The organism is Pseudomonas sp. GD04015, from assembly GCF_029837675.1.
Classification (GTDB): Bacteria; Pseudomonadota; Gammaproteobacteria; order Pseudomonadales; family Pseudomonadaceae; genus Aquipseudomonas; species Aquipseudomonas paralcaligenes.
This window is the reverse complement of record NZ_JAOEEE010000007.1, coordinates 161711-219381: the sequence shown is the minus strand read 5'-3', so window position 1 is coordinate 219381 and position 57671 is coordinate 161711. Positions and strand designations below refer to the sequence as shown.

Here is a 57671-nt window from a genome sequence, read left to right as displayed (position 1 = left end):
GGCGCCGCCGAGGATCAGGGTCAGGTTCGGCTCGGCGCCGGCCGGTAGCGCCAGCGGCACACCCGCGCCGCGCAGCTCGCCGGCGAAACGCCTGGGGCCGTAGGCCTCCAGCAGCTGCACCGCGGGCAGGTTGAGCGAGGTGGCCAGCGCTTCGCTGGCCGACACCGGGCCGATGAAGCCGGCGGCGAAGTTGCCCGGCCGGTAGTCGCCGTAGCGACGCGGCACGTCCTGCAGCAGGGACTCGGAGTGGATCAGCCCGGCGTCCATGGCCATGCCGTAGAGGAACGGCTTGAGGGTCGAGCCGGGCGAGCGCTGGGCGCGGATCATGTCAACGTGGCCGAAGCGACGGTCGTCGCCCACATCCAGCGAGCCCAGGTAGGCGCGCACCGCCATGCTCTCGCTGTCCACCACCAGGATGGCGGCCGAGGTGCGTTCCGGCAGGCGCGCGCGCCAGCCCAGCAGCAGGTCTTCCAGGCGCCGCTGCAGGTTGGCATCCAGGGTGGTGCGGATCAGCGGCGGGCTGCCCGGCACGTTCAGCCGGCGCGCCAGCAGCGGCGCCAGGTCAGGCTCCCGGCGCGGCGCCAGTAGCACCGGCTCCTGCAGGGCCTCGTCCACCGCCGTGCGCGGCCACTCGCCGAACTCCGCCAGCCGGCGCAGCACCTTGTCCCGGGCCACCTGCGCTCGCTCGGGGTGACGGTCCGGACGCAGCCGGCTGGGCGCCTGGGGCAGCACCGCGAGCAGCGCCGCCTCGGCGCGGGTGAGCTGGCTCGGCGGCTTGCCCAGGTAGGCCCAGCTGGCCGCCGCCACGCCCTGCAGGGTGCCGCCGAACGGCGCGCGGTTGAGGTAGAGGGCGAGGATTTCTTCCTTGGACAGGTGCCACTCCAGCTGCAGGGTGCGCCACAACTGCCTGAGCTTGCCGGCAAGGGTCCGCTCGTGCGGGTCGAGCAGCCGCGCCACCTGCATCGACAGGGTGCTGCCGCCGGACAGCACGCGCCCGCCCGTGAGGTTTTGCCAGGCAGCGCGCGCCAGGGCCAGCGGGTTCACTCCCGGATGGCGGTAGAACCAGCGGTCCTCGTAGGTCAGCAGCGCCTGCAGGTAATAGGGCGACACCTCGTCGGGCGCCACCGGGTAGCGCCACACGCCCTCGGCATCGGCGAAGCGCCACAGCGGCGTGCCGTCCTCGGCCAGCACCACGCGGGCCAGGCCATCCTCGGGCAGCGGCAGCGGGAACAGCCGGTCGGCGCACCAGAGCGCGGCCAGCAGGAGCAGCGGCAGGACCAGCCAGGGGCGGCGCAGGGCTCGCCGCAGAGCGCGCGGCGAAGGTTTCATCGGGGGCTCCAGCGCAACGGGGGGAACTCGGCTCGGGCCGACGCAGCCCAAGCTTGAGGATCACCGACAGAGTGTAAGGAAGGATCGATGGGTACCGAGAGCTTCTTCGAACGACTGGGCGAAATACTGGGCAACTTCATTCGTGTCCTGGTCGAGGCCCTGACCGGTTTCTTCCGCCTGATCGGCCAGGCCGGAGCCAACTTCATCGACGGCCTGTCCCGCTCGCTGGGCATGGACCCGAACTGGATCAGCATCCTGGTCCTGATCATCGGCCTGTTGCTGCTGGTCAGCGCCATCCGCGCCTTCCTGCGCGGCTCGATCATCTGGGGCCTGATCGTCCTGCTGCTGGCGCTCTGGACCCTGAGCCTGCTGATCGGTTGAGCAGAGCCGGCACGGGTCCGATCCGTAGCCCGGATGCAATCCGGGGCTGCCGTCACTCGCCCGCACATTCGATCGGACCGACACCGTCTCCCGCCCAGTCGATGGGCAGCAATCCTCGCCGAACGTAGCGATGAAAGCTGGACAGCGGCCAGTCCCGGACCCGCTCGACCAAGCCATGCCTGAGCGGGTTGGCATGGATGTAGTCCACATGGGCGGCGAAGTCCGGCTCGTCGCGTATCAGGTGTTCCCAGAAGCGGCGCTGCCAAACGTCGGCCTCTCTCTTGTGGTTGAACATCAGCGGAGCACCGACGCTTCGCAATCGACCGACGAACAGCGATTTGAAGCGGCGGACCCTCGACGAAAAATCGGCGTCGCCGGCCGGCAGGACCATCAGCAGGTGGAGATGCTCGGGCAGCACCACCGCCGCAGGCAACCTGAACGGCCGCTCCCGGAGTGTCTGTGCAAGCGACTCGCGCAGTTCCCCGCTATAGCGCACCAGCCAGTCCCTGGACCTGTCCTGCAAGGCCAGGGTCAGGAAATAGCAGGCGCCCGGCACGGTGGCGCGTCGGTAGTTGACCATCGGCCAGACCTCCCTGTCCGGCAGCGGATTCACTCCTGACGCCGATCCCGGATTTCATCCGGGCTACGGTCTGTAGCCGGACGAATCCGGGTAGCTCGGCACCGATCAGTTCTCCTTCACCACCAACTGCGCCGGGGCGGCGCCGACGGCGTTCCAGGCCGGGCGGTACATGGACTCGACCTGGGGCGGCGGCACGCGGTAGGTGCCGGGAGTGACGGCGCGGGCCAGGTACAGCAGGTGGGTGGTGTCGTAGCCGTTGATGTCGACGGCGGCGACGAAGCGGTCGTCGCGGAACTCCTGGTGCTTGATCGCCGCGTTCTGCATCGACTGCTGCCATTCCTTCACCGCGCTGCTGGCGTCGTCCAGGCTGGCGGCGCTCTGCGCCAGGTTCTGGTTCTCCAGTTCCAGGCCGGCCGGCAGCAGGTCCACCACCAGGGCGTCGGGCACCCGCTCCTCGGCGCGCACCGCCAGGTGGACCAGCACCAGCTGGCCGCTGGCCAGGTTGCCCAGGTCCAGCGGACGGCCGTCCAGGCCGTAGAAGCCGCGCTCGATGCTGAGGTTGTTGCCACGGGCCGCCGGCGCCGCCGTCGGGTAGCCGGAGATGGTCAGCTGCTGGTAGAGCTTTCCGTCGAAGGCGCTGCTCAGGCTCAGCGGCTCGGCCAGGCTGGCGCCGTCGAGCCGCAGGGCGGGCAGAGCGTTGCTCAGCTCGCGCACCTGGTCGGCCACGTTCAGCGTCGCTTGCCAGTCCTTCTCAGGCGTCTTGATCAGGCCACGGCCGGCGAGGAACAGCGCGTTGCGCTCCTGGGTCGACAGATAGGTCTGCAGCGAGCGCTCCTCGGCCAGGGAGAACAGCAGCTGGTCGCGGCTGGAGGCGGCCAGGTCGTTCTCTTCCAGCAGGGCGTAGATCAGCGCCTGATCGCGCAGCGGGCTGCCGTAGTCGGCCAGCCATTCCTTGCGCTGGCGGCCGATGCCCAGGCCCAGGGCCAGCGCCTCGTCGGAGCGCGGCTTGTCGCCCATCTTCTGCAGGGCCACGGCCAGCTGCACCAGCGGCAGGCCCGACTTGGCGTCGGCGCGGCGGTCATACAGCGCGCGCAGGCTGCCCAGCGGCGCCTGCTGGCTGCGCGCCAGCACCAGACCAGCATAGGCCTGCACGGCGAAGCGGGTGTGGTCGAGGTTGTCGCTGTAGCCGGCGTCGACCAGCTGGCGGTCCTGCAGGTAGCGCAGCAGGCGCGCGCTGGCCTTCTCCAGCGCTTCCGGCGGCACGGCGAAGCCCTGCTCGCGGGCGCGCAGCAGGAAGTCGGTGACGTAGGCGGTCAGCCAGTATTCCTCGTCGCTGTCCGAGCCCCACAGGCCGAAGCTGCCGTTGTAGCGCTGCATGCCCAGCAGGCGCTCGATGCCGATCTCGATGGAACGGCGGCGCTGGGCCTCCGGCTCGCCTTCCAGGCCGAGGCGCTTGAGGGTGGCGCCGTCGGCGTAGAGCGACGGGTACAGGCCGCTGGTGGTCTGCTCCAGGCAGCCGTAGGGGTAGGCCCGCAGCGCCTGGATCTGTTCGGCCAGGTTCAGCGGCGGACGGCTGGAGACGCTGAGCAGCGCCTCGCGCCCGGCCGGCTCGAAGGCCGCCAGGGTGCCGGCCGGCAGCTGCCAGCTGTCGCCCTGCAGCACGCCGCGCAGGTGCTTCTGCTGCGCCGGCCAGGCCGAGCGCACGCCGATCCGCCATTCGCGGCTGAACGCCGGCAGGTTCTCGCCCGGCAGGTCGAGGCCGGCCACGGTCACCCGCAGCACGCCAGTGCCGTAGCCGCCGACGGCGCGCACCGGGATGCGCAGGGTGTCGCGCTGGGCCTGGTCGAGGTCCAGCGTGGTGCTGTAGCCGTCGGGATTGCCGGCCAGGTTGAGCTGGCCCTCGGCCTCGACCCGCACCTCCAGCTGCTGCTCGGCACCGGACAGGTTGGTCAGGTCCAGCGCCACGCTGGTCTCGTCGCCTCCGGCGAGGAAGCGCGGCGCCGACAGTTCGGCCACCAGCGGCGCGGCCACCACCGTCTTGCCCTCGGCCATGCCGTAGCGCTCGTCGGTCCAGGCCTGGGCCATCAGGCGCAGCTCGCCGTTGAAATCGGGGATGTCCAGGCTGACGTCGCCCTCGCCCTGGGCATTCAGCTCGATCGGCACGCTCTGCAGGGCAACGATGGTGACGCTGGTGTCCGGGCGCTTGCCGCCCTTGGCCAGCGCCGCGTCGCCACCGAAGGCCAGCTTGGCCAGGCGGCCCTGGCCGGCCTCGATCAGCTGGCCGTACACGTCCAGCTGGTCCACGCCGTAGGCCTTGCGGCCGAACAGCTCGGCGAACGGGTCGGGGGTCTTGTATTCGGTGATGTTGAGGATGCCGACGTCGACCGCCGCCACCAGCACATTGACCTTCTCCGGCACGCTGCCATCGGCGTTCTTCGCCTGCACCTTGACCTTGAGCGGCTGCAGCGGGCGCATCTTCTCGGGAGCTTCCAGGCTCACCTGCAGCTTGCGCGGCGCGCGGTCGAACGGCAGGTGCAGCAGGCCCACGGCACGCTTGGGCGTGGCCCCGGCCTTGCGCTCGCCGGGACGGATGACCAGGGCGCTGACGTACAGGTCGTGGCGCGCCCAGTCCTTGGCCAGGGGAACGTCGAAGCTCTTGCCCTCGGCGGGCACCTCGATTTCCTGCCACCACAGCGGGCCGTCGCTGGACTCGACCATCAGGTAGCCGCTGCCGCCGGCCGGCGGCGTGACGGTGACCTTGGCGGTTTCGCCAGCGCCGTAGGCCGGCTTGTCCAGGGCCAGCTTGACCTGGTCCGGGCGCACCGCGCCGCCTTCGGTGTTGTCCTGCCAGTAGTAGCCGGCCCAGAAGCGCAGGCTGCTGGTGAAGCCGGTCTGCGGATCGGTGACCTCGACGCGGTACGGGCCCCACTCCACCGGGAAGCTGATCTTGGCGGTGCCGCCGGCGGCCACCTTGACCCGTTCCTCGCCGAGGTTGAGGAACTTCTCGTTGTAGTGGTAGTTCCAGCCCTCGCTTTCCGAGAAGCTCCAGTAGTAGTCGCGGCGCTCGCGGATCAGGCGCACCTGCAGGCTGTCGCTGGCCAGCTTGTTGCCGGCCGGGTCGGCCAGCAGCACTTCGAACTCGGCCAGGCCGTCGCCGTCCACGTTCTCGCCGTCGAACAGGCCGCGCAGCCCCGGCAGGCGCTCGGCCGGCCACACCGGCTGCACCAGGCGACGGGTGATCGGGCGACCGCCGGACTCCTGCAGGCTGGCCTGGAGGATCAGTTGCAGCGGCGACTTGGCCTCGGCCCAGCGGTTCTCGACGCCGACCGTGGCCAGGCCCTCGGCGTCCAGGGTGGTTTCCTCGAGTTCCAGGTCCTGGCTCAGTTCTTCCTCGGTGACCGAGCCGAACTGGTAGCCCGGCAGCGTCTTGACCGCCTCGCGCAGCGGACGCACATAGACCTGGCCGGTCAGGCGGTTGCCCGACGCCGGCGCGCCATAAAGGTAGCGGCCCTCGACCTGGAAGCGTGCCTCGTCGCTCGGCTTGAGCGGCTTCTCGCTGCCCTTCAGTTCCAGCGCCAGGCGCTCGGGGAGGAAGTCCTCGACCAGGAACTCGTAGATCTGCTGGCGGCCGCCGCCGAAGTCGAACAGCAGCTGCCAGCGCCCGGTCGGCGCCTCGCCGGCCAGTTGCAGCTGGTACTGGTACAGGCCTTTGGCGCCCGGCTCCCAGACGAACTTGCGGCTGACCTGCTCGTCCGGCCGGCGCACTTCCACGTTGACCGGCTGCGGCTTGACCGAGCGGCCGTCGACGTCACGCAGCAGGGCGTTGAGCAGCACCAGTTCGCCCGGGCGGTAGAGGTCACGCGGGCCGAACACGAAGAACTGCAGCGGGTTGGCCACCGCGCCGCCGATGTCGAACTCGGCCAGGTCCAGCGCCGGGCTGGACAGGTTGAGCAGGCTGGTCTGCTCGCCCTGGCGGGCGATCAGCAGGGTGGCCTTCTCGGGCAGCGGCAGCTGGGCATGGCCGTCGCCGTCGGTCTTGACACTGGCCAGCACCTCGCCCTTGTAGCCGAGCACCTCGACGTCGACGCCGGACAGCGCCTTGCCACCCTCCAGGGCCTGGGCGAAGGCGTCCAGGCGGCCGTGGTAGCGGTGCACGGACAGGCCGATGTCGCTCAGGGTGAACAGGGTCGCCGGCTGGGAATAGTTGTAGGTGCCCGCCTGGCGCATCACCGCCAGGTACACGCCCGGCTGCTTGAACGGCTCCAGGCCGGCGATCGGCAGCAGCACGGTCTCGCGGGTGTTGCGCACCGGATTGAGATCGAAGCGGCCGCTGTAGACCAGCTCGGCCATCGGCAGCAGCTCGCGGGACTGCCAGGTGTCCAGGCTGGAAGCGCGACCCCACTGGGCGAGGAAGTTGGTCAGCGCCTCCTGCTTGATGCGGAAGAACTCGACGTTGACCTTGTCGACGTTCAGCGCGATCACCGGCAGGCCCTCGGCCAGTCGGGTCGGCAGCAGCGAGCCGCGGCTGGCGAAGCCCACCGTGGGCTGCAGGTCGCGGGTGTCGAGGCTGGCGCTGTACTCGGCGGCCAGTTCGCTGCCATTGATGGCGCGCAGGCCGCGGTCGACGGTGAGCGCCAGGCTGCGCTGCGGCTCCAGGTGGCGCAGGCGCAGTTCCATCAGGTTGTCGGACAGCTCCCAGGCGCCGTCGACCTTGCCGCTCTTCTTGTCCACCAAGTGCACGCGGGCGGCGAAGTCCTGGTCCGGGTCCAGCGGCACGCTGAAGCTCACCGACAGCGTGCTGGCGCCGTCCAGCTGGATTTCCGAGACATCCGCTACGGACAGCTCGCGGCCGGCGTAGCGCTGGCTCAGCTCGGCCTTGTCCAGCGCCGCGCGTGGCTTGGCGGCCTGTTCGGCGGACGCCGCCGGCTGGGCGGGCGGCTTGGCGGGAGCATCGGAAGTGGAGGAATCACAGGCGCTGAGGAGCGCGAGCGCGGCAGCCAGAAACAATCCTTTGTACGACATGACGGACTCTCGGGAGAGTGGCGGGGGAAGGCCAGCACTATAGCCGAGCCAGATGAGCCCTTCACGGAAGCGTTACGCACTTGGAATCAATTTGTCGACGATCTGCACTCGGCACCGAAGCCCTTGTGGGAGCGGCCTTGGCCGCGAAGCCTTCCCCCGTCACCATGCACAGTCCAACGCCATGACTTCGCGGCCAAGGCCGCTCCCACAAGACTCCACCGGCGAGAGCCTGGAAGGTCGCCGGACAACGCCACGGTGCCACGCGCGCCTTGTCACCCCGGCCTATAATCCCGTGCTTTCGCCCTGGGGCCGCTCCATGTCCGCACTGCTCGCCGCCTGGCGTCACGCACCGACCCATCGCCGGGTCTGGGCGCTGGCCGCGCCGATGATCCTGTCCAACCTCTCCGTGCCGCTGGTGGCGCTGGTGGACAGCACGGTGATCGGCCACCTGCCCCATGCCCACCAGCTCGGTGCAGTGGTGGTGGGCGGCAGCCTGTACGCCATGCTGGCCGGCGTGTTCGGCATCCTGCGCATGAGCGCCACCGGCTTCGCCGCCCAGGCGGCGGGCCGCGGCGACGGCGCTGCGCTGCGCCTGGTGCTGCTGCAGAGCCTGGCCCTTGCGGCCGTCATCGCCGTGGCGGTCGGCCTGCTGGCGGTGCCCCTGAGCGACCTGGCCCTGCGCCTGATGAGTCCCTCGGCCGAGCTGGACGCCCAGGCCCGCGACTTCTTCCACGCCCGTCTGTTCGGGCTGCCGGCCACCCTGGCCTGCGCGGCGCTGGTCGGCTGGCTGCTCGGCACCCAGAGCGCACGCGGCGCGCTGGCGGTGATGCTGACCACCAACCTGCTCAATGTGGCGCTCAACCTGTGGTTCGTCCTCGGCCTGGAATGGGGCGTGCTCGGCTCGGCCCGCGCCTCGGTGCTGGCCGAGTGGTGCGGCGCGCTGCTCGGGCTGTGCCTGGCATGGCGCACCCTGCGTCACCATCCAGGACGGCTGCCGGGCCGCGAGCTGCGCCGCTGGAGCGGCTGGAGCGCGCTGCTGGCGGTGAACCGCGACATCCTGATCCGCACCCTGGCGCTGCACCTGGTGTTCTTCCTGATCACCGTGCAGGGCACCCGCCTGGGCGACGCCACGGTAGCGGCCAACGCCTTGCTGCTCAACGGGCTGCTGGTGGTCGCCTTCGCCCTGGACGGCCTGGCACATGCGGTGGAGGCGCTGTGCGGCCACGCCATCGGCGCCCGCGATCGGCTCACCCTGCGCCGCTCGCTGGTGGTGGCCGGCGGCTGGTCGCTGCTGGGCAGCCTGCTGTTCGCCCTGCTCTTCCTGGTTGCCGGCAGACTGTTCGTCGAGCTGCAGACCGACATCGCCGAGGTGCGCCGCGCCGCCTACCCGTACCTGCCGTACATGGCGCTGCTGCCGCTGGTGGCGGTGTGGAGCTACCTGCTGGACGGGCTGTTCATCGGCGCCACCCGCGCGCGCGAGATGCGCAACGCCATGCTGCTCAGCGTGGCCCTGGGCCTGGTGCTCGGCTGGCTGCTGCGCGGCCTGGGCAACCACGGCCTGTGGCTGGCCTTCCTCGGCTTCATGCTGATGCGCGGCGTGACCCTGGCGCTGCTCGCCCGGCGCCTGCAGCGGCGGGACGCCTGGCTGCCGGCGGCGGGCTGAGCGCAGCGAGCGCTGGATCGCACCGCCCGGCCCCTGTACCTTGCCTCGGAACAGGGCCGCGACAGAACGGCCCGTCATTCCGTCCCAGCCATCCGAGGAGCCCGCCATGGCCGATGCGATCGCCGCCAGCCTGCACTACCTGTCGATCTTCGTGCTGTTCGCCCTGCTCACCTGCGAGCACATCCTGTTCCGTGCCGACCTGGACCACGCCACCGCGCGGCGCCTGCTGCGCATCGACCTGGCCTACGGCGTGACGGCCGGCCTGGTGCTGGCCACCGGCCTGGCCCGGGTGGTCTGGTTCGGCAAGGGCGTGGACTTCTACCTGCACAACTGGGTGTTCCACGCCAAGGTCACCCTGTTCATCCTGGTCGGCCTGCTGTCGATCCTGCCGACTCTGACCTTCTTCAACTGGCGCAACGACCTACTGGCCGGCAAGGCACCGACCATCACCCCGGCCCAGGCCCGGCGCACCATCTGGGTGATCCGCCTGGAGCTGCTGCTTCTGGTCTGCCTGCCGTTCCTGGCCAGCCTGATGGCGCGCGGGGTGGGTTACTTCAGCTGATCGCCCCACTGTTGTAGGGTGCGCCGTGCGCACCTGTCTGTAGGCCCGGTGGCTCCGGTGCGCACGGCGCACCCTACGAGCAGGCGCAACAGCCAATGGGGCATCACCATGAAAAAGCCCGGCGGATGCCGGGCTTTTTCTTTGCCGCGATGTGCGCGGGTTGCACCCGCCCTACGGGAGCCTGTAGGGCGGGTGAAACCCGCGTCCGACCTCAGGTCGACAGGTAGGAGGAGCGGGTCAGCCCCAGCCGCAGCGCGTCCAGGTACTGGGAGCGCTCGTTGGCGGTGAGCTTGGCGCCGGCCACCTTGTCGCGGTAGTAGGTCATCAGTTCTTCCGGCGACAAGTGCACGTAGCGCAGCATGTCCTCGATGGTGTCGTGGGTCTCGATGCCGGTGTGGAACACGCTGCCGTCCGGGCGCTGGTAGATGTTCACCGAGTCGGTGTCGCCGAACAGGTTGTGCATGTCGCCGAGGATTTCCTGGTAGGCGCCGACCAGGAACACGCCGAGCACGTAGTCCTCGCCCTCGCGCACCTCGTGCACCGGCAGGCTGGTCTCGATCGACTGCTCGTCGACGTACTGGCGGATCTTGCCGTCGGAGTCGCAGGTCAGGTCCTGCAGCACGGCGCGGCGCAGCGGCTCCTCCTCCAGGCGGGTCAGCGGCAGGATCGGCAGGATCTGGCCGATGGCCCAGGTGTCCGGCAGGCTCTGGAACACCGAGAAGTTGCAGATGTACTTGTCCGCCAGCTTGTCGTTGAGTTCGTCGAGCACCGCCCGGTGCGAGCGCTGGCGCGCCTTGAGCTGGTTGTGCAGGCGCCGGCAGATGGCGAAGTAGCACTGCTCGGCCAGGGCCTTCTCGGTGAGGTTGAGCTTGCCGGCCGAATACTGCGCGGCCACTTCCTCGATGTAGTGGGTGGCGCGCCAGTAGGTCTCGGCGACCATCTCCGGGTCGCTGCCGCCGAGCAGGTCGATCAGGTTCTGCAGCACCTCCGGCTGCTCGACGGAACGGTCGATCTCCGGCTCCTCGTCGTTGTGCCGCTCCACGTCGGTCACCTGCACCACCAGCACCGCGTGGTGCGCGGTCATCGCCCGGCCGCTCTCGGAGAAGATGTGCGGATGAGGGATTTCCTGGCGGTCGCAGAATTCCTTGAGCATGTCGACCACGGTGGAGGCGTAGTCCTCCATGTCGTAGTTGATCGAGCTGGCGTTGCGCGAGTGGGTGCCGTCGTAGTCCACGCCGAGGCCGCCGCCGACGTCGATGTGATCGACCGGCAGGCCCAGCCCGCGCAGCTCGCCGTAGTAGCGGATGGCCTCGCGGAAGCCCTTGCGGTAGTCGGCGATGTTGGCGATCTGCGAGCCCATGTGGAAGTGCAGCAGGCGGATGCCCTGGTCCAGCTTGGCCGCCTTGAAGCGCTCGACCACCGAGAGGATCTGCGCGGCGGAGAGGCCGAACTTGGACTTCTCGCCACCGGTGTCGGCCCACTTCGAGGACGCCAGCGAGGACAGGCGCACGCGCAGGCCCACCTGCGGGGTGACCTTGATCCTGGCCGCCTCGTCGATGACGAACTGCACCTCGGATTCCTTCTCGATCACGATGAACACGTTGTGGCCGAGCTTCTGGCCCATCAGCGCCAGGCGGATGAACTCGCGGTCCTTATAGCCGTTGCAGACGATGGTGCCGCCCTTCGGCGCCAGCGCCAGCACCGCCATCAGCTCGGGCTTGGAGCCGGCCTCCAGGCCGATGGAAACGTCCTGGGTGGCGATGATGTTCTCCACCACCGCCTCCTGCTGGTTGACCTTGATCGGGTACAGCGCGGTGTAGCGGCTGCCGTACTCGAGGCGCTCGATGGCCGCGTCGAAGGCACTGGTCAGCTGGCGCACGCGCGACTGCAGGATGTCCGGGAAGCGCACCAGCAGCGGCAGCGACAGGCCGCTCTCGCGCAGGCCGTCGAGCTGGGCGTAGAGGTCGATCGGCGCGCTGTCAGGGCCGTTGGGTCGCACTTCGACGCGACCGGCATCGTTGATCGAGAAGAAGCCGGCGCCCCAGTGGCGAATGCCGTAGACGCTGCGGCTGTCCGCCACCGTCCATTGGCTACCGTCGTCTTTGCGGGTGCGTCTTGCGGCCATCGAAGTCTCCTGTGGGGCGAGAAAGGGCTGCCGCCCGGCAGCGGTTGTACATCACGAATATGAAGATTGCAGGAAGAGTGGACTACCCCGCCTGCGTGGAAGTTTAGGAAGCGGCGCGTCAGCCGCCGGACTTCTTGGCCTTGAAGCCACGCTTGGCGAGTTCTTCGAGCAGCAGCTCGACCATGTCACCCTGGATCTCGATGACGCCGTCCTTCAGCCCGCCACCGCAGCCGCAGCGCTTCTTCAGCGCGCTGGCCAGCTCCTTCAGCTCGGCCTCGGCCAGCGGCACGCCGGTGACAGTGGTGACGGTCTTGCCGCCACGGCCCTTGGTCTCGCGGCGCACGCGGGCGATGCCGTCGCCTTCGGGAATCTGGCTCTGCTTGCAGATGCAGGCGGCCACCGGCTGGCCGCAGTCGGGACAGTGCCGACCGCCATCGGTGGAATAGACGAGACCGCCCAGGGCGGAGAGCGAAGAAGCTTTCTTGACCACCGGCTTTTCCTCGTAGGGGTCAGGATAGCGACTGGCTGAACGATGTCAGCCGCGAGGCCCCACTCAGGCAGGGGCGGCGCAACCAGGCGTGGCGCCTAGCATGGAGGTGGCGCAGTGTACGGATAAAAGTCGCTTCTGCTAAGTGCAGAATTGCGCCATTGGCCGACGGATTGGCGACCCCGTTCGGCATCGCGCACCAGGACGTACGGAAATACTGCACAACACCACGGCCGGCGCGGGCTTCCCCACCCCTCTCCCCACGGGAGAGGGGCCGGGGGTGAGGGGCTCGCAGGCCACGCCGAGTCGACCATGGCACCCTCACCCCGGCCCTCTCCCACAGGGAGAGGGGGCTATCCCTGCGCCGCCAGGTACAACCGCAACGCCTGCAGCGAATCCGGGCAGCAGGGCTTCTCCCGTACAAGCATCTGGGCCTGTTCGAGCGTGACGAAACGCGCCTCCATCACCTCCTCCGGCTGCAGCGCCAGCGGCGCATCGGACACGGCGGAAAACACCGCGCCCCACAGGCGGTTGCCCGGCTCGTCGAAGAAGAAGCGGCCGTGCTCACGCAACGGCACGCCGACGATGCCCAGTTCCTCGAACAGCTCGCGGGCGGCGGACTCGGCATAGCTCTCGCCCTCCCCCACCATGCCGCCCGCGGCCACGTCCCAGTAGCCGGGATACACGGCCTTGCTCAGGGTGCGCCGGTGCACGCACAGCTCGCCACGGGAATTGAACAGCAGGATGAAGGTGCCACGGCCGATCAGCCCGCGGCCGCGCAGTTCGGCACGCGGCAGGCCGCCGAGCTGGTGGTCGCGCTCGTCGACCCAGGCCACCCGTTCGGCGTCGGAGGCGGCGCGGTGCGCCGCCTCGTTCGCGGGGTGGCCCATCAGCCCTGGCTCAGCAGGGTGCGCAGGTCGATGATCGCGGCGTTGGCACGGGAGATGTAGTTGGCCATCACCAGCGAGTGGTTGGCCAGCACGCCGTAGCCGCTGCCGTTGAGCACCATCGGGCTCCACAGGGTCTCCTGGGCGGCCTCCAGCTCGCGGATGATCTGGCGCACGCTGACGGTGGCGTTCTTCTTCGCCAGCACGTCGGCGAAGTCCACCTCGATGGCACGCAGCATGTGCGACAGCGCCCAGGCCTGGCCGCGCGCCTCGTAGAACACGTTGTCGATCTGCAGCCAGGGCGTGCGCACCTCTTCCTCGCTGACCTGCACCGTCTGTCCTTCCGGCACCGTCTGGTTGGGCTGCAGGTCGGTGTTCAGGCGCACCCGGCCGACGCTGGCGGACAGCCGCTGGGACAGCGAGCCCAGGCGGGTGGCGACGTCGCCCAGCCAGTTGTTGAGGTTGTCGGCGCGGGCGTAGAACTGGGCCTTGGGCTGGCTCGGATCGGCCAGGGCCGCCAGGTAGCGGTCCAGCGACTTGATGCCCTCGGCGTACTCGGCCTCGGAGGCTGGCAGCGCCCAGCTCTTGTTGTCGAAGTTGAAGCGCGGCTCGGCCTTCGCCAGGTTCGGGTCCTCGGTGGACTGCGACTGGGAGCGGGCGAAGTCCTTGCGCAGCGCGCGGGACAGGTCGCGCACCTGCACCAGCACGCCGTATTCCCAGGCCGGCATGTTGTCCAGCCACAGGCCGGGCGGCGCGATGTCGTTGGACAGGTAGCCGCCGGGCTTGCTCAGCAGGGTCTGGGAGACCTGCTTGAGGGTCTCCACCGTGGTATAGCCGCTGACCATCTTGCGCTGGGCCTGTTCGGCCGCCGCCTGGGCATGCTGCTGCACCGGGAACAGGTCCGGCTCCTGGCTCCAGTACCAGCCCACCAGCATGGCGCCCAGCAGGTAGATGCCCAGCAGCGTGCCCAGCGTCTTGCCGAGCCAGCCGCCACCGAAATAGCTGCGCACCCCGTCCATCGAGTCATCGACGTTGCCACGCAGCTCACCTGCGCGATTCTTCCAATCCAGCATGATCTTGATCCTTCATTGCGTCATCGCTTGATCCGACCCTGTCCGCGGCCGATCCGTTCTGCACTATAAGTGAAGCTCACAGTCAGAGCAGTGACAGAATGGCCTGGATGCCGCCGATTCGGCCAAAAGTTGGAAAATTGGCGTCAAATGATCAATGGTTATCCTTGGAATACCTTTCCAGTGGTAGCATCAGGCCATCACTCAGCCCAAAAGGCTGAACCACGTTAGATGCCCATCATGATCGAGCACGAAGACCCCAGCCGCGATCGGCTCAAGCAACACTTCGCCAAGCGCGTGATTCACCAGGCGCGTCAGGTGCTGGAGGTGTGGCAACGCCTGCAGCAGCAGGAGTGGGACGCGACCGCGCTGGCCGAGCTGATCGAGGCCAACCTGGGGCTGCTGCGCTACGCCGAGCGCTTCGAACAGGACCTGCACGTCCACCTCGCCCGCTCCATCGGCCATTGCCTGGAAGCCGTCGAAGCCAATCGCGGCCGCCTCACCAGCCAGCTGATCACCGAACTCAACCAGTTGATGCAGCGCCTGTCGCGCACGGGCCTGCGCCATGGCGACCAGTACGACCAGACCTTCCTGCCGCCCTTGCGCAAACCCGTGTACCTGGCCCTGCAGGACCAGGAGCGTGCCGAGCGCCTGGCCCAGCAACTGGAATTCTTCGGCCTGCACGCCCAGCCGCTGGCCAGCGCCGCCGCCTTCCGCACCGCCATGGACGAGCGCCACCCGGCAGCCATCCTGATGGAAGTGGACTTCTCCGGGCCCGACCAGGGACTGGCGCTGGCCAGCGAGGCCCAGGAAGGCCTGGAACACAAGCTGCCCCTGCTGTTCTTCAGCCACCAGGACGTCGACACCCCCACCCGCCTGGCAGCCGTGCGCGCCGGCGGCCAGGAGTTCTTCACCGGCGCCCTGGATGCCTCCAGCCTGATCGAGCGCATCGAGATCCTCACCAACGTGATCCAGTACGATCCCTACAAGGTGCTGATCATCGACGACTCGCGGGCCCAGGCGATCCACACCGAGCGCGTGCTGAACAGCGCGGGCATCGTCACCCGCACCCTGACCGAGCCGATCCAGGCCATGGCCGAGCTGGCCGAGTTCCAGCCCGACCTGATCATCCTCGACATGTACATGCCCGAGTGCAACGGCCCCGAACTGGCCAAGGTGATCCGCCACAACGACCGCTACGTCAGCGTGCCGATCATCTACCTGTCCGCCGAAGACGACCTGGACAAGCAGCTCGACGCCATGAGCGAAGGCGGCGACGACTTCCTGACCAAGCCGATCAAGCCGCGCCACCTGATCGCCACCGTGCGCAACCGCGCGGCGCGGGCGCGCAACCTCAAGGCACGCATGGTGCGCGACAGCCTCACCGGGCTGTTCAACCACACCCACACCCTGCAGCTGCTCGAAGACGCGCGCTTCCGCGCCCGCCGCGACGGCCAGCCGCTGACCTTCGCCATGCTCGACATCGACCACTTCAAGAAGGTCAACGATACCTACGGCCATCCCATGGGGGACCGGGTGATCAAGAGCCTGGCCCTGTTCCTCAAGCAGCGCCTGCGCAAGACCGACCACATCGGCCGCTACGGTGGCGAAGAATTCGCCGTGGTCCTGCCGGACACCGACGCCGCCACCGCGGCCAAGGTACTCGACGAAATCCGCAAGCGCTTCGCCGAGATCCACTACCCGGCCCAGCCCCGCGACCTGAGCTGCACCTTCAGCTGCGGCATCGCCGAAGTGACCGAGGATATGGACACCAACACCCTGTCCAAGCAGGCCGACGAAGCGCTCTACGTCGCCAAGCGCGGCGGGCGCAACCGGGTGGAAATCTACCTGGGCGAAAAAGCGTGACCGGCGTCACAGCGTCATAAGGCTGTAACCGTATCGCAATAACCTGTGGGCATCGCCAGCTTTTCCGGTGCCCACCATGCGTCTCAAGCAGCTCACCAACCTCTCGACCCTCCTCCTGATCACCTCGTGCCTGGCTCTGGGCGGCACGCTCTGGTGGTCGGAGCGGGCACTGGAGCAGCCGTACCTGCTGATGCAGCGCTACCTCAACCTGTCCCAGCAGTTCCAGCACCAGGTCGCCGACAACGTGCAAGCCTACCTGGCCAGCGGCGACGCGGTGCGCCACAGCCAGGCGACCCAGGCCATCGCCGAGCTGGAGACCCGGCTGGGCGAACTGCCCGCGCAACTGGCCGACGCCCTGCGCCCCAGCCTGCAGGACCTGGAGCGTTTCGTCTCCACCGACCTGCTCGCCGCCGGCAAGCTGGCCGGCGATCCGCAAGGCCTGCTGCTGCAGGCCGAGCGGGAGATGGGCGGCGCCCTCGATCAACTGGCCCGCTACGCCGACGACAGCGGCAGCCCGGATGCCCAGCGCTACGCCCAGCCGCTGTTCCGCGGCGCCCAACACCTGGTGCGCCTGAGCCACGCCCGCGACAAACTGGTGAGCAGCGGGCGCAGCGAACTGGCCGGCGACGTGGAGCGGGAACTGGGCGCGCTCGAACAGCTGGCCGGCGCCCTCGAAGCCCTGCCCCTGCTCGGCGTGACCGAAGACGCTAACGCCGGCAACAGCTTCGCCGACCTGCTCGGGCTGGCGGGCGACGCCGACCAGCAGCAGGCGGAAGACAAGGGCATCGCCCTCAAGCGCGACTTCGCCAGCCTGGTCAAGCGCTATCCGGCCGAGCTGGCGCGCACCCGCGCGCTGATCCAGCAGCGCGGTGAACTGCTCAGCGCCAGCGCCGCCAAGATCGAGCAACTGCAATCCGCCCTGGCCGGCCTGGAGCCACTGGTACGCGCCGAGCACAGCCGCATCCAGGGCGAGGCGCGCCTGATCCAGGGCGTGGTCATCGGCCTGATCCTGCTCATCGCCCTCGGCCTGGACCGCATCCAGCGCCGCCTGAGCAACCTGCTCGGCCACCTGGCCCCGGCCCTGTCGACCTGGGCCGCCGGCGACTTCTCCCGCGACGTCCACCTCGACTCGCGTACCCGCGAGCTGCGCGACATCGAGGAATCCCTCAACCATCTGCGCCGCTACCTGGTCGAGCTGATCGGCACCATCCACCAGCACGCCGGCGAAGTGGCTGGCAGCAGCCGCACCCTGGCCGAACTGAGCCAGGGCCTGCACGGCGGCGCCGAGCGCCAGCTGGCCGACACCGCGCAGATCCGCGATGCCCTGGGCGAGCTGGAAGGCACCATCGCCCGGGTCGCCGACGACGCCAGCCAGGCCGCCGAGGCCAGCCGCGCCGCCAGTCGCGCGGTGGAACAGGGCCAGCGGGTCATCGAACAGAGCCTGACCGGCCTGCAATGCCTGGTCGGCGAGGTGCAGGGCAACGCCCAGTCCATCGAACAGCTGGCCGCCGAAACCGCCACCATCGGCCAGGTGCTGACGGTGATCCGCGGCGTGGCCGAACAGACCAACCTGCTGGCGCTCAACGCCGCCATCGAGGCCGCCCGCGCCGGCGAGGCGGGGCGCGGCTTCGCCGTGGTCGCCGACGAGGTGCGCTCGCTGGCCCAGCGCACCAGCGGCGCCACCGAGGAAATCCAGCAACTGATCGCCCGCCTGCAGGCCGCCGCCCAGCAATCGGTGACTGCCATGCGTGCCCAGATGGAACACGCCGAGGCCACCGCCAGCCAGGCCGAGCAGGCCGACGGCGCCCTGGACGAAGTGGTGCTCGCCATCCGCACCATCGCCAGCATGGCCGAACGCATCGCCGAGGCCACCGCCCACCAGGGCGGCGCCGCCAGCGAAATCCGCGACCGCAGCGAACGCATCCACCACCTCGGCGGCGACAACCTGACCCGCATCGGCGAGGGCCGCGCCCAGGGCGAGCAGTTGCTGCAGCTGGGCGGCCGCCTGCATACGGCGGTACAGGCCTTTCGCGTGTAAGCCACAGATTCGCGGACAAGTCCGCTCCCACGCTCTGTGGGAGCGGACTTGTCCGCGAAAAAACTCCCTCGGCAATATCCGTTGACAGCCCGCGCCATCAGGGTAGTCGAGTGGAAGATCGGCTGTGCGCCCCCCTCAACGCCCCGTCGTCCCCACGCAGGCGGGGCCCCAGGGACGCGGTGTCTTGACCCGCGCCTGGATTCCCGCCTGCGCGGGAATGACGGGATTTCCTGCCTTGTCCGAATAGGGCCTTCACCCGATTGCCCCACCTGCGCCACCCGGTCGCCTGGGGTCAGCCGGCGGACTTGGGTATGATGCCCGCCAAGTCCGTCGTGCGAGTCCGCCATGCGCCGCCTGCTGCCGCTGTTCCTGCTGCTGTTCACCCTGCCGGCCCTGGCTGGCCTGTTCGACGATCCGACGCCGCGTGGCGTGATCGACGAGGCGCCGCTGAACAACAGCGCCGACTTCCTGCCGGTGCGCGAGGCGTTCCGCCTTAGCCTGGTGGAAAGCTCGGCGAACACGGTGAAGCTGCGCTTCGTCAACGCCGAGGGCTACTACCTCTACCGCCACCGCTTCCAGTTCCGCATCGAGCCCAGCGACCTGGCCAGGGGCGAGGCCGTGCTGCCGGCGGGCGAGCCGAAGCACGACGAATTCTTCGGCGACGTCGAGGTGTACTACGGCATCACCGACGTCGAGCTGCCGATCGACAACCCCATCGACCTGCCCTTCACCGTGCACGTCACCTACCAGGGCTGCGCCGACAAGGGCCTGTGCTACCCGCCGGAGACCGAGCGCATCGAGGTCGACGGCAAGGGCGCCGCGCCCACGACCGCCGCAGAGTCATCGGCTGGCGCCCCGGCCCCCGGCGGCTGGACCTGGAAGGAACTGGCGCTGTTCTTCATCGGCGGCCTGGGCCTGGCCCTGACCCCCTGCGTGCTGCCGATGCTGCCGATCCTCACCGGAGTGGTCCTGCGCGGCCAGCCCGGCGGTGTCCGCGGCCTGGTGCTGTCGCTGGCCTATGTGCTGCCGATGGCGATCAGCTTCGCCATCCTCGGTGCGCTGATGGGCCTGTTCGGTGCCGAACTCAACCTGCAGGCGCGCCTGCAGTCGCCCTGGGTGCTGGTGCCCTTCGCCATCTTCTTCGGCCTGTTCGGCGCCGCCAGCCTGGGCTTCCTCGAACTGCGCCTGCCGGCCGCCGTCGACGGCCCGCTGCAGCGCCTGAGCCAGCGCCTGCAGGGCGGCACCCTGCTCAGCGCCGCCGCCCTCGGCGTGCTCTCCAGCCTGCTGGTGTCGCCTTGCGTGTCAGCGCCCCTGGCCGGCGCCCTGCTCTATATCAGCGCCAGCGGCGACGCCCTCGGCGGCGGTCTCAAGCTGCTCGCCCTGGGCCTGGGCATGGGCACGCCTTTGGTGCTGTTCGCCGTCGGTGGCGGCGCCCTGCTGCCGAAGTCCGGCCCGTGGATGATCACCGTGCGCAACGCCTTCGGCGCCCTGCTGATGGCGGTTTCGGTCTGGCTGCTGGAGCGGGTGGTGCCCGGCCCGGTCGCCCTGGCCCTGTGGGGCCTGCTGGCCGCCGGCGTCGCCCTGTGGCTGGGCGTGCTGGAGCTGACGCCGAAGACCCACCACCAGAAGGTGGCCCAACTGCTCGGCCTGCCGCTGCTGGTCTATGCCGTGATGGCCTGGATCGGCGCCCTGCAGGGCGAGAGCGATCCGCTGCGCCCGCTCGGCCATGGCGCCGCCGTCATCGGTGCTCCTGTCCAGGCGGCCGAGAGCCAGTGGCAGACCATCACCACCCCGGCCGAACTGGAGACCGCACTCGCCGCGGCGAAGAACGCCGGCCAGCCGCTGCTGCTCGACTGGTACGCCGACTGGTGCATCAGCTGCAAGGTGATCGAGCGCGAAGTGCTCGCCGCACCCGAAGTGACCGCCCGGTTGGGCGGCTACCGGCTGGTCCGCTTCGACATCACCGAGAGCAGCGCCGAGCAACGCGCGCTGCTGGACCGCTACCAGCTGTTCGGCCCGCCCGCGATCCTGTTCTTCGCCGGAAACGGTGACGAGTGGAAGGATTTGCGTGTCGTAGGTGAAATCAACGCCGCCGATTTCGCCGAACGCCTGGGCAGCGCCACCGCCCGCCAGAACTGACGACGTCATATTTCTGCCGCAAATTTCGTCCATCGTGCCGACTACTTCTGGCAACTGGACAGCCCGCAGCGCTTTCGGCATAGTCCCGGCCAGTCCAAGGTCAGAACAACAAGGAAGCGCCCATGGCCACCCTCCTGGTGCTGCACGGCCCCAACCTCAACCTGCTGGGCACTCGCGAGCCCGACAAATACGGCGCCACCACCCTGGCCGAGATCGATCAGGATCTGGAGCAGCGCGCCCGCGCCGCCGGCCATCACCTGATGCATCTGCAGAGCAACGCCGAGTATGAGCTGATCGACCGGATTCATGCCGCGAAAGGCGAAGGCGTCGACTTCATCCTCATCAATCCCGCCGCCTTCACCCACACCAGCGTCGCATTACGTGACGCGCTGCTGGCGGTGAGCATCCCATTCATCGAAGTGCACCTGTCCAACGTGCACAAGCGCGAACCCTTCCGCCATCACTCCTACTTCTCCGACGTAGCGGTGGGAGTGATCTGCGGCCTTGGCGCCAGCGGTTACCGACTGGCCCTGGAGGCCGCCCTGGAACAATTAGAACGCCCCTGACCTCACCCTTGGGAGTTGCAGAACTATGGATATCCGTAAAGTCAAGAAACTGATCGAGCTGCTGGAAGAGTCCGGTATCGACGAACTGGAGATCCGCGAGGGCGAAGAGTCCGTGCGCATCAGCCGTCACAGCAAGCAGCCGGCCTACGCCCCGCAGCCGGTATACGCCACCGCTCCGGCTCCGGCCGCCGCGCCTGTTGCAGCTGCCGCTCCGGCAGAAGCCGGCGCCCCCGCCGCGCCCAAGCTGAACGGCACCGTGGTCCGCTCGCCGATGGTCGGCACCTTCTACCGCGCCGCCTCGCCGACCTCCGCCAACTTCGCCGAAGTCGGCCAGAGCGTGAAGAAGGGCGACATCCTGTGCATCGTCGAAGCGATGAAGATGATGAACCACATCGAGGCCGAGGCCAGCGGCGTGATCGAGTCGATCCTCGTCGAGAACGCCCAGCCGGTTGAGTACGACCAGCCCCTGTTCACCATCGTCTGATGACGGGGAGCCCGTAATGCAGAAGCTGGAAAAAGTCCTGATCGCCAACCGTGGCGAAATCGCCCTGCGCATCCTGCGCGCGTGCAAGGAACTGGATATCAAGACGGTGGCGGTCTACTCCACCGCAGACCGTGAGCTCATGCACCTCGGCCTGGCCGACGAGACCGTGTGCATCGGCCCGGCGCCGGGCGCACAGTCCTACCTGAGCATCCCCGCCATCATCAGCGCCGCCGAAGTCACCGGCGCCACCGCGATCCACCCGGGCTATGGTTTCCTCGCCGAGAACGCCGACTTCGCCGAGCAGGTGGAGAAATCCGGCTTCGCCTTCATCGGTCCGACCGCCGACGTGATCCGCCTGATGGGCGACAAGGTCTCGGCCAAGAACGCCATGATCAAGTCCGGCGTACCCGTGGTACCCGGTTCCGAAGGCCCGTTGCCGGAGGATGAGGAAACCGCGCTGAAGATCGCCCGCGAGGTCGGCTACCCGGTGATCATCAAGGCCGCCGGCGGCGGCGGCGGGCGCGGCATGCGCGTGGTGCACAAGGAAGAAGACCTGATCAAGTCGGCCAAGCTGACCCGCACCGAGGCCGGCGCCGCGTTCGGCAACCCCATGGTCTACCTGGAGAAGTTCCTCGGCAATCCGCGCCACGTGGAAGTCCAGGTGCTGTCCGACGGCCAGGGCAACGCCATCCACCTGTACGACCGCGACTGCTCGCTGCAGCGCCGCCACCAGAAGGTGCTGGAAGAAGCCCCCGCCCCGCTGATCGACGAGAAGGCCCGCGCCGAAGTCCTGCAGCGCTGCGTCGACGCCTGCATCGAGATCGGCTACCGCGGCGCCGGCACCTTCGAGTTCCTCTACGAGGACGGCCGCTTCTACTTCATCGAGATGAACACCCGCGTGCAGGTCGAGCACCCGGTCACCGAGATGGTCACCGGCATCGACATCCTCAAGGAAATGCTCAGCATCGCCGCCGGCAACAAGCTGTCGATCAAACAGGAAGACGTGAAGATCCTCGGCCACGCCCTGGAGTGCCGGATCAACGCCGAGGACCCGGACAACTTCATGCCCTGCCCCGGCAAGGTTAAGCACTTCCACGCCCCGGGCGGCAACGGCATCCGCGTCGATTCGCACCTGTACAGCGGTTACTCGGTGCCGCCGAACTACGACTCGCTGATCGGCAAGCTGATCAGCTACGGCCGCACCCGCGACGAAGCCATGGCGCGCATGCGCAACGCCCTGGAAGAGATCGTGGTCGACGGAATCAAGACCAACATCCCGCTCCACCGCGACCTGACCCGCGACAAGGGCTTCCTCAAGGGGGGCGTGAACATTCACTACCTCGAGAAGAAGCTGGGCATGGACAAGCACTAACGCGAGTCCGTAGGGCGGGTGCAACCCGCGCGTGGGCTGTAATTCCGCCCTGCCCACACAGGGGCCGCCTTCGGGCGGCCCCTGTCGTTTCGGCGCCCGCGCTGGCGGGCCGCCGCCGCCCTCAAGTAAGCTGCGCGCCCACGCAACACCGCACACGAGGTTCGCCATGCCCTGGTTACAAGTCCGTCTCGCCATCACCCCGGAACAGGCCGAGCCCTACGAGGACGCCCTGCTCGGCGTCGGCGCCGTGTCGGTGACCTTCATGGACGCCGAGGACCAGCCGATCTTCGAGCCGGACCTGGGCACCACCCCGCTCTGGTCGCATACCCACCTGCTGGCCCTGTTCGAGGCCGACACCGACCCGGCCAACCTGGTCGCCCACCTGGAACTGCTGACCGGCGGCCCGCTGCCCGAGCACCAGATCGAGCACATCGAGGACCAGGACTGGGAGCGCAGCTGGATGGACAACTTCCAGCCCATGCGCTTCGGCCGCCGCCTGTGGATCGTGCCGAGCTGGCACCAGGCGCCGGAGCCGGACGCGGTCAACCTGCTGCTCGACCCGGGCCTGGCCTTCGGCACCGGCACCCACCCGACCACCGCGCTGTGCCTGGAATGGCTGGACGGCCAGGAACTGGCCGGCTGCACCGTGATCGACTTCGGCTGCGGCTCGGGCATCCTCGCCATCGCCGCCCTGCTGCTCGGCGCGCCCCGAGCGGTCGGCACCGACATCGACCCGCAGGCGCTGGAGGCCTCGCGCGACAACGCCTCGCGCAACGGCATCGACCCGGCGCTTTTCCCCGTCTACCTGCCCGCCGACATGCCGCAGCAGCCGGCCGAAGTGGTGGTGGCCAACATCCTGGCCGGCCCGCTGGTGTCCCTGGCGCCGCAGATCACCGCCCTGGTCCAGGCCGGGGGCCGCCTGGCGCTGTCCGGCATCCTCGCCGAACAGGCCGAGGATGTGCGCGCCGCTTACGCCGACGCCTTCGAACTCGATCCGACGGCGGAAAAGGACGGCTGGGTACGCATCAGTGGCGTGAAACGCGGGTAAGTTGCGCGTACTACTGCGCCAATACGGGGCAGAAATGCCCTGTCCGCACGCAACCCCTTGTATTCTCACGCCCCTGCCTGGGTAAACTAGCGCCCTGTTTCGCACGGACCCCCGCATGACCGACAGCTTCGTCACCCAATGCCCCCACTGCCATACCAGCTTCCGCATCAGCCGTGCGCAGCTGGGCGCAGCCCATGGCGCGGTACGCTGCGGTGCCTGCATGCGCGTGTTCAACGCCGCCCAGCAGTTGCTGGTGGACCAGAACCGGGCTGCCAAACCGGTCGCTCCGGCTCCGGCTAAGCCGGCGATACCGCCGGCCGCCGCGCAACCACCCCGCCCCGCTCCGGCCGCTCCCGCGCAGCCCGCAGTCGCGGCGACGCCAGCGGCCAAACCGAGCCAGCCGCCGGCGGAAAAGAAATCCGTCGATACCCTGTGGATTCACGACGACCTGGACCTGGACAGCCTCGACCTGGACGAGGAACTGGCCAAGCTGGAAGAACAGGAAATGCAGCTGTCCCGCGAGTTCCTGGCGATGGACAGCGCGCCGCGGCCGGGCGAAGGCGCACCGCGTGACGATGACGAAGACAGCCGGCACGACGAGAGCTGGGCCGAGTCGCTGATCAAGGACGAGCCGGCGAACAAGCCCGCCGCCGTCCAACCTCCCCGCCCACGGGAGGAACCGCAGCCAGAGCCGCCTGCGGCGAAGAAGGCCGAGCCCGCGAGCCGTCCCCAGCCGCTCGAAGAGCCGCTGCCCGAGCGCGAGGAACCGGCACTGGGCGACCTGTCATCCGACGAGGACCCGGCCGAGGAAATCGGTGACGACAACTACCGTGTCGCCGCCGAGCCCGCGGCCAAGGCACCACGCAGCGAGCCGGCACTGCGCAACGACAGCCTGCTCGACCTGAGCGACGACCCGCTGCAGCTGGACTGGCAGCAGCCGAAGAAGCCCTGGGGCCGCTGGATCGGCTGGGGCCTGCTGAACCTGCTGGCCGCCGGCGCCCTGGCCGGCCAGTACGTGGTCTACCACTTCGAGGAGCTGGCCCGGCAGGACCGCTACCGCCCCTGGTTCGAGACCCTCTGTCCGGAAATCGGCTGCACCCTGCCGTCCAAGGTCGACATCGCCCAGGTGCGCAGCACCAACCTGGTGGTGCGCAGCCATCCGCAGTACATGGACGCGCTGATGGTCGACGCCATCCTCTACAACCGCGCGCCGTTCGCCCAGCCGTTCCCGCTGCTGGAACTGCGCTTCGCCGACCTCAACGGCCAGCTGATCGCCAGCAGCCGCTTCCGCCCCAGCGAGTACCTCAGCGGCGAGCTGGCTGGCCGCGACGAGATGCCTCCGCAGACCCCGATCCACATCTCCCTGGAGATCAAGGACCCGGGCTCCAGGGCGGTCAACTACAGCCTCAGCTTCCACTCTCCCGAGTAGGTGCGAACGCCGGATTTCCGGCGTTCGCAACTTGCCACCTAGCCAAAGGCGATAACCCGATGGCTGCTCATAATTTGTTCAAAACAGCCTTTATCCGGTCACCGAGAGCGGGTATCATGCCCTCCCTTTTTCGCACTCCCCCGATCGCCGTTCCGCACTCTGGCGGGCTACGCCATTGCCCGAACGACCTTCGAGACAACAGGGATGACCCGTCGGTGGTACGCATCGGCCCTTACACTCTGCCCAACCCGCTGATCCTCGCCCCCATGGCGGGCGTCACCGATCAGCCGTTCCGGCAGCTGTGCCGCCGCCTCGGCGCCGGCATGGTGGTGTCCGAGATGGTGACCAGCGACGTGCGCCTGTGGAACAGCCGCAAGTCCCGCCTGCGCCTGGTGCACCAGGGCGATCCCGAACCGCGCTCGGTGCAGATCGCCGGCGGCGATCCCGAGATGCTGGCCGAGGCCGCCCGTCGCAATGTCGAGCTGGGCGCGCAGATCATCGACATCAACATGGGCTGCCCGGCCAAGAAGGTCTGCAACAAGGCCGCCGGCTCGGCACTGATGAAGGACGAGCAGCTGGTCGCCGCCATCCTCGACGCGGTGGTCGCCGCCGTCGACGTGCCGGTGACCCTGAAGATCCGCACCGGCTGGGACCGCTCCAACAAGAACGGCATCACCGTGGCGAAGATCGCCGAGCAGGCCGGCATCGCCGCCCTCGCCGTGCATGGCCGCACCCGCGCCGACCTGTACACCGGCGAGGCCGAGTACGACACCATCGCCGCCATCAAGCAGGCGATCTCCATTCCGGTGTTCGCCAACGGCGACATCGACTCCCCGCAAAAAGCCAGGGCCGTGCTCGACGCCACCGGCGCCGACGCCCTGCTGATCGGCCGCGCGGCGCAGGGACGGCCGTGGATCTTCCGCGAGATCGCCCACTTCCTGACGACCGGCAAGGAACTGCCGGCGCCGGCGCTGTATGAAGTGGAACGCATCCTGCTGGAGCACCTGGCCGCGCTGCACGCCTTCTATGGCGAACACATGGGCGTACGCATCGCCCGCAAGCATGTCGGCTGGTACCTGGCAACCCTGCCCGGCGCGCGGGAGTTCCGCGCCGGCTTCAATCGCCTCGACAGCACCGACGCGCAATGCGCCGCCGTTCGGCAGTTCTTCGCCGAGCAGAACAACAAGGGAGAAGGGGTGGCCGCATGACGAGGATGACCGAGCCTTTTTTTGAGCAATCCGTTTTTGATGGGGCAGTACCCGTGAGCGACAACGCCAACCTGAAGCAGCACCTGAACACACCGTTCGAGCAGGGCCAGTCCCTGCGCGACAGCGTGGAGAAGGCGCTGCACAACTACTTCGCCCACCTCGAGGGAGCCGACGTCACCGACGTCTACAACCTGGTACTGACCGAGGTCGAGGCGCCGCTGCTGGAGACCGTGATGAACTACGTCAAGGGCAACCAGACCAAGGCCTCCGAGCTGCTCGGCCTGAACCGCGGAACCCTGCGCAAGAAGCTCAAGCAGTACGACCTGCTGTAAGCATCGAACCCATGACGAAGGGCGGCCCGTGGCCGCCCTTTTTCACTGAATCTCCAGCTCCGATGGACTTTGCAATGACCGACCAGACCACCCGCCTTCCCGTTCGCCGCGCCCTGATCAGCGTCTCCGACAAGACCGGCATCCTCGAGTTCGCCCGCGAACTCGTCGCCCTGGGCGTCGAGATCCTCTCCACCGGCGGCACCTACAAGCTGCTCAAGGACAACGGCGTTGCGGCGGTGGAAGTGGCCGACTACACCGGCTTCCCGGAGATGATGGACGGCCGGGTGAAGACCCTGCATCCGAAGATCCACGGCGGCATCCTCGGCCGTCGCGCCCTGGACGGCGCGGTGATGGAAGAGCACGGCATCTGCCCGATCGACCTGGTCGCGGTCAACCTCTACCCCTTCGCCGCCACCGTGGCCAAGCCGGGCTGCGACCTGGCCGACGCCATCGAGAACATCGACATCGGCGGCCCGACCATGGTCCGCAGCGCCGCGAAGAACCACAAGGACGTCGCCATCGTGGTCAACGCCGGTGACTACGCCGGCATCGTCGAGTCGCTCAAGGCCGGCGGCCTGAGCTACGCCCAGCGCTTCGATCTGGCGCTCAAGGCCTTCGAGCACACCGCCGCCTACGACGGCATGATCGCCAACTACCTGGGCACCATCGACCAGAGCCGCGACACCCTGAGCACCGAAGCGCGCGGCGCCTTCCCGCGCACCTTCAACAGCCAGTTCATCAAGGCCCAGGAAATGCGCTACGGCGAGAACCCGCACCAGAGCGCGGCGTTCTACGTGGAAGCGCAGAAGGGTGAGGCCAGCGTGTCCACCGCCGTGCAGCTGCAGGGCAAGGAACTGTCGTTCAACAACGTGGCCGACACCGACGCCGCGCTGGAATGCGTGAAGAGCTTCGTCAAGCCGGCCTGCGTCATCGTCAAGCACGCCAACCCGTGCGGCGTCTCCGTGGTGCCGGAAGACGAGGGCGGCATCCGCAAGGCCTACGACCTGGCCTACGCCACCGACACCGAGTCGGCCTTCGGCGGCATCATCGCCTTCAACCGCGAGCTGGACGGCGAGACTGCCCGGGCCATCGTCGAGCGCCAGTTCGTCGAAGTGATCATCGCCCCGAAAATCTCCGCCGAGGCCCGCGAAGTGGTGGCCGCCAAGGCCAACGTGCGCCTGCTCGAATGCGGCGAGTGGCCGGCCGAACGCGCCGCCGGCTGGGACTTCAAGCGGGTCAATGGCGGCCTGCTGGTACAGAGCCGCGACATCGGCATGATCAAGGCCGAAGACCTCAAGGTCGTCACCCAGCGCGCGCCGAGCGAGCAGGAAATCCACGACCTGATCTTCGCCTGGAAGGTGGCCAAGTTCGTCAAGTCCAACGCCATCGTCTACGCCAAGAACCGCCAGACCGTGGGCGTCGGCGCCGGCCAGATGAGCCGCGTCAACTCCGCCCGCATCGCCGCGATCAAGGCCGAGCACGCCGGCCTGGAAGTCAAAGGCGCGGTGATGGCCTCGGACGCCTTCTTCCCGTTCCGCGACGGCATCGACAACGCCGCCAAGGCCGGCATCACCGCGGTGATCCAGCCGGGCGGCTCGATGCGCGACGCCGAGGTGATCGCCGCCGCCGACGAGGCCGGCATCGCCATGGTGTTCACCGGCATGCGCCACTTCAGGCATTGATTGGCATGGCCGCGCTGTAGGAGGCGTCTGCGTTGTTGCGGACGACTTCGCTAATGCTCATTGCCAGTCGGCAACTGCGCTTATCGAAGCCATCCGCGCCTAGCATCCACCAGCTCCATCGCGGCCCGATAGAACGCCAGAAGCAAGATTTCCGCAGGGTGGATAACGCTTTGTTTATCCACCAAACGGGCCAAGGCCCGCCTCCATGAGGAGAGAGATATGAACGTACTGATCATCGGCAGCGGCGGCCGCGAGCACGCCCTGGCCTGGAAAGTGGCGCAGGACAAGCGCGTCGAGAAGGTCTTCGTCGCCCCGGGCAACGCCGGCACCGCCACCGAGGCCAAGTGCGAGAACGTCGCCATCGACGTGCTGGCCATCGAGCAGTTGGCCGACTTCGCCGAGAAGAACGTGCAGCTGACCATCGTCGGCCCGGAAGCGCCGCTGGTGAAGGGCGTGGTCGACCTGTTCCGCACCCGCAAGCTGGACATCTTCGGCCCCACCGCCGCCGCCGCCCAGCTGGAAGGCTCCAAGGCCTTCACCAAGGACTTCCTGGCGCGCCACGATATCCCCACCGCCGACTACCAGAACTTCACCGAGGTCGAGCCGGCCCTGGCCTACCTGCGCGAGAAGGGTGCACCGATCGTGGTCAAGGCCGACGGCCTGGCCGCCGGCAAGGGTGTGATCGTCGCCATGACCCTGGCCGAAGCCGAGGAAGCGGTGCGCGACATGCTCTCGGGCAACGCCTTCGGCGACGCCGGCGCCCGCGTGGTGATCGAGGAGTTCCTCGACGGCGAGGAAGCCTCCTTTATCGTCATGGTCGACGGCGAGAACGTGCTGCCCATGGCCACCAGCCAGGACCACAAGCGCGTCGGCGACGGCGACACCGGCCCCAACACCGGCGGCATGGGCGCCTACTCCCCGGCCCCGGTGGTCACCCCGGACGTGCACCAGCGCGTGATGGACGAGGTGATCTACCCCACCGTGCGCGGCATGGCAGCCGAGGGCAACGTCTACACCGGCTTCCTCTACGCCGGGCTGATGATCGACAAGGCCGGCCGGCCCAAGGTCATCGAGTTCAACTGCCGCTTCGGCGACCCGGAGACCCAGCCGGTGATGCTGCGCCTGGAAAGCTCCCTGGTGCTGCTGGTCGAAGCCGCCCTGGCCAAGGCCCTGGACAAGGTCGAGGCGACCTGGGACCCGCGTCCGACCGTGGGCGTGGTGATCGCTGCCGGTGGCTACCCGGGCGACTACGCCAAGGGTGATGTGATCGAGGGCCTGGACGCGGCGGCGAAGATCGACGGCAAGGTGTTCCACGCCGGCACCGCGCTGAAGGACGGCCAGATCGTCACCGCCGGCGGCCGTGTGTTGTGCGCCACCGCCATCGGCCCGAGCGTGTCCAGTGCCCAGCAGCAGGCCTATCGCCTGGCCGAGCAGATCCGCTGGAACGGCAGCTTCTACCGCAAGGACATCGGCTACCGCGCCATTGCCCGCGAGCAGGGCAAAGACTGAGGCTCTCCTGTGGGAGCGGATTTATCCGCGAAATTCGCGGCTGAAGCCGCTCCCACAAGAGCAGCCAACGACAAGGCCCCGCATCTGCGGGGCCTTTTCATTTGCAGGTAGCGATCAGTGCCAGTCGCGCAGGTCGCGGTCCTTGGTCTCCGGCATCAGGAACAGGCCGATGATGAAAGTCATCACCGCCACCACGATGGGATACCACAGGCCGTAGTAGATGTTGCCGGTGGCCGCCACCATGGCGAACGCGGTGGTCGGCAGGAAGCCGCCGAACCAGCCGTTGCCGATGTGGTACGGCAGGGACATCGCCGTGTAACGGATGCGCGTCGGGAACAGCTCCACCAGCAGCGCCGCGATCGGCCCGTAAACCATGGTCACGAACAGCACCAGCACGGTCAGCAGCAGCACCAGCATCGGCGTGTTGATCTGCTCCGGGTCGGCCTTGGCCGGGTAGCCGTGGCTGCGGATCACCTCGGTCATCCTGACGTTGAACGCATCGGACTCCGCCTTGAACCGGTCGGCCGCCATGCCGGCGCCGGAGAACGAAGCGATGGTCTCGTCGCCGATGCGGATGCTGGCATTGGTGCCAGCCGGCGCTTCCTCGTTGGCATAGTTCACCGAGTTGCGCGCGAGGAAGCCCTTGGCGATGTCGCACGAGGTGACGAACTTCGAGGTGCCCACCGGGTTGAACTGGAACGAGCATTCGCTCGGGTCCGCCACCACGGTCACCGGCGCGGTGGCCTGGGCCCGCTCCAGCGCCGGGTTGGCGTAGTGGGTGATCAGGCCGAACAGCGGGAAGTAGGTCAGCGCCGCGATCAGGCAGCCGCCGAGGATGATCGGCTTGCGCCCGATCTTGTCCGACAGCCAGCCGAAGACGATGAAGAACGGCGTGCCGATCAGCAGCGACAGGGCGATCAAGATGTTCGCCGTGGGCCCGTCCACCTTCAGCGTCTGGGTCAGGAAGAACAGCGCGTAGAACTGGCCGGTATACCAGACCACCGCCTGGCCGGCGGTGCCGCCGAACAGGGCGATCAGCGCCATCTTGGCATTTTCCCAGCGGCCGAAGGCCTCGGTCAGCGGTGCCTTGGAAGTCTTGCCCTCTTCCTTCATCTTCTTGAACGCCGGGCTCTCGCTCAGGGTCAGGCGGATCCATACCGAGATGCCCAGCAGCACGATGGAAAGCAGGAAGGGAATGCGCCAGCCCCAGGCGGCGAAGGCCTCCTCGCCGAGCCAGGTGCGGGTGCCGAGGATCACCAGCAGCGACAGGAACAGGCCCAGCGTCGCGGTGGTCTGGATCCACGAGGTGTAGAAGCCGCGCCGGCCGTGGGGCGCGTGCTCGGCCACGTAGGTCGCCGCGCCACCGTACTCGCCGCCCAGCGCCAGCCCCTGGAACAGCCGCAGCACGATCAGGATGATCGGCGCCGCGATGCCCCAGGTCGCGTAGGACGGCAGGATGCCGACGATGAAGGTCGACAGGCCCATGATCATGATGGTGATGAGGAAGGTGTACTTGCGCCCCACCAGGTCGCCGAGCCGGCCGAACACGATGGCGCCGAACGGCCGCACCGCGAAGCCGGCGGCGAAGGCCATGAGGGCGAAGATGAAGGCGGCGGTGGGATTGACCCCGGAGAAGAACTGCGCTGCGATGATCGCCGAGAGCGATCCGTAGAGATAGAAGTCGTACCACTCGAAGACGGTGCCGAGGGAAGACGCGAAGATGACCTTGCGCTCCTCCGACGTCATGGGGCCGGCCGGCGCATGGCCGGGTGCTGCCGTTGACACGCTCATATAGGCTGCCTCCGACGCCCTGTCGACGGAGAGCGGGATCGCCCTGCGCCCGGACGTCTTTTCTTGTGATTGTTCTGATCGGGAAGGCTAGACCCGCGTCGGGCGGCCGGCATTAGACCTTAGTCTAAGATGCTTGAAGTCCGGCCGGAGAAGTGGCAGGAACGCCGCCGACCGGCTTGTCGGTCGGAAAATGGCCGATCCGGTGCCGATTCGAGGTAAAGATGCGGTAAAACAGAGGGCGAGGTTGGTCGGCATGGCTGCCTTTTGTGTCACACCCCTATATATAATCCTCCGGTTCACCAAAGAAGGGACTCCACTTGCGTCGGCTCTGGATCGCCACAGGACTCATCGTCAGCCTGCTGCTCGGCCTCTCGGCCACGTCGAACGCCGCTCCCGGGGACGATAGCTGGTCCATCCTGCTCGACAAGTCGGCGCAGCTGAGCTTCGCCGAGGTTCAGGCGCAGAGTTCGCGCTTCCAGCCGCTGGACCGCCTGGCCTTCACCCTCCCCGCTTCCTCCCAGGCCGTCTGGCTCAAGGTCGACACCCGCTCCCTGTCCGCCCCGCACTGGCTGTGGCTGTTCGCCCCGCGGGTGCAGCACCTGGACTTCTACCTGGTCAGGGACGGCGTGATCGAACAGCAGCTGCGCACCGGCGAAGCGCTGACCCTCAGCTCGCGCCCGCTGCCCTCGCGTTCCTACCTGTTCAGCCTGCCCAACGACGACCAGCCGCGCACCGCCTACCTGCGCATGACTTCCAACCACGCCCTGATGATGTGGTTCAAGGTCATCGACGAGGCCGAGCTGGTGGCCCAGGAGCGACCCGCCTACCTGTTCGGCGCGCTGATCGGCGGCCTGCTGCTGATGGCCCTGTTCAACCTGCTGCGCATGGCCTACTCGCCCACCGCCAGCAACCTGTGGCTGGCCGGCACCCATGCCGCCCTGGCCCTGTGCGCCACCGCCAATACCGGCCTGCTCGCCGTGCTGATGCCGCAGCAGAGCTACAACCAGTCGCTGATCGCCGACCTCTCGGCCCTCGCCGCCGTGCTGTGCATGCTCGGCTATACCCGCTTCTTCTTCAGCGGCACGTCCGCCGAGCGCAGCCCGCTGCGCCACCTGCTGCACCTGGAGTTCACCCTGGTCGCCCTGGTCGCGGCGGTGATCGGCTTCACCGGCCTGCTCTGGCACAGCTGGCTGGTCTACGGCCTGGTGGTGATGGTGGTGGTCACCGTGCCCATCATCGCCTTCATCCACTGGCGCGCCGGCTACCGCCCGGCCCGCCTGATCTTCGCCGGCCTGGCGATCTTCGGCCTGGGCTTCGCCACCCTCGCCCCGGTGCTGTTCGGCTTCGACCAGCTCAATCCCGGCTGGCTGGTGCTCAGCCTGTTCAGCGTGGCGATGGTCTCCGGCCTGATCCTCAGCATCGCCCTGTCCGAGCGCCAGCGGCAGATCCAGAGCGACACCTTGCAGCAGAGCACCCGCGAGGCCGCCGTCAGCGCCGAGCTGAAGACCAAGGCCGAGTTCCTGGCCAAGATCAGCCACGAAATCCGCACCCCGATGAACGGCGTGCTGGGCATGACCGAGCTGCTGCTCGGCACCCCGCTGTCGGCCAAGCAGCGCGACTACGTGCAGACCATCCACAGCTCGGGCAACGAGCTGCTCACCCTGATCAACGAGATCCTCGACATCTCCAAGCTGGAGTCGGGCCAGATCGAGCTGGACGACGTGCAGTTCGACCTCCACGCGCTGGTCGAGGACTGCCTGGACATCTTCCGCGCCAAGGCCGAGCGGCAGAAGGTCGAGCTGATCAGCTTCACCCAGCCGCAGGTGCCGCGCGTCATCAGCGGCGACCCCACGCGCCTGCGCCAGACCCTGATGAGCCTGCTGGACAACGCCTTCCGCCAGACCGACGAGGGCGAAATCCTGCTGGTGGTGGCGCTGGACACCGACGGCGACGCGCCGCGCCTGCGCATCGCCGTGCAGGACAGCGGCCGGCCGCTGGAGCCGGGCGAGCGCGACGCCCTGCTCAACACCGAGCTGCACAGCAGCGACTTCCTCTCCGCCAGCAAGCTCGGCGGCCGCCTCGGCCTGATCATCGCCCGCCAGCTGGTGCGCCTGATGGACGGCGAGTTCGGCGTGCAGAGCGGCGGCAGCACCGGCACCACCCTGTGGCTGACCCTGCCGCTCGACCCCCAGCGCCTGGAGCAGGCCACCGCCGACCTCGACGGGCCGCTGGAAGGCGCGCGCCTGCTGGTGGTGGACGACAACGAGACCTGCCGCAAGGTGCTGCAGCAGCAGTGCGCGGCCTGGGGCCTGCAGGTCAGCGCGGTGGCCTCCGGCAAGGAGGCCCTGGCCCTGCTGCGCACCAAGGCGCACCTGCGCGAATACTTCGACGCCGTGCTGCTGGACCAGGAAATGCCCGGCATGACCGGCATGCAGCTGGCCGCCAGGATCAAGGAAGACCCCAACCTCAACCACGACATCCTGCTGATCATGCTCACCGGCATCAGCAACGCACCGAGCAAGATCATCGCCCGCAACGCCGGCATCAAGCGCATCCTGGCCAAGCCGGTGGCCGGCTACACCCTCAAGACCGTGCTCGCCGACGAACTGGCCCAACGCGAAGCCGGCGCGCCGCGCACGCTGCAGCCCGACAGCGCGCCGCTGCAGGTGCCGGAGGACTTCCGCATCCTGGTCGCCGAGGACAACAGCATCTCCACCAAGGTCATCCGCGGCATGCTGAGCAAGCTCAACCTCAAGCCGGACACCGCCAGCAACGGCGAGGAAGCCCTGCGCGCGATGCAGGAACAGCAGTACGACCTGGTGCTGATGGACTGCGAGATGCCGGTGCTCGACGGCTTCTCCGCCACCGAACGCCTGCGCGAGTGGGAACAGCGCGAGCGGCGCAGCCGCACCCCGGTAGTGGCGCTGACCGCGCACATCCTCGCCGAGCACAAGGAGCGCGCGCGCCAGGTCGGCATGGACGGGCACATGTCCAAGCCGGTGGAGATGTCGCAGCTGCGCGAGCTGATCGCCCACTGGGTGCGCGAGCGCGAACGCCGCCAGCGCGACGTCCTGCACTCCTAGGGTCTGTACGAAAAGTCGTCGAGCGAAGGTCAGGCGAGGGCTAGGCGCCCCCACAAAAACAGGTGAGGAAGCGGACTGGGCTCGCATGCGAGTTTACGAGCTGTAAATGAGCATGACTCACTGCGTTCGCCCTTCGGGCCGCGCCTTGGCGCGTTAGCAGCAAGCTGCTTTCCGAACCCGTTTTAACGACGCATCACCGAGCGCAGGCACTTTCGTACAGAGCCTAGCCAGTGGCGGTGGCGCCCCGGCGCCCTCTATGCTTGCCCCATCCTCCTGACGAGCCCGATCCATGCTCTCCGTGCTGTTCAGCCTGTACCTGAAAATGCTGGTCCTCTACAGCCCGTTCTTCGTGCTGTCCTGCTTCCTCGGCCTGACCCCGGGCTATAGCGTCAGGGAGCGCAAGAAGCTGGCCTGGAAAGTGGCGCTCGGCACCCTGGTGGCCAGCGTGCTGCTCTACCTGTTCGGCCAGACCATCTTCGAGATCTTCGGCATCACCGCCGACGCCTTCCGCATCGGCGCCGGCTCCGTGCTGTTCATCTCCGCCCTGGGCATGGCCCAGGGCAAGTCGGCGGTGCAGGCGGACAACGTGCAGCAGGACGTCACCATCGTGCCGCTGACCATCCCGCTCACCGTCGGCCCCGGCACCATCGGCGCCCTGCTGGTGATGGGCATCAGCCAGCCGCACTGGGACGACAAGCTGCTGGCGATCATCGCCATCGGCATCGCCAGCGTCACGGTCGGCGTGGTGCTCTACCTGTCCGACAAGGTCGAGCGGCTGCTGGGCCAGCAGGGCCTGCAGATTCTCAGCCGCCTGATGGGCCTGTTCGTCTGCGCCCTGGCCGCGCAGATCATCTTCACCGGGGTGCGCGGCTACCTCGCGCCCTGACCGCCCCGCCCTGGCGCACCGGCACCGGCGTCCGGCCCCCAAACGGGGCACGGCCGCTCGCAAACCCGCTCCATCATCCTGAAAAATCCTTCTGAAACAACGAGTTGAATAACTGGCACAGCTCCTGCTTTGTCGACATCAACTTGGATACAAGAAGGAATCTAGGAAGATGTCCCATCGCGGATTCGGCTGGACCCTGAGCGAATGGCAACAGGCCTATCGCACCGAGAACCTGCAACCCGGCGCGCTCGCCGAGCTGCTCGCCGAACTAGGCGGCGAAGACCCGGCCTGGATCAGCCTGGCCACGCCCGCCCAGCTGCAGGCCCAGCTCGACGCCCTGGCCGAGCGCCTGGCCGCCGTCGAGGGCGACCTGGGCAAGCTGCCGCTGTATGGCGTGCCCTTCGCCATCAAGGACAACATCGACGCCGCCGGCTGGCAGACCACCGCCGCCTGCCCCGAATTCGCCTACACGGCCGAGGCCGACGCCACGGTGGTGGCCCGCCTGCGCGCCGCCGGCGCCATCCTCGTCGGCAAGACCAACCTCGACCAGTTCGCCACCGGTCTGGTCGGCACCCGCTCGCCCTACGGCGCGGTACCCAACAGCTTCAAGCCCGACTACGTCAGCGGCGGCTCCAGCTCCGGCTCGGCCAGCACCGTGGCGCGCGGCCTGGTGGCCTTCTCCCTGGGCACCGACACCGCCGGCTCCGGCCGCGTGCCGGCCGGCTTCAACAACATCGTCGGGCTCAAGCCGACCAAGGGCTGGCTGCCCAACACCGGCCTAGTGCCGGCCTGCCGCACCCTGGACTGCATCTCGGTGTTCGCCCTGACCGTAGCCGACGCCCTGGCCGTGGCCGAGATCGCCGGCGGCTACGACGGCGCCGACGCATACAGCCGCAAGAACCCCAACAGCGCCAGGGTCGGCATGCCGGCCAAGCCGCGCCTGGCGGTGCCGGCCAGCCCGGAGTTCTTCGGCAACACGCAGAACCAGGCGGTATTCGAGGCCGCCCTGGGCAAGCTGCGCGAACTGGGCGCCGAACTGGTCGAGATCGACTTCGAACCCTTCCAGGCACTGGCCGAGCAGCTCTACTACGGCTCCTGGGTCGCCGAACGCACGGTGGCGCTGGAGGGCGTGGAACCCTCGCACATCAACCCGGTGGTGCGCGGCATCGTCGCCAATGGCGAGAAATACAGCGCCTGCGACGCCTACAAGGCCGAGTACATCCGCGCCGAGCTGGCGCGCCGGATCAACGACGTCCTGGCCGGCTTCGACGCCCTGGTGGTACCGACCTCGCCGACCCTGCGCACCCTGGCCGAGATGGAAGCCGAGCCGGTGCTGTTCAACAGCCAGTTCGGCACCTACACCAACTTCACCAACCTGGCCGACCTCGCCGCCCTGGCCGTGCCGGCCGGCTTGCGCGCAGACGGCCTGCCGGCCGGCATCACCCTGATCGCGCCGGCCTGGCACGACCAGGCCCTGGCCGCCTTCGGCCAGCGCTGGCAGCAGGCACTCGTCCTGCCGCTGGGCGCCACCGGCCGGCCGCTGCCGGCGCAGACAGCGAGCGCCAAACCCGCCCCCGGCAGCGTGCGCGTGGCCGTGGTCGGCGCCCACCTGACCGGCATGCCGCTGAATTTCCAGCTCACCACCCGCGACGCCGTGCTGGTCGAGCAGACCACCAGCGCCGCCAGCTACCGCCTCTACGCCCTGCCCGGCACCGTGCCGCCCAAGCCGGGCCTGGCACGGGTGGCCGAAGACGGCGCCGAGATCATCGTCGAGCTGTGGGACGTGCCCCAGGCGCGCTTCGGCGAGTTCGTCGCCGAGATTCCGCCGCCGCTGGGCATCGGCAACCTGGAGCTGGCCGACGGTCGCTGGGTCAAGGGCTTCATCTGCGAGCCCTATGCCCTGGCGGGCGCCCGCGACATCACCGGCTTCGGCGGCTGGCGCGCGTTCATCGCCAGCCTCCAGGGCGCGCGCCCGTGACTCCACGGCTGCGGCAGCCGAGGGAACTGCCTTGGCAACTGTGGGAGCGGCCTTGGCCGCGAATGGGGCTGCTCCAAAAGCTTCGCGGCCAAGGCCGCTCCCACAAAGGCAGCTCCCACAAGGGTCATCGCTCCGCTCGCGCTCTTCCGATCTACGCCTAAACGAGGCAACGCCCATGTTCGATACCGTACTGATCGCCAACCGTGGCGACCAGCCGCAAAGCGGCGCAGCGACGCAGTCAAAGTGCCGGGTGGGCGCCGCCCGCCACGGCGATCTCGCCACGGAGGCCACCCATGTTTAATACCGTACTCATCGCCAACCGTGGCGAGATCGCCGTCCGCGCCATCCGCACCCTCAAGCGCCTGGGTGTGAAGAGCGTCGCCGTCTACTCCGACGCCGACCGCAACGCCCAGCATGTGCGCGATGCCGATGTCGCCATCGCCCTGGGCGGTGACAAGCCGGCCGACAGCTACCTGCGCATCGACAGGATTCTCGCCGCGGCACAGGAAACCGGCGCCCAGGCGATCTACCCGGGCTACGGCTTCCTCTCCGAGAGCGCCGAGTTCGCCGACGCCTGCGAGGCGGCCGGCATCGCCTTCGTCGGACCGACCGGCGAGCAGATCCGCGAATTCGGCCTCAAGCACCGCGCCCGCGAACTGGCCGGCGAAGCCCAGGTGCCCATGGCGCCGGGCACCGGTCTGCTGCAGAGCCTGGAAGAAGCCCTCGCCGCCGCCGAAGGCATCGGCTACCCGGTGATGCTCAAGACCACCGCCGGTGGCGGCGGTATTGGCCTGACCCGCTGTGCCGACGCCGAAGCCCTGGCCAGCGCCTACGACAGCGTCAAGCGCATGGGCGAGCAGTTCTTCAGCGACGCCGGCGTATTTCTGGAGCGCTTCGTCGACCAGGCGCGCCACGTCGAGGTGCAGATCTTCGGCGACGGCCAGGGCCGCGTCGCCGCCCTCGGCGAGCGCGACTGCTCGCTGCAGCGGCGCAACCAGAAGGTGGTCGAGGAAACCCCGGCGCCGAACCTGCCCCAGGCCACCCGCGAGCGCCTGCACGCCGCCGCCGTGCAGCTCGGCGAGTCGGTCGGCTACCGCAGCGCCGGCACCGTGGAGTTCATCTACGACGCCGCCCGCGACGACTTCTACTTCCTCGAAGTGAACACCCGCCTGCAGGTCGAGCACCCGGTCACCGAGATGGTCACCGGCCTCGACCTGATCGAGTGCATGTTGCGTGTGGCCGCCGGCGACGCGCTGGACTGGGTCGCCCTGGACCGCGCCCCGCAGGGCGCCGCCATCGAGGTGCGCATCTACGCCGAGGACCCGCTGAAGAACTTCCAGCCCAGCCCCGGCGTGCTCACCGAAGTGCACTTCCCCGAGGGCGTGCGGGTAGACGGCTGGGTCGCCACCGGCAGCGAGGTGTCGGCCTTCTACGACCCGATGATCGCCAAGCTGATCGTCCACGGCCAAAGCCGCGACGAAGCCATCGCCAAGCTGCGCGCGGCCCTGGGCGAAACCCGCCTGCACGGCATCGCCAGCAACCTCGACTACCTGCGCCAGGTGGTGGCCGACCCGCGCTTCGCCCGGGGCGAGGTGTGGACCCGCCTGCTCGATACCTTCGCCTTCAAGGCCAGCGTCATCGAGGTGCTGGAACCCGGCACCTACTCCAGCGTGCAGGACTACCCGGGGCGTCTCGGCTACTGGGATATCGGCGTGCCGCCGTCCGGGCCGATGGACGACTTCGCCTTCCGCCTGGCCAACCGCATCGTCGGCAACCACGCCGACGCCGCCGGCCTGGAATTCACCCTGCAAGGCCCGACCCTGCGCTTCCACTGCGACGCGCTGATCGCCCTGACCGGCGCCGACTGCCCGGCCACCCTGGGCGGCGAGCCGGTTGCCTACTGGCAGCCGGTCGCGATCAGGGCCGGCCAGGTGCTCAAGCTCGGCCGCGCGCTCAGCGGCTGCCGCACCTACCTGGCGGTGCGCAACGGCATCGACGTGCCGCTGTACCTGGGCAGCCGCTCGACCTTCGCCCTCGGCCAGTTCGGCGGCCACGCCGGCCGCACCCTGCGCCCGGCCGACACCCTGGCCATCTCCCAGCCCGCGTTGCCGGCCTGCACCACTCTGGCGCCGGTTGCCGCGCCCCAGGCCGTGCACCCGAGCCTGATCCCCAGCTACGGCACCACCTGGAACATCGGCGTGCTGTACGGCCCGCACGGCGCGCCGGACTTCTTCACGCCCGAGGCGATCGAGGAATTCTTCGCCGCCGAGTGGGAGGTGCACTACAACTCCAACCGCCTCGGCGTGCGCCTGTCCGGGCCGAAGCCGAGCTGGACCCGCGCCGACGGCGGCGAGGCCGGCCTGCACCCGTCCAACGTCCACGACTGCGAATACGCCATCGGCGCGATCAACTTCACCGGCGACTTCCCGGTGATCCTGACCAAGGACGGTCCCAGCCTCGGCGGCTTCGTCTGCCCGGTGACCATCGCCAAGGCCGAGCTGTGGAAGGTCGGCCAGGTCAAGCCCGGCGACAAGCTGCGCTTCCATCCCATCGGTTTCCAGCAGGCGCAGAGCCTGGAGCAGGCCCAGCTGGGCAGTCTCGAAGCCCTGGCCGCGATCAGCGCGGTGACCCTGCCTGCACCGTCGCTGCAACCGGAGAGCACCGTATCCGCCACCGTGCTGGCCGAGCTGCCGGCCGAAGGCAGCCGCCCGCGGGTGGTCTACCGCCAGGCCGGCGACGCCTACATCCTGCTGGAGTACGGCGACAACGTGCTCGACCTGGCCCTGCGCCTGCGCGTGCACCTGCTGATGGAGGCGCTGAAGGCCGAGCCGCTGCGCGGCCTGGAGGAGCTGGCGCCGGGCGTACGCTCGCTGCAGCTGCGCTACGACAGCCTCGTGCTGCACCAGCAGGCGCTGATCGACCACCTGCTGGGCCTGGAACAGCGCCTGGGCGACGTGGCCGAGCTGAAGGTGCCGACCCGCATCGTCCACCTGCCGATGGCCTTCGAGGACAGCGCCACCCTCGGCGCCGTCACCCGCTACCGCGAGACGGTGCGCAGCGAGGCGCCCTGGCTGCCGAACAACGTCGACTTCCTGCAGCGCATCAACGGCCTGGCCAGCCGCGACGAGGTGAAGGACATCCTGTTCGACGCCAGCTACCTGATCCTCGGCCTCGGCGACGTCTACCTCGATGCGCCCTGCGCCGTGCCGCTGGACCCGCGCCACCGCCTGCTCAGCTCCAAGTACAACCCGGCGCGCACCTACACCGCCGAAGGCACGGTGGGCATCGGCGGCATGTACATGTGCATCTACGGCATGGATTCGCCCGGCGGCTACCAGCTAGTCGGCCGCACCCTGCCGATCTGGAACAAGTTCGTGAAGAACGCCCAGTTCGAGAACGGCGAGCCCTGGCTGCTGCGCTTCTTCGACCAGGTGCGCTTCTACCCGGTCAGCGAGGCCGAGCTGGACGACTTCCGCGAGGCCTTCCGCGAGGGCCGCGCTCAAGTCCGCATCGAGCAGGGCGAGTTCGACTTCGCCGAATACCAGCGCTTCCTCGCCGCCAACGCGGACGGCATCGCCGCCTTCCAGGCCCGGCAGAAGGCCGCCTTCGACGCCGAGGTGCAGCTGTGGCAGGACGACGATCCGGCCGCCGCCGCGCCGCTGGCCGTCGCCCAGGAAGACGACGGCGACCTCGACGGCCACCTGGTCAGCGCCGACATGTGCGGCAGCGTGTGGAAGGTGCTGGTCGAGCCCGGCCAGCATGTCGAGGCCGGCACCCCGCTGCTGGTGGTCGAGGCGATGAAGATGGAACTGGCGGTCACCGCGCCGGTGTCCGGCATCGTCAAGTCGGTGCGCTGCGCGCCGGGCAAGGCGGTGACGCCGGGCGACGCGCTGCTCCTGCTGGTGCCGGGCGAGGCCGCCTGAGATGCAACTGGTCGGTCCCGACAAGCGCGGCCGCGAGCGCCCGGAGAACCTGGCCGAGCGCATCTACGCCCAGCTCAAGGACGACATCTTCGAGTTCCGCCTGCTGCCCGGCGACCGCTTCTCCGAGGGCGAGGTCGCCGAGCGCATGGAGGTCAGCCGCACGCCCGTGCGCCAGGCCCTCTACCGGCTGGAGCGCGAGGGCTATCTGGAGGTGTATTTCCGCAGCGGCTGGCAGGTGCGGCCGTTCGACTTCCACTACTTCGAGGAGCTGTACGAAGTGCGCATCGTCCTCGAACTGGAAGCGGTCAGGCGCCTGTGCGACCGGCCGGCCGGCGAACTGCCGGCGCCGCTGGAGGAGCTGCGCCGGACCTGGATGGTCCGCCCCGAGGACCGCCTGCAGAACGGCCGCGCCGTGTCACTGCTCGACGAACGCTTCCACTGCCAGCTGGTGGAGGCCACCGGCAACCGCGAGATGGCCCGCCTGCACGCGGAAGTCAGCGAGAAGATCCGCATCATCCGGCGCCTGGATTTCACCCAAGAGCCGCGCGTGGAGGCAACCTACGCCGAACACGCCCAGATCCTCGGCGCGATCCTGTCGCGCCGCCCCGAAGAAGCACAGCTGTTGCTCAGGACCCACATCGAACTGAGCAAGGCGGAAGTGCGCAAGATCACCCTGCACATGCTGCACAGCGCCCGGCAACGGGCGATGGCCGGGCAAGGGTGACGCGATGACCCTTTGGACGACTGCCAACCCATAACCAGAAATCAGCAGTACTCAAACTAGCTCGAATGGAGATCGCACCATGCAACGACGCAGCCTGATCAAGGCCTTCACCCTTTCCGCTTCCATCGCCGCCATGGGCATGACCTGGACCGTCCAGGCCGCCGAGACCATCAAGGTCGGCATCCTCCACTCGCTGTCCGGCACCATGGCGATCTCCGAGACCTCGCTGAAGGACATGGCGCTGATGACCATCGACGAGATCAACGCCAAGGGCGGCGTGGGTGGCAAGCAGCTGGAGCCGGTGGTGGTCGACCCCGCGTCCAACTGGCCGCTGTTCGCCGAGAAGGCCCGCCAGCTGCTGACCCAGGACAAGGTCGACGTGGTGTTCGGCTGCTGGACCTCGGTATCGCGCAAATCCGTGCTGCCGGTGTTCGAGGAACTCAACGGCCTGCTGTTCTACCCGGTGCAGTACGAAGGCGAAGAGATGTCGCCGAACGTGTTCTACACCGGCGCCGCGCCGAACCAGCAAGCCATCCCGGCCGTGGAATACCTGATGAGCGAGGACGGCGGCGGCGCCAAGCGCTACTTCCTGCTGGGCACCGACTACGTCTACCCGCGCACCACCAACAAGATCCTGCGCGCCTTCCTGCACAGCAAGGGCGTGCAGGACAAGGACATCGAGGAGGTCTACACCCCCTTCGGCCACAGCGACTACCAGACCATCGTCGCCAACATCAAGAAGTTCTCCGCCGGCGGCAAGACCGCGGTGATCTCCACCGTCAACGGCGACTCCAACGTGCCGTTCTACAAGGAACTGGCCAACCAGGGCATCGACGCCACCGACATCCCGGTGGTCGCCTTCTCGGTGGGCGAGGAAGAACTGCGCGGCATCGACACCAAGCCGCTGGTGGGCCAGCTGGCCGCGTGGAACTACTTCCAGTCGGTGGACAACCCGGTCAACAGCGCCTTCGTCGACAAGTGGAAGGCCTACGCCAAGGCCAAGAACCTGCCGAACTACCAAACCGCGGTGACCAACGACCCGATGGAAGCCACCTACGTCGGCATCAACATGTGGGCCCAGGCCGTCGAGAAGGCCGGCACCACCGACGTGGACAAGGTGCGCGAGGCCCTGGCCGGCCAGACCTTCGCCGCGCCGAGCGGCTACACCCTGACCATGGACAAGACCAACCACCACCTGCACAAGCCGGTGATGATCGGCGAGGTCCAGGAAGACGGTCAGTTCTCCATCGTCTGGCAGACCGAGGGCCCGCTGCGCGCCCAGCCCTGGAGTCCCTTCATCCCTGGCAACGACAAGAAGCCGGACCATGCGGTGAAGAGCAACTGAGGCGGGTGAAGCTTTCGGAAGTCCGCGTGCGCCATGGCATCCCTCGCCCCCAGCCCCTCTCCCAAAGGGAGAGGGGTGACGGAGCGCCAGGCAACGTAGACCTCTCATGAAACCGCACGCTTCCCCTCTCCCTCCGGGAGAGGGGCCAGGGGTGAGGGTCTTGCGCCCCACTCTATAGCCGTAGCCCGGATGCAATCCGGGAATCGCCACCCCGGATTGCATCCGGGCTACGGCCACCTGCAAAGGACTGATCCGCAATGCCCACTGCCTTGTTCCGAATCCTGCTGTCACTGGCGCTGCTGCTGCCGCTGACCGCCCATGCCGGGGACGCCGCCGACTTCGTCGCCGCCAGCCCGGCCAGACAGGCCCAGCTCCTCGAAAGCTGGGCCGCGCAACCCGATACCACCCGCCAGCCGCTGCTCGACGCCCTGCAGCAGGGCCGCGTCGGCGTCGATGCGGCCAAGGCCGCCTTCTACGAAGTCGACGGAGCCTGGCAGGCCGCCGAAGGCTCCGCCGCGGCCGACGGCACGCCGAAGAAGCTGCGCCTGAACAACCGCCTGCGCGGCCTGCTGGCCAACGTCCAGGCCAGCCAGCAACTGCTCGCCGAGGAACCCGCCAAACGCCTGGCCGCCGCCCGGCAGCTGCAGAAGAGCGCCAAGCCGGCCCAGCTGGAACTGCTCAACGCCCGCGTCGCCGGCGAACCGGACGAGGCCGTGCGCGCCGCCCTGGCGCTGGCCCTGGCCAACCTGCAACTGGTCGATGCTGACCCGCAGGTTCGCCTGAAGGCCGTGCGCCTGCTCGGCGAAAGCGGCGACCCGCAGGCCCGCACCCGCCTGGAAGGCGTGCTGGCCGAGGGCGCCGAGAGCGACGCCGCGGTGCGCACCGCGGCCGAGACCAGCCTGGTGCAGGTCGAGCGCCGCCTGCTGATCGGCGAACTGCTCGGCCAGGCCTTCAGCGGCCTTAGCCTGGGCTCGATCCTGCTGCTGGCCGCCCTGGGCCTGGCCATCACCTTCGGCCTGCTCGGGGTGATCAACATGGCCCATGGCGAGATGCTGATGCTCGGCGCCTACACCACCTACATGGTGCAGATCGCCTTCCAGCGCCTGGCCCCGGAATACCTCGCCCTCTACCCGCTGGCCGCACTGCCGGTGGCCTTCTTCGTCACCGCCGCCATCGGCATGGCGCTGGAGCGCACGGTGATCCGCCACCTCTACGGCCGCCCGCTGGAAACCCTGCTCGCCACCTGGGGCATCAGCCTGATCCTGATCCAGGCGGTGCGGGTGATCTTCGGCGCGCAGAACGTCGAGGTCGCCAACCCGCAGTGGCTGTCCGGCGGCGTGCAGGTGCTGCCCAACCTGGTGCTGCCCTACAGCCGCATGGTGATCATCGGCTTCGCCCTGTTCGTGGTGGCGCTGACCTGGCTGCTGCTGAACAAGACCCGCCTTGGCCTCAACGTCCGCGCCGTGACCCAGAACCGCAACATGGCCGCCTGTTGCGGCGTGCCCACCGGCCGGGTGGACATGATGGCCTTCGGCCTCGGCTCCGGCATCGCCGGCCTCGGCGGCGTGGCCCTGTCGCAGATCGGCAACGTCGGCCCGGACCTGGGCCAGAGCTACATCATCGACTCCTTCCTGGTGGTGGTGCTCGGCGGCGTCGGCCAACTGGCCGGCAGCGTGCTGGCGGCCTTCGGCCTCGGCATCGCCAATAAGCTGCTGGAGCCGCAGATCGGCGCCGTGCTCGGCAAGATCCTGATCCTCGCGCTGATCATTCTGTTCATCCAGAAGCGTCCGCAGGGACTGTTCGCACTGAAAGGACGGGTGATCGACTGATGACCTGCGACCGTTATTGCGCCATCGAGCGTAGAGCGGGTGAAACCCGCCAGACCGACCGGACGCCATCGCTGCAGAGGCGGGTTGCACCCGCCCTGCGGACTTAAAGGACGAGTGATCGACTGATGAATGCGATAAACCAAACGTTGCTGGCACGCACCACCGCCAAGCTCGGCCCGCAGGTCTCGCTGGCCATCGGCCTGCTGGTGCTGGCGCTGCTGCTGGCCATGCCGCTGCTGCACCTGCTGCCGGCGGACCACGCCCTGCACGTCTCGGCCTACGGCCTGACCCTGGTCGGCAAGATCCTCTGCTACGCCATCGTCGCACTGGCGCTGGACCTGGTCTGGGGCTACGCCGGCATGCTCTCGCTCGGCCACGGCCTGTTCTTCGCCCTCGGCGGCTACGCCATGGGCATGTACCTGATGCGCCAGAGCGCGGGTGATGGGCTGCCGGCCTTCATGAGCTTCCTCGCTTGGACCGAACTGCCCTGGTACTGGTACGGCACCAGCAGCTTCCTCTGGGCCCTGTGCCTGGTGGTGCTGGCGCCCGGCCTGCTGGCCCTGGTGTTCGGCTTCTTCGCCTTCCGCTCGCGGATCAAGGGCGTGTACTTCTCGATCATGACCCAGGCGCTGACCTTCGCCGGCATGCTGCTGTTCTTCCGCAACGAGACCGGCTTCGGCGGCAACAACGGCTTCACCAACTTCCGCACCATCCTGGGCTTCGACATCACCGCCCCGGGCACCCGCGCCACCCTGTTCCTGTGCACCGTGCTGCTGCTCATCGGCAGCCTGGTGCTGGGCTTCATGCTGGCGCGCAGCAAGTTCGGCCGGGTGCTGACAGCGCTGCGCGACGCGGAGAACCGCCTGATGTTCTGCGGCTACGACCCGCGCGGCTACAAGCTGTTCATCTGGGTTCTGAGCGCGGTGCTGTGCGGCCTGGCCGGCGCGCTGTACGTGCCGCAGGTGGGCATCATCAACCCCAGCGAGATGTCGCCGACCAACTCCATCGAGGCCGCCATCTGGGTCGCCCTCGGCGGGCGCGGCACGCTGATCGGCCCGCTGCTCGGCGCCGGCCTGGTCAACGGCATGAAGAGCTGGTTCACCGTGGCCTTCCCCGAATACTGGCTGTTCGCCCTGGGCGCGCTGTTTATCGTCATCACCCTGTTCCTACCCAATGGCGTGATCGGTCTGATCAAGAGGAAGTCATCATGATCGCTACTGCGCATTTCATCTGCGGCGTTGCGCGGTGCTCGCTCCTCGCCGTACCCACTCGTACTGTCTCGTCGCTGTGCGCCGCGCGCCTTGCAGCTGAAATTGCTCGCGACGCGCTCCTGACGACTTCCACGGAGAAGGACCAATGAGAGTCGCTCCGGTACCCGAATTCATGCTCGAACCCGCCTTCGACCCGGCCGGCAGCGGCCGCGACGCGGTCGGCCTCGGCAGCGCGGCGGGCAAGGGCCTGGACGTGCGCCACGGCACCATCCTGACCCTGGAAGACATCAACGTCAGCTTCGACGGTTTCAGGGCGCTGACCGACCTGACCCTGTACATCGGCGTCGGCGAACTGCGCTGCATCATCGGCCCCAACGGCGCCGGCAAGACCACCATGATGGACGTGATCACCGGCAAGACCCGCCCGGACAACGGTGTCGCCTACTTCGGCGACACCCTCGACCTGACCCAGATGAGCGAGGTCGAGATCGCCCAGGCCGGCATCGGCCGCAAGTTCCAGAAGCCCACGGTGTTCGAGGCGCTGAGCGTGTTCGAGAACCTCGAACTGGCGCTGAAGACCGACAAGTCGGTGTGGGCCAGCCTGCGCGCCCGGCTCTCCGGCGCGCAGAAGGACCGCATCGAGGAAGTGCTCGCCACCATCCGCCTGGACGCCTCCCGCCATCGCCCGGCCGGGCTCTTGTCCCACGGCCAGAAGCAGTTCCTCGAGATCGGCATGCTGCTGGTGCAGGAGCCGCAACTGCTGCTGCTCGACGAACCGGTGGCGGGCATGACCGATGCCGAGACCGAGTTCACCGCCGAGCTGTTCAAGTCGCTGGCGCGCAAGCACTCGCTGATGGTAGTCGAGCACGACATGGGCTTCGTCGGCAGCATCGCCGACCACGTCACCGTGCTGCACCAGGGCAGCGTGCTGGCCGAAGGCTCGCTGGAAGAGGTGCAGGCCAACGAGCGGGTGATCGAGGTCTACCTCGGCCGCTGAGACAGGACCCGGTGCGCACAGCGCACCCTACACCCCCGTAGGGTGCGCCGCGCGCACCAAGAAACGAGGTTGAGGACAGAACATGCTGCAAGTCCAACAGCTCCACCAGTACTACGGCGGCAGCCACATCCTGCGCGGCCTGTCCTTCGAGGCCAGGATCGGCGAGGTCACCTGCCTGCTCGGGCGCAACGGCGTGGGCAAGACCACCCTGCTGAAATGCCTGATGGGCCTGATCCCGGCCAAGGAAGGCAAGGTCGAGTGGGAAGGCCAGGCGATCAACGCCTACAAGCCGCACCAGCGGGTGCATGCCGGCATCGCCTACGTGCCCCAGGGTCGCGAGATATTCCCGCGCCTGACCGTGGAGGAAAACCTGCTGATGGGCCTCTCGCGGTTCGGCGCCAGCGAGGCCAGGACCGTGCCGGAATTCATCTACGAGCTGTTCCCGGTGCTGCGCGAGATGAAGCACCGTCGCGGCGGTGACCTCTCCGGCGGCCAGCAGCAACAGCTGGCCATCGGCCGCGCCCTGGCCAGCAAGCCACGCCTGCTAATCCTCGACGAACCCACCGAGGGCATCCAGCCCTCGGTGATCAAGGAGATCGGCGTGGTCATCCGCAAGCTCGCCGAGCGCGGCGACATGGCCATCCTGCTGGTAGAGCAGTTCTACGACTTCGCCGCCGAGCTGGCCGACCAGTACCTGGTGATGAGCCGCGGCGAGATCGTCCAGCAGGGCCGCGGCGAGACCATGGAGGCAGACGGCGTGCGCGGCCTGGTGGCGATCTGAAACTATCCTAAGACATCCTGATCTAGCCACTGGGTGGCGCTAACAGCGCGCCCCATCAGTAGCAACGCTCGATCATCTGGAGCAACTAAGTTGCTCCGTAAGTCTTCTGGTTTCGTAGATACCTTCAAGTCTCCTAATGAGGCCCATCAGGAGGCACTATGAGCAACCAGCGTTACCCCGAAGAATTCAAGATCGAAGCGTTCAAGCAAGTGACCAAGTGCGGTTTTCCCGTTGCAGAAGTGGCGGGAAGCCTTTCCAGTCGCTGAAGTGGGAACACATCTGGCGGAAATTTATAACACCCGCGAAGAAGCCTACGGCAATGCCTTTAATCATACCGAGCTATGCAGCTATCTCCGGTGGATTTTGAAAAACACTAGGACAGCTCTAGGAATCCGGAGGCAGCTAGCTCGCCCTCCTCACCGAGCGAACAGTCAATTAATCAAACAACCCAAGATCATCTAAGGAGAAATGTTTAATATGCCGAAAATCAACTACCGCCCCCGAAACAATCTTCCTTCCGCAATATTCTGAGTATTCTCTCTGCACAGGGGGCACAACCTTATCCCGATCAAAAAAGTAATCCATATTTTTCATCGGCATATTCTCCGGAGTGATATGCATCACAAAAGACCGGCGAGTCAGCGCCTTATTCAAATGGGGAAGCCCGCCATGCAAAGTAGCAGGATTCCATATGATCATATCCCCCGCTTTAACCTTACAAGTAACAATAGGCATATCACTCTGCCTAGTCATTTCCAATACTGCTTCATTGTAGGCATTGAATAACGGCGTATGCGATGGAGGTACATTTCCATCAGGAAAGAACTGCTCTCTCAGCTTTACGATATCCGGATCGGGTATCTTATGACTGCCCCGGACGGCGACCAGCGCCCCGTTGTTCTCATCGACATCGTCTAATGCCACCCAGACCCCCATGTAACCAGCATCGCCGCCGGAATAAAAATAAGGGGTGTCTCGGTGCAAAGGTTGCTGGCTGCCCAGCTCAAAAAACAAAGAAGTATAAAGCGTTGCCTCACCGTATTGATCAACCACATCACAACCAGCGCTCATTGCCGCAACAAAGATGTCCCGCAAAGGCCTTACTGAGTGATGAAAATTGACAACCCTTTGGAGCAGACCTTCGACCAGAAGGTCATGACTCATCAGCAACGAATCATTTTTCTTTCGAAAAGCATTAATAGCAAGATTGGCCTTCTCCACCAGCCCTGACGATATTGCATTCGGAATTATGCAAAAACCATCCCGATCAAACTGCTCAGCATACGAACCCATATAACCCCCTGCTGCCTATTACCCCCGAGTCTAGCGTCTTATGAAACGCCAAAACAAGCGCAAGCAGGGTTACGAACTTCCGCATGGCACTCAGCCAAATTCAACAGCCACCCAGACTACTGCAACCCATCCACCAGGAAGTTCAGCCGCACCTGCTGCTCGCCGGCCAGACCGGGCAGCTCGGCCTCGTCCTTCAGGTTAACGCCGGATAGTTTGCGCCGGCATGCCTCACGCATGAGGTATAGCAATTTATGGGCCGCCAGGCCGTAGCTAAGTCCCTCCTGGCGCACGTTGGAGATGCAGTTGCGGTAGGCGTCGGTCAGGCCGACCTTCGGTGCCCAGGTGAAGTACAGGCCGAGGCTGTCCGGCGAGCTGAGGCCGGGGCGTTCGCCGATCAGGATCACCACCATCCGTGCGCCGAGCAGTTCGGCCACCTCGTCGGCCACCGCCACCCGGCCCTGGCGCACCACGCAGAGCGGCGCCAGCGACCAGCCGTCGCCCGCCATCTGCTCGCGCAGACGGTCGACGAAGGGCAGCGCGTGGCGCTGGATGGCCAGGGCGGACAGGCCGTCGGCGATCACGATGGCCAGGTCGTAGCCGTCCGGATGGCCTTGCCGATGGTCGCGCAGGACCTGCGCCGAATCCGCGTCCAGGCGCCGGCCCAGGTCCGGGCGTTGCAGGTAGGTGTGCCGGTCGGGCGCGGCGCTGTGCAGCGCCAGGGTCTCCAGCCCGCGCTCGGCCAGCCCCGCGCCCAGCGCCTCGGCGTCCAGCGCCAGGTGCACGGCGTCGCGCGCCTGGGCGTGGGCGAACTGGAAGTCCAGCTGCGCGCCGGTGGGCAGGCTGGTGCCGGCGCGGCCCAGGGCGATGCGCGCCGGAGTCAGCCGGCGCAGCGCCTGCCAGGGATCGTCGATGGCGCCGCTCGGCGGCTGGTCGTCGTTCATGCACATTCCTCGGGCGGGTGCCGATCCGTAGGAGCGAGCTTTGCTCGCGAACCGGCCCCGCAAAAAGCTTCGCGAGCAGAGCTCGCTCCTACCCGGCTGCCGATTCCTTGTGCCTCGCATGCGCGGGTTGCACCCGCCCTACGGTGGTTCGTAGGGTGCGCCGTGCGCACCACACCGCCGCCGGTGCGCACGGCGCACCCTACCTTCACATGGGTGGACATGGCCCTACCCCAACCGCGCCACGGCCTGGCGGAAGGCCGGCGGCAGCGCGCCGCCGAGGTGGGGCCGGCCATCACGCTGGGAGAGGATTTCCATGCGCTCCAGCCAGGCCTCGAACTCCGGCGCGGGGCGCAGGCCGAGCACCTGGCGGGCGTAGAGGGCGTCGTGGAAGGAGGTGGTCTGGTAGTTGAGCATCACGTCGTCGGAGCCGGGGATGCCCATGATGAAGTTGATGCCGGCGGTGCCGAGCAGGGTCAGCAGGGTGTCCATGTCGTCCTGGTCAGCCTCGGCGTGGTTGGTGTAGCAGATGTCGCAGCCCATCGGCACGCCCAGCAGCTTGCCGCAGAAGTGGTCTTCCAGGCCGGCGCGGATGATCTGCTTGCCGTTGTACAAGTACTCCGGGCCGATGAAGCCGACCACGGTGTTCACCAGGAACGGGTTGAAATGCCGTGCCACCGCGTAGGCCCTCGCTTCGCAGGTCTGCTGGTCGACGCCATGGTGGGCGCCCGACGACAGCGCGCTGCCCTGGCCGGTCTCGAAGTACATCAGGTTGTCGCCGAGGCTACCGCGCTTCTGTGACAGCCCGGCTTCATGGCCCTCCCGCAGCACCTCCAGGCTGATGCCGAAGCCGGCGTTGGCCGCCTCGGTGCCGGCGATGGACTGGAACACCAGGTCCACCGGCGCGCCGCGCTCGATGGCGGCGATGGAGCTGGTGACGTGGGTCAGCACGCAGGCCTGGGTGGGAATCCCGTAGCGCTGGATGATGGCGTCGAGCATCTTCAGCAGGTCGCTCAGCGCGCCCAGGCTGTCGGTGGCCGGGTTGATGCCGAGCATGGCGTCGCCGTTGCCGTAGAGCAGGCCGTCGAGGATGCTGGCGGCGATGCCGGACGGGTCGTCGGTCGGATGGTTGGGCTGCAGCCGGGTCGACATCCGCCCGCGCAGGCCCATGGTGTTGCGGAAGCGGGTGACCACGCGGATCTTCTGCGCCACCAGGATCAGGTCCTGCACGCGCATGATCTTCGACACCGCCGCCGCCATCTCCGGGGTCAGCCCCGGGGCCAGGGCACGCAGCGCGGCCTCGTCGGCCTGCTCGCCGAGCAGCCAGTCGCGCAGGCCGCCGACAGTCAGGTGGGCGACCGGGGCGAAGGCCGCCGCGTCGTGGCCGTCGACGATCAGCCGGGTGATCTCGTCGTCTTCGTAAGGAATCAGCGCCTCGTCGAGGAAGTGCCTGAGCGGGATATCCGCCAGCGCCATCTGCGCAGCGACCCGCTCGGCGTCGCTGGCCGCGGCGATGCCGGCCAGGTGGTCGCCGGAGCGGGCCGGGCTGGCCTTGGCCATGACTTCGCGCAGGCTGTCGAAACGCCAGGTCTGGTGGCCTACCGTGTGGGCAAAAGCGGCCATGGGTGGGCTCCTCGGTGCGGTAGATGCGGGCGCCTCGCGCGGCGCCCGGGTGTCGCGCTCAGGGCTGCTGCGCCAGCATCGAATCGACGGGCACCGAGCTGCGCTGGGCGCCGGTCAGCCTGAAATAGACGAAGCCGATGGTCATCAGGCCGAGGAACAGCAGCGCGATGGTGCCGTTGAACCACAGCATAGCCACCAGGCAGACCACCGCCAGGGCCAGGGCGATGCCCGGCACCACCGGATAGCCGGGGGCGCGGAAGGTGCGCTCCAGGTTCGGCTCGCTGCGGCGTAGCTTGAACAGGCTGAGCATGCTCATGATGTACATGACGATGGCGCCGAACACGCTCATGGTGATCATCGCGGCGGTCAGGCTCATGCCCTGCAGGTTGATCAGGCCGTCGCTGAAGATCGCCGCGATGCCCACCAGGCCGCCGGCGATGATCGCGCGGTGCGGGGTGTGGAAGCGCGACAGCTTGGCCAGGGAAGGCGGCAGGAAGCCGGCGCGGGCCAGGGCGAAGAACTGCCGCGAGTAGCCGAGGATGATGCCATGGAAGCTCGCCACCAGGCCGAACAGGCCGATCCACACCAGCATGTGCAGCCAGGTGGAGTTCTCGCCGACCACCGTCTTCATCGCCTGGGGCAGCGGATCGTTGATCCCGGACAGCGCCTTCCAGTCGCCCACCCCGCCGGCGAACAGCATCACGCCGATGGCCAGGCTGACCAGGGTCAGGATGCCGGCGATGTAGGCGCGCGGGATGGTGCGTTTCGGGTCCTTGGCTTCCTCGGCGGCCATGGCCGCGCCCTCGATGGCGAGGAAGAACCAGATGGCGAACGGGATGGCGGCGAAGATGCCGGCCACCGCGGGCAGGCCGAACACGTCGCTGCCGGCCCAGCCGTCGATGACGAAGTTGCTGAAGCTGAAGCCCGGCGCCACCACGCCCATGAACACCAGCAGCTCGAGCACCGCCAGCACCGTGACCACCAGCTCGAAGGTAGCGGCGATGCTGACCCCGAGGATGTTGAGGGTCATGAAGATGAAGTAGGCCCCCACCGCCGCGATCCTGGGGTCGAGACCGGGGAACTGCACGTTGAGGTAGGCGCCGATGGCCATGGCGATGGCCGGCGGGGCGAACACGAATTCGATCAGGGTGGCCATGCCGGCGATCATCCCGCCGGCGGGGCCGAACGCGCGCAGGCTATAGGCGAACGGCCCGCCCGCGTGGGGAATCGCGGTGGTCAGCTCGGTGAAGCTGAAGATGAAGCAGCTGTACATCGTCGCCACCATCAGCGTGGTGACCAGGAAGCCCAGCGTGCCGGCCACGCCCCAGCCGTAGCTCCAGCCGAAGTATTCCCCGGAAATCACCAGGCCCACGGCGATGCCCCACAGGTGCAGGGTGCCCAGGGTGGGTTTGAGTTGGGTTGTCGTCATTTGCCAATTCCTCGAGGTGAGAGCCACGTCGAACGTCGATCGCCCGGCGAGGATATCCAGCCGACCCCGGCCGAGACTTGACCTTGCAAAGTCCGCGCACGGCTCCAGGGTCAACTCGCCAGCGAGGCCACAGGCCGCGTCGCGCCTGGCTTCTGCGCCATGGGAGTGCAATTCGCCGGCGCCCCGCCCCAACACGATGCAGCGGCATGCGCCCGAGGCATGGCAGGCGCGCCCCGCGTCCGGCCGATGCCCGGGGCACGACTATTGCTACGTCCGCGCATCACCTCCACGCGCCCCGTCCCCTATGTCCCTGAACATCCCCCACCCGCTGGCCATGACCGACTCGCCGAGCAACCTCGGCGTGCTGTCGGCCGCCGCCAGCGGCCTGGACCGCTTCATCGGCCAGCAGGGCGGCGACGCGGACCGGGTGTTCGGCGTGGCCGGCATCGACCCCGACCTGCTGCTGCACCCGACCCTGAGCCTCAGCCTGAGCAACTACTGCAAGGTGCTGGAGGAAGCGGCGGCGCAATCCGGCTGCGACAACTTCGGGCTGCGCTACGGCCAGCAGTTCCAGCCGCGCGCCCTCGGCCTGCTGGGCTACGTCGGGCTGTGCTCGGACAGCCTGGAGCAGGCCCTGCAGAACTTCGCCCGGGCCTTCCCCTACCACCAGCACGACACCCTGATCCGCCTGGCGGACATCGGCGAGTGCTACCGCTTCGACTACCAGGTGCGCCACCCGGCGATCCTCGACAAGCGCCAGGACGCCGAGCTGACCATGGGCATGGCCCTCAACCTGGTGCGCCACGTGCTCGGCCCGGACTGGGCACCGCGCGCCGTGCTGTTCGAGCACACCCGCCCGGAAGGCTGGCGCGAGCACCTGGCCGCGTTCGACGCGCCGGTGCTGTTCGACCAGCCGTGCAACGCCCTGCTGATTCCCAAACGCGACCTGGCCGGCCAGGCGATGCCCGAGCGCGACCCGGTGCTACTGATGCTGGTGCAGGATGCCATCCAGCGTCTCGGCGGCCAGCAGCACCGCCAGTGCCTGGTCGACCAGGCGCGCGGTCTGGTGCGCGACGCCCTGCCGCTCGGCGAGCCGGCGCTGGAGCAGATCGCCGCCGGCCTCGGTCTGACCCCGGCCGCTCTGCAGCGCCGTCTGCGCGAGCAGAACCTGAGCTACTCCGCGCTGATCGACCAGGTGCGCCGCGAACTGGCCCTGCACTACCTGCGCCGGCGCCTGCCGGTCAGCGAACTGGCGCCGCTGCTCGGCTACTCCGAGACCAGCGCCTTCTCCCGCGCCTTCCGCCGCTGGTTCGACGCCAGTCCGCGGCAATGGCTGCAGACCGCCACCGCCTGAGCGAGCCGGGGTACACTGGCCGCCCGACCCGACGACCGACACCATGACGTCCTACCTGATCCGCGACGCCGGCGACGCCGACCTCGAGGGCATCCTGCCCATCTACAACGACGCCGTGCAGAACGGCACCGCCATCTGGAACGAAACCCCGGTGGACCTCGCCAATCGCCGAGCCTGGCTGGCCGAGCGCAGCGCCGCCGGCTTCCCGGTACTGGTGGCGGTGGACGCGGCCGGCGGCGTGCTCGGCTATTCCAGCTACGGCACCTGGCGCGCCTTCGACGGCTTCCGCCACACGGTCGAGCACTCGGTCTACGTGCGCGCCGACCAGCAGGGCAAGGGTCTGGGCAAGGCACTGCTGCAGGCGCTGATCGAACGCGCCCGCGCCGCCGGCCTGCACGTGATGGTGGCCGCCATCGAGCGCGAGAACGCCGCCTCCGTCGCCCTGCACCAGCGGCTCGGCTTCGTCGTCACCGGGCAGATGCCCCAGGTCGGCCGCAAGTTCGGCCGCTGGCTGGACCTGACCTTCATGCAGCTGGTCCTGGAGTGAGAACCTGCTGCTGCGTGTCGGAAAAACCGCGTTGAACGTGACCGCGGAAAGCAGCTTGCTGCTAACACGCTTTAGCGCGACCCGAAGGGTGAACGGAGCGAGTCATGCTCATTTACCACGCGTAAACGCCGCTTCCCCAGCCACTTTCGCCTTGTTTTGGGCATGTACCCGTTACGGGTTGGTGGCGGCATTCTGCTCTTGTGGGAGCGGCTGGGCGGCATTCCGATTGGCCGCGACATTCGCGGATGAATCCGCTCCCACAAGGTGTGCAACAACTCACGTGGACAGAGCCTTGTTTTTCCGCTCGCGAGACTTCGAACGGGTTCCGAGGGGCCCGGGAATACTTCCCGTTCCCGCATGGCTGTGAGCGCCGTCACGGTAAGTCCGCCGCGACGCCACTACCCTGAGTCATCTCATCCTTGGACGACAGGAGCTCGGTCCCCATGGCCTCGCCTTCTCTCTCCCGTTCCAGGGGCATGCCGTTCGCCCTGATCGGTGCGTTGCTGCTACTGGCAGCCGCTCATACCTTTTCCCAGCGCCTCGACTTCCTGCAGACGGCCAAGTCCGCCTCGGGCCAGGTCAGCGCCCTCGACGCCAACGGCTCGCAGCCGCTGATCGATTTCGTCGACGAGCGCGGCAACACCGTCTCCTACGCCCAGGCCGGGCTGGTCTTCGGCTACCAGCTGGGCATGCCGGTGAACGTGCGCTACCTGCCGGATTCCCCGGTCAGCAGCGCGGTCATCGACGACGCCGGCGCGCTCTGGGGCAGCACCCTGCTGCTCGGCCTGCTCGGCGCCAGCATGGCCCTGGCGGGCGTGCCGCCCCTGCGCCTGCGCCGCTGGCCCTGAGCGTCACTTGCCGTAGCCAGCCGCGAACAGCACGGCCAGCACCAGCGGCATCACGACCACACTGCCCAGATTGCCGATCAGCACCAGCGCCGCGACCTTGTGCGGCTCCTGGCGGTACTGCTCGGCGACCATGTAGTTGAGCACCGCCGGCGGCAGCGCGGCGAACAGCCAGAGGGTGGCCAGCTGCACGCCCTGCAGGTCCAGCAGATGGGCCAGCGGCCAGGCCAGCAGCAGACCGCTCGCCGGGCAGGCCACGGCGCCGAGCAGGCCGATGCGCCAGGCGCCGAAATCCACGTCGAGCATGCGCACGCCGAGGGCGAACAGCATCAGCGGGATGCTGATCTCGCCGAGCATGCGGCAGGCCTCCAGCAGCCAGCCCGGCAGCGGCACGCCACCCAGGTTGACGGCCAGGCCGGCGACGCTGGCGATCACCACCGGCACCCGCAGCAGGCGCCACAGCGGCGCATGGCGGTCAAGCATGTGCAGGCCCACCGAGAAGTGCAGCAGCATCTCCACCACGAACAGCACCACCGCCGCCGGCAACGCCTGCTCGCCGAACGCCAGCACCATCAGTGGCAGGCCCATGTTGCCGGCGTTGCTGAACATCATCGGCGGCAGGAAGGTGCGGATGTCCAGCCGGAACAGGCGCGCCAGCGGCCACAGCAGCAGGCCCGAGCCCAGCACCACCCCGGCGCCGGCCAGCGCCAGGCCGGCATAGTCCTGCAGCGGCGCCTGGCGCTCGGCCAGCACCACGAACACCAGCAGGGGCACGAACAGCTCCATGTTCAGCGTGTTGAGCTGGCGGATGTCCGGGCTGCGGAAACGGCCATAGAGAGCCCCGCAACCGGCGATCAGGAACACCGGCAGCAAGGTGGCGAGAATGGAGGACAGCATGGAGACTCCGGCGGGCGAAAAACTTCGTTAGCTTCGCAAGTATCACCCCGTCCCGGCAATGTCCCACGAGCCGACCGCACGTCGATCCAGCTCCGCCAATCGACGAACGGACGCCCGCGCCAGACCTCCGCGGTTATTCTCGGACCGCTCTAGAAAGCCACTTCCACCATGGCGAGGCGCCCCAGAGCGCCCGCCCCGATCACCTCGCTTCTGCCAGCGACAGCATCATGGGGAATCCGCTATGCACATCCGAAGACTCCTGCTGGGCAGCCTCGCGCTGCTCGCCTGCGCCAGTGCGCAGGCCTACGTGATGGAACGCGAACTCGCCGGCTACGACCTGCGCCTCGCCACCCAGCCGACCCGCAGCATGGCCCAGGGCCTGATCCAGCCCAGCGCCAGCGGCACCTTCCACGGCGGC

General features: G+C 68.0%; 43 protein-coding genes and 1 pseudogene (2 of these 44 running past the window's edge). 31 read left to right on the top strand and 13 right to left on the bottom strand.

From position 1 onward, the window contains the following. Positions 1-1329: part of a peptidoglycan glycosyltransferase PbpC coding region (pbpC, locus tag N7640_RS08970; RefSeq protein WP_279906191.1), annotated on the bottom strand (this coding region is incomplete at its 3' end). The annotated region extends 633 nt beyond the left edge of the window; the window shows 1329 of its 1962 annotated nt. An 87-nt stretch (positions 1330-1416) separates the two neighbouring features. On the opposite strand from pbpC, the gene N7640_RS08965 reads away from it, so the two are divergent. Continuing rightward, a complete protein-coding gene (locus tag N7640_RS08965) occupies positions 1417-1710 on the top strand; it encodes a hypothetical protein (RefSeq protein WP_279903587.1) in 294 nt (97 codons plus the stop codon). Between the two features lie 52 nt (positions 1711-1762). On the opposite strand, the gene N7640_RS08960 is transcribed toward N7640_RS08965, so the two are convergent. Beyond that, positions 1763-2323, bottom strand: a complete 561-nt coding sequence (locus N7640_RS08960) for a transposase (RefSeq protein ID WP_347815588.1) — start codon at positions 2321-2323, stop codon at positions 1763-1765. Between the two features lie 72 nt (positions 2324-2395). Next, positions 2396-7312 carry an alpha-2-macroglobulin gene (locus tag N7640_RS08955; protein ID WP_279903586.1) on the bottom strand — a complete coding sequence of 1639 codons (4917 nt, stop codon included), beginning with the start codon at positions 7310-7312 and terminating at the stop codon, positions 2396-2398. A gap of 316 nt (positions 7313-7628) precedes the next feature. On the opposite strand from N7640_RS08955, the gene N7640_RS08950 reads away from it, so the two are divergent. Together N7640_RS08950 and N7640_RS08945 are read left to right on the top strand one after the other, a co-directional pair. Further along, on the top strand, positions 7629-8975 hold the full coding sequence (locus tag N7640_RS08950) for an MATE family efflux transporter (RefSeq protein ID WP_279903585.1): 1347 nt from the start codon (positions 7629-7631) through the stop codon (positions 8973-8975). Between the two features lie 106 nt (positions 8976-9081). Next, positions 9082-9537, top strand: a complete 456-nt coding sequence (locus tag N7640_RS08945) for a DUF2214 family protein (protein ID WP_279903584.1) — start codon at positions 9082-9084, stop codon at positions 9535-9537. Positions 9538-9748: 211 nt separating this feature from the next. On the opposite strand, the gene speA is transcribed toward N7640_RS08945, so the two are convergent. The 4 genes from speA to N7640_RS08925 form a co-directional block, all read right to left on the bottom strand. Next, positions 9749-11662, bottom strand: a complete 1914-nt coding sequence (gene speA / locus N7640_RS08940; protein WP_220815913.1) for an arginine decarboxylase — start codon at positions 11660-11662, stop codon at positions 9749-9751. Between the two features lie 118 nt (positions 11663-11780). Further along, positions 11781-12152, bottom strand: a complete 372-nt coding sequence (locus N7640_RS08935) for a translation initiation factor Sui1 (protein WP_279903582.1) — start codon at positions 12150-12152, stop codon at positions 11781-11783. A 350-nt stretch (positions 12153-12502) separates the two neighbouring features. Next, positions 12503-13039 (bottom strand): NUDIX hydrolase, encoded by a 537-nt coding sequence (locus tag N7640_RS08930; RefSeq protein ID WP_279903581.1) that lies wholly within the window; start codon positions 13037-13039, stop codon positions 12503-12505. Then, positions 13039-14109: a DUF2333 family protein gene (locus tag N7640_RS08925; protein ID WP_220815916.1), complete on the bottom strand. Its 1071-nt coding sequence runs from the start codon at positions 14107-14109 to the stop codon at positions 13039-13041. The genes N7640_RS08930 and N7640_RS08925 overlap by 1 nt, the downstream gene beginning before the upstream one ends. A gap of 234 nt (positions 14110-14343) precedes the next feature. Between N7640_RS08925 and N7640_RS08920 the strand changes: the two genes are divergently transcribed. The 12 genes from N7640_RS08920 (at position 14344) to purD (ending at position 29779) form a co-directional block, all read left to right on the top strand. After that, the gene (locus tag N7640_RS08920; RefSeq protein WP_220815935.1) at positions 14344-15972 is read left to right on the top strand and encodes a PleD family two-component system response regulator; all 1629 of its coding nucleotides are present in this window, start codon (positions 14344-14346) and stop codon (positions 15970-15972) included. Between the two features lie 76 nt (positions 15973-16048). Continuing rightward, entirely contained in the window at positions 16049-18010 is a 1962-nt protein-coding gene (locus N7640_RS08915) for a methyl-accepting chemotaxis protein (RefSeq protein ID WP_279903580.1), read from the top strand. Positions 18011-18355: 345 nt separating this feature from the next. After that, positions 18356-20149, top strand: a complete 1794-nt coding sequence (locus N7640_RS08910; protein ID WP_279903578.1) for a protein-disulfide reductase DsbD — start codon at positions 18356-18358, stop codon at positions 20147-20149. Positions 20150-20271: 122 nt separating this feature from the next. After that, positions 20272-20715, top strand: a complete 444-nt coding sequence (aroQ, locus tag N7640_RS08905; RefSeq protein ID WP_220815919.1) for a type II 3-dehydroquinate dehydratase — start codon at positions 20272-20274, stop codon at positions 20713-20715. Positions 20716-20740: 25 nt separating this feature from the next. Beyond that, positions 20741-21199, top strand: coding sequence for an acetyl-CoA carboxylase biotin carboxyl carrier protein (gene accB, locus N7640_RS08900; protein WP_279903577.1), 459 nt, complete (start codon positions 20741-20743; stop codon positions 21197-21199). Positions 21200-21215: 16 nt separating this feature from the next. Next, positions 21216-22571, top strand: coding sequence for an acetyl-CoA carboxylase biotin carboxylase subunit (gene accC / locus N7640_RS08895; protein ID WP_279903576.1), 1356 nt, complete (start codon positions 21216-21218; stop codon positions 22569-22571). A gap of 166 nt (positions 22572-22737) precedes the next feature. Beyond that, on the top strand, positions 22738-23619 hold the full coding sequence (gene prmA / locus N7640_RS08890; protein ID WP_279903575.1) for a 50S ribosomal protein L11 methyltransferase: 882 nt from the start codon (positions 22738-22740) through the stop codon (positions 23617-23619). Between the two features lie 115 nt (positions 23620-23734). Then, positions 23735-25048 (top strand): DUF3426 domain-containing protein, encoded by a 1314-nt coding sequence (locus N7640_RS08885; RefSeq protein WP_279903574.1) that lies wholly within the window; start codon positions 23735-23737, stop codon positions 25046-25048. Positions 25049-25263: 215 nt separating this feature from the next. Further along, positions 25264-26256, top strand: a complete 993-nt coding sequence (gene dusB, locus N7640_RS08880; RefSeq protein WP_279903573.1) for a tRNA dihydrouridine synthase DusB — start codon at positions 25264-25266, stop codon at positions 26254-26256. Beyond that, the gene (fis, locus tag N7640_RS08875) at positions 26253-26588 is read left to right on the top strand and encodes a DNA-binding transcriptional regulator Fis (protein WP_220815925.1); all 336 of its coding nucleotides are present in this window, start codon (positions 26253-26255) and stop codon (positions 26586-26588) included. The genes dusB and fis overlap by 4 nt, the downstream gene beginning before the upstream one ends. A 74-nt stretch (positions 26589-26662) precedes the next feature. Beyond that, positions 26663-28270, top strand: coding sequence for a bifunctional phosphoribosylaminoimidazolecarboxamide formyltransferase/IMP cyclohydrolase (purH, locus tag N7640_RS08870; RefSeq protein WP_279903571.1), 1608 nt, complete (start codon positions 26663-26665; stop codon positions 28268-28270). 219 nt (positions 28271-28489) lie between these two features. Continuing rightward, the gene (gene purD, locus N7640_RS08865) at positions 28490-29779 is read left to right on the top strand and encodes a phosphoribosylamine--glycine ligase (protein WP_279903570.1); all 1290 of its coding nucleotides are present in this window, start codon (positions 28490-28492) and stop codon (positions 29777-29779) included. A gap of 114 nt (positions 29780-29893) precedes the next feature. On the opposite strand, the gene N7640_RS08860 is transcribed toward purD, so the two are convergent. Next, positions 29894-31525, bottom strand: a complete 1632-nt coding sequence (locus tag N7640_RS08860; RefSeq protein ID WP_220815928.1) for an MFS transporter — start codon at positions 31523-31525, stop codon at positions 29894-29896. 362 nt (positions 31526-31887) lie between these two features. Here N7640_RS08860 and N7640_RS08855 point away from each other — a divergent pair, with 362 nt between their 5' ends. The 12 genes and pseudogenes from N7640_RS08855 to N7640_RS08800 all read left to right on the top strand — a co-directional run. Beyond that, complete coding sequence (locus N7640_RS08855; RefSeq protein ID WP_279903569.1) at positions 31888-34653, top strand: hybrid sensor histidine kinase/response regulator; 2766 nt, start codon at positions 31888-31890, stop codon at positions 34651-34653. A gap of 289 nt (positions 34654-34942) precedes the next feature. After that, the gene (locus N7640_RS08850) at positions 34943-35539 is read left to right on the top strand and encodes a MarC family protein (protein ID WP_279903568.1); all 597 of its coding nucleotides are present in this window, start codon (positions 34943-34945) and stop codon (positions 35537-35539) included. Positions 35540-35708: 169 nt separating this feature from the next. After that, positions 35709-37517, top strand: coding sequence for an allophanate hydrolase (gene atzF / locus N7640_RS08845; protein WP_279903567.1), 1809 nt, complete (start codon positions 35709-35711; stop codon positions 37515-37517). A 175-nt stretch (positions 37518-37692) separates the two neighbouring features. Then, a complete protein-coding gene (locus tag N7640_RS08840; RefSeq protein ID WP_279903566.1) occupies positions 37693-37818 on the top strand; it encodes a hypothetical protein in 126 nt (41 codons plus the stop codon). Then, complete coding sequence (gene uca / locus N7640_RS08835; RefSeq protein WP_279903565.1) at positions 37811-41440, top strand: urea carboxylase; 3630 nt, start codon at positions 37811-37813, stop codon at positions 41438-41440. The genes N7640_RS08840 and uca overlap by 8 nt, the downstream gene beginning before the upstream one ends. 1 nt (position 41441) lies before the next feature. After that, positions 41442-42164 carry a GntR family transcriptional regulator gene (locus N7640_RS08830; protein ID WP_220815933.1) on the top strand — a complete coding sequence of 241 codons (723 nt, stop codon included), beginning with the start codon at positions 41442-41444 and terminating at the stop codon, positions 42162-42164. Between the two features lie 79 nt (positions 42165-42243). Then, on the top strand, positions 42244-43509 hold the full coding sequence (gene urtA / locus N7640_RS08825) for an urea ABC transporter substrate-binding protein (protein ID WP_279903564.1): 1266 nt from the start codon (positions 42244-42246) through the stop codon (positions 43507-43509). A 257-nt stretch (positions 43510-43766) separates the two neighbouring features. Further along, positions 43767-45338: an urea ABC transporter permease subunit UrtB gene (urtB, locus tag N7640_RS08820; protein WP_279903563.1), complete on the top strand. Its 1572-nt coding sequence runs from the start codon at positions 43767-43769 to the stop codon at positions 45336-45338. A gap of 125 nt (positions 45339-45463) precedes the next feature. Continuing rightward, the gene (urtC, locus tag N7640_RS08815) at positions 45464-46549 is read left to right on the top strand and encodes an urea ABC transporter permease subunit UrtC (protein WP_279903562.1); all 1086 of its coding nucleotides are present in this window, start codon (positions 45464-45466) and stop codon (positions 46547-46549) included. A gap of 145 nt (positions 46550-46694) precedes the next feature. Continuing rightward, positions 46695-47546 carry an urea ABC transporter ATP-binding protein UrtD gene (gene urtD / locus N7640_RS08810; RefSeq protein ID WP_279903561.1) on the top strand — a complete coding sequence of 284 codons (852 nt, stop codon included), beginning with the start codon at positions 46695-46697 and terminating at the stop codon, positions 47544-47546. A gap of 82 nt (positions 47547-47628) precedes the next feature. Then, entirely contained in the window at positions 47629-48327 is a 699-nt protein-coding gene (gene urtE, locus N7640_RS08805; RefSeq protein ID WP_279903559.1) for an urea ABC transporter ATP-binding subunit UrtE, read from the top strand. 158 nt (positions 48328-48485) lie between these two features. Beyond that, positions 48486-48572: pseudogene (locus N7640_RS08800) on the top strand (transposase); the annotation flags it as partial. 190 nt (positions 48573-48762) lie between these two features. Here the strand turns inward: N7640_RS08800 and N7640_RS08795 are convergent. The 4 genes from N7640_RS08795 to eat form a co-directional block, all read right to left on the bottom strand. After that, the gene (locus N7640_RS08795) at positions 48763-49620 is read right to left on the bottom strand and encodes a phytanoyl-CoA dioxygenase family protein (RefSeq protein WP_279903558.1); all 858 of its coding nucleotides are present in this window, start codon (positions 49618-49620) and stop codon (positions 48763-48765) included. A 116-nt stretch (positions 49621-49736) separates the two neighbouring features. Beyond that, positions 49737-50561, bottom strand: coding sequence for an ethanolamine ammonia-lyase subunit EutC (eutC, locus tag N7640_RS08790; RefSeq protein WP_279903557.1), 825 nt, complete (start codon positions 50559-50561; stop codon positions 49737-49739). 225 nt (positions 50562-50786) lie between these two features. Further along, a complete protein-coding gene (locus N7640_RS08785; RefSeq protein ID WP_279903556.1) occupies positions 50787-52181 on the bottom strand; it encodes an ethanolamine ammonia-lyase subunit EutB in 1395 nt (464 codons plus the stop codon). A gap of 58 nt (positions 52182-52239) precedes the next feature. Further along, positions 52240-53610: an ethanolamine permease gene (eat, locus tag N7640_RS08780; RefSeq protein ID WP_262880386.1), complete on the bottom strand. Its 1371-nt coding sequence runs from the start codon at positions 53608-53610 to the stop codon at positions 52240-52242. Between the two features lie 304 nt (positions 53611-53914). Between eat and N7640_RS08775 the strand changes: the two genes are divergently transcribed. The 3 genes from N7640_RS08775 to N7640_RS08765 all read left to right on the top strand — a co-directional run bounded on the left by N7640_RS08775 (position 53915) and on the right by N7640_RS08765 (position 56359). Then, positions 53915-54964 carry an AraC family transcriptional regulator gene (locus N7640_RS08775; protein WP_279903555.1) on the top strand — a complete coding sequence of 350 codons (1050 nt, stop codon included), beginning with the start codon at positions 53915-53917 and terminating at the stop codon, positions 54962-54964. A gap of 43 nt (positions 54965-55007) precedes the next feature. Next, the gene (locus N7640_RS08770; protein ID WP_279903554.1) at positions 55008-55511 is read left to right on the top strand and encodes a GNAT family N-acetyltransferase; all 504 of its coding nucleotides are present in this window, start codon (positions 55008-55010) and stop codon (positions 55509-55511) included. A gap of 443 nt (positions 55512-55954) precedes the next feature. After that, a complete protein-coding gene (locus tag N7640_RS08765; RefSeq protein ID WP_279903553.1) occupies positions 55955-56359 on the top strand; it encodes a DUF3592 domain-containing protein in 405 nt (134 codons plus the stop codon). Positions 56360-56362: 3 nt separating this feature from the next. Here the strand turns inward: N7640_RS08765 and N7640_RS08760 are convergent, their stop codons facing one another. Further along, positions 56363-57253 carry an AEC family transporter gene (locus N7640_RS08760; protein ID WP_279903552.1) on the bottom strand — a complete coding sequence of 297 codons (891 nt, stop codon included), beginning with the start codon at positions 57251-57253 and terminating at the stop codon, positions 56363-56365. Between the two features lie 241 nt (positions 57254-57494). Between N7640_RS08760 and N7640_RS08755 the strand changes: the two genes are divergently transcribed. Continuing rightward, positions 57495-57671, top strand: the 5' end (the start) of a protein-coding gene (locus tag N7640_RS08755; protein WP_279903551.1) for a TorF family putative porin. 546 nt of this gene lie beyond the right edge of the window; the window shows 177 of its 723 coding nt (coding positions 1-177); its start codon is at positions 57495-57497; its stop codon lies beyond the right edge, outside the window.

Bases quoted from the DNA above. Each gene is read 5' to 3' on its own strand.
- N7640_RS08965 (WP_279903587.1), top strand. From the start codon at position 1,417: ATGGGTACCGAGAGCTTCTTCGAACGACTGGGCGAAATACTGGGCAAC.
- N7640_RS08955 (WP_279903586.1), bottom strand. From the start codon at position 7,312: ATGTCGTACAAAGGATTGTTTCTGGCTGCCGCGCTCGCGCTCCTCAGC.
- N7640_RS08950 (WP_279903585.1), top strand. From the start codon at position 7,629: ATGTCCGCACTGCTCGCCGCCTGGCGTCACGCACCGACCCATCGCCGG.
- N7640_RS08945 (WP_279903584.1), top strand. From the start codon at position 9,082: ATGGCCGATGCGATCGCCGCCAGCCTGCACTACCTGTCGATCTTCGTG.
- speA (WP_220815913.1), bottom strand. From the start codon at position 11,662: ATGGCCGCAAGACGCACCCGCAAAGACGACGGTAGCCAATGGACGGTG.
- N7640_RS08930 (WP_279903581.1), bottom strand. From the start codon at position 13,039: ATGGGCCACCCCGCGAACGAGGCGGCGCACCGCGCCGCCTCCGACGCC.
- N7640_RS08925 (WP_220815916.1), bottom strand. From the start codon at position 14,109: ATGCTGGATTGGAAGAATCGCGCAGGTGAGCTGCGTGGCAACGTCGAT.
- N7640_RS08915 (WP_279903580.1), top strand. From the start codon at position 16,049: ATGCGTCTCAAGCAGCTCACCAACCTCTCGACCCTCCTCCTGATCACC.
- N7640_RS08910 (WP_279903578.1), top strand. From the start codon at position 18,356: ATGCGCCGCCTGCTGCCGCTGTTCCTGCTGCTGTTCACCCTGCCGGCC.
- aroQ (WP_220815919.1), top strand. From the start codon at position 20,272: ATGGCCACCCTCCTGGTGCTGCACGGCCCCAACCTCAACCTGCTGGGC.
- accB (WP_279903577.1), top strand. From the start codon at position 20,741: ATGGATATCCGTAAAGTCAAGAAACTGATCGAGCTGCTGGAAGAGTCC.
- accC (WP_279903576.1), top strand. From the start codon at position 21,216: ATGCAGAAGCTGGAAAAAGTCCTGATCGCCAACCGTGGCGAAATCGCC.
- prmA (WP_279903575.1), top strand. From the start codon at position 22,738: ATGCCCTGGTTACAAGTCCGTCTCGCCATCACCCCGGAACAGGCCGAG.
- N7640_RS08885 (WP_279903574.1), top strand. From the start codon at position 23,735: ATGACCGACAGCTTCGTCACCCAATGCCCCCACTGCCATACCAGCTTC.
- fis (WP_220815925.1), top strand. From the start codon at position 26,253: ATGACGAGGATGACCGAGCCTTTTTTTGAGCAATCCGTTTTTGATGGG.
- purH (WP_279903571.1), top strand. From the start codon at position 26,663: ATGACCGACCAGACCACCCGCCTTCCCGTTCGCCGCGCCCTGATCAGC.
- purD (WP_279903570.1), top strand. From the start codon at position 28,490: ATGAACGTACTGATCATCGGCAGCGGCGGCCGCGAGCACGCCCTGGCC.
- N7640_RS08860 (WP_220815928.1), bottom strand. From the start codon at position 31,525: ATGACGTCGGAGGAGCGCAAGGTCATCTTCGCGTCTTCCCTCGGCACC.
- N7640_RS08850 (WP_279903568.1), top strand. From the start codon at position 34,943: ATGCTCTCCGTGCTGTTCAGCCTGTACCTGAAAATGCTGGTCCTCTAC.
- atzF (WP_279903567.1), top strand. From the start codon at position 35,709: ATGTCCCATCGCGGATTCGGCTGGACCCTGAGCGAATGGCAACAGGCC.
- N7640_RS08840 (WP_279903566.1), top strand. From the start codon at position 37,693: ATGTTCGATACCGTACTGATCGCCAACCGTGGCGACCAGCCGCAAAGC.
- uca (WP_279903565.1), top strand. From the start codon at position 37,811: ATGTTTAATACCGTACTCATCGCCAACCGTGGCGAGATCGCCGTCCGC.
- N7640_RS08830 (WP_220815933.1), top strand. From the start codon at position 41,442: ATGCAACTGGTCGGTCCCGACAAGCGCGGCCGCGAGCGCCCGGAGAAC.
- urtA (WP_279903564.1), top strand. From the start codon at position 42,244: ATGCAACGACGCAGCCTGATCAAGGCCTTCACCCTTTCCGCTTCCATC.
- urtB (WP_279903563.1), top strand. From the start codon at position 43,767: ATGCCCACTGCCTTGTTCCGAATCCTGCTGTCACTGGCGCTGCTGCTG.
- urtC (WP_279903562.1), top strand. From the start codon at position 45,464: ATGAATGCGATAAACCAAACGTTGCTGGCACGCACCACCGCCAAGCTC.
- urtD (WP_279903561.1), top strand. From the start codon at position 46,695: ATGAGAGTCGCTCCGGTACCCGAATTCATGCTCGAACCCGCCTTCGAC.
- urtE (WP_279903559.1), top strand. From the start codon at position 47,629: ATGCTGCAAGTCCAACAGCTCCACCAGTACTACGGCGGCAGCCACATC.
- N7640_RS08795 (WP_279903558.1), bottom strand. From the start codon at position 49,620: ATGGGTTCGTATGCTGAGCAGTTTGATCGGGATGGTTTTTGCATAATT.
- eutC (WP_279903557.1), bottom strand. From the start codon at position 50,561: ATGAACGACGACCAGCCGCCGAGCGGCGCCATCGACGATCCCTGGCAG.
- N7640_RS08785 (WP_279903556.1), bottom strand. From the start codon at position 52,181: ATGGCCGCTTTTGCCCACACGGTAGGCCACCAGACCTGGCGTTTCGAC.
- eat (WP_262880386.1), bottom strand. From the start codon at position 53,610: ATGACGACAACCCAACTCAAACCCACCCTGGGCACCCTGCACCTGTGG.
- N7640_RS08775 (WP_279903555.1), top strand. From the start codon at position 53,915: ATGTCCCTGAACATCCCCCACCCGCTGGCCATGACCGACTCGCCGAGC.
- N7640_RS08770 (WP_279903554.1), top strand. From the start codon at position 55,008: ATGACGTCCTACCTGATCCGCGACGCCGGCGACGCCGACCTCGAGGGC.
- N7640_RS08765 (WP_279903553.1), top strand. From the start codon at position 55,955: ATGGCCTCGCCTTCTCTCTCCCGTTCCAGGGGCATGCCGTTCGCCCTG.
- N7640_RS08760 (WP_279903552.1), bottom strand. From the start codon at position 57,253: ATGCTGTCCTCCATTCTCGCCACCTTGCTGCCGGTGTTCCTGATCGCC.